Here is a 55,113-nt window from a genome sequence, read left to right as displayed (position 1 = left end):
CGCGCTCTCCGCGGCAGCATTCGCGCAAGGCGAGATGGTGTTGGTCGCGCCGCGCGCATGGGCGATCGAGACCCCGCGTCCCGGCGCGCGCGCCTGGCTGGCCGGGCGTCCCTTCGTCGCGCTCGCCGAGGCCACACCGCTGGGCGAGCGCCTGGCCGTGCGGCTGGAGCAGATCGGCTGGCAGGCGCACCGCGCCTTGCGCGTGCAAACGTATGCGCTGGCCGCGACGCTGGTGGAGCAGGGGCTCGGCTATGCCTTCGTCGACGGCTTCACCGCCGCGACGCTGGCACCCGAACGCGTCGTGGTGCTGCGGCTCGCGCCGGCGATGCGCTTCGACGTCCATCTTTTGCGCAATGGCAGTGCGCCCGCTTCCGTACTGAGCCGCCGGCTCGAGGACTGCCTGCGGGCTGCCGCTGCGCAACTCTCGCATACCCTGGCCGAGCGCTGCCTGCCCGAGACGCTCGCGCTCGGGTGAGGGGCGCTCGAAGGGGCTGCGTGGCTGTCCGCTCGGAGTATGATCAGCGCCGACCATGCGCCCAATCGACCCATAACGACACTGTTTCGAGGCTTCCTTGCGGATTCGAGAGGTCCAGCATCCCGCCCGCGTCGTTCCGCTGGCCTTCCTGATCACGATTCTGATCGGAATGGCGCTGCTGATGCTGCCTGTGTCGCACGCGGAGGCGACGGGTGCGCCCTGGGTCGTCGCGCTCTTCACCTCGGTGTCGGCGGTATGCGTCACGGGCCTCGTGACGGTCGATACGGGCAGCTACTGGTCCCCCTTCGGGCAGTGGGTGCTCATGGCGCTGTTCCAGATCGGCGGGTTCGGCATGATGACTGCCGCTACCCTGCTCGGACTGATGGTCAACCGCTCGCTGCGCCTGCGCACCCGGCTCACCGTCCAGACCGAAACGCACACGCTCGGCATCGGCGACGTCACCAGCGTCGCCAAGCTGGTGCTGATCGTCACCGTGATTGTCGAATCGCTGGCTGCGCTCGTACTGACCGTGCGGCTACAGAGCACTTACGAACTGCCCTGGCGCGAAGCCGTCTGGAGCGGCGTCTTCCATGCGATCTCGGCGTTCAACAACGCGGGCTTCTCCATCCACGCCGACGGCCTGGTGCGCTATGCCACCGACGGCATCTTCCTGCTCCCGATCATGCTGGCGATCGTGCTTGGCGGACTCGGCTTTCCGGTCCTGCACGATCTGCGCAACAAACCCGGGGACCCGCACCATTGGTCGGTGCATACGAAGCTGACGCTGCTGGGCACGGGGATACTCCTGGCCGGCGGGGCGCTCACGCTGCTGGCCTTCGAGTGGTCCAACCCGAGGACGCTCGGGACGATGTCGGTGCCGGACAAGATGCTCTCTGCGATCTTCGCCTCGGTGTCCTCGCGCACCGCCGGCTTCAACTCGATCGACATCGGCGGACTGACGCATGAAAGCCTCGGCCTGCACTATTTCCTGATGTTCATCGGCGGCGGCAGCGCGGGCACCGCCGGCGGGGTCAAGGTGGGCACGGCGATGATCCTCGCGCTGCTGGTGATCGCCGAGATACGCGGCAGGTCGGACACCGAGGCCTTCGGCCGGCGGATCAGTCTGTCTTCGCAGCGCCAGGCCATCACCGTGCTCGTGCTCGGCAGCGCAATGGTCGTGCTCGGCACGCTTTTCATCCTGCGCACCACCGACATCGCGACGGACAAGATCATCTTCGAGGTCATTTCGGCCTTCGGCACGGTGGGCCTGTCCACCGGCATCACCGCCGATCTGCCCGAATCGGCCCAGCTGATGCTGGCCCTGCTGATGTACGTCGGCCGGGTCGGTACGATCACGCTCGCCGCCTCGCTTGCGCTGGGCGAGCACCGCATGCCGTACCGCTATCCTGAGGAGCATCCCGTTGTTGGCTAGACTATTTACCGAACAGTTCTCGTTCGCCAAGGGCGACAGCGTGGTCGTGATGGGCCTGGGGCGCTTCGGCGGCGCCGTTGCGCAGTCGCTGATGCAGCTCGGGCATGACGTCATGGGGATCGATCGCAACGCGGAGCCGGTCCACGAGTGGGCCGACCTGCTCACCCATGCCGTGCAGGCCGACGCGACCAGTGCGATGACCATGCGCCAACTCGGCGTTGCCGACTTCGCGCATGCCATCGTGGGCATCGGCGGCGACCTCGCCGCCAGCCTGATGACGGTCATGGCGCTCACCGAACTCGAGATACCCGATATCTGGGTGAAGGCGATGACACCCGAGCATGGCAAGCTCGCCGAGCGTATCGGCGCGCATCATGTGGTTTATCCCGAGGCTGACATGGGCGAGCGTGTCGCTCACCTGATCAGCGGGCGAATGATCGACTACATCGAATTCGACGACGGTTTTGCGATCGCCAAGATCCATGCACCGGCAGCCACCTCAGACCTGACCCTCGCCGAGTCGGGCGTGCGCGAGAAATTCGGCATCACCGTGGTCGGCATCAAGCGCGCGCACGAGGACTTTCAGCATGCAACGCCGAGCAGCACGGTGCGCGCCGGTGATCTGCTCATCGTTTCAGGGCCGACCAAGAAGGTCGAGGCCTTTGCCGCAACTGGCCGGCGCCGCTGAGGTTTTCAACCCTCGATGATGGTTTCGGGTGTGAGCGACGACGGTGTTCAGAGATAGTCGAGAAGCGGCCCGGCCGGCACGATCCCGGTCGGGTTCAACGCTCTGATCGAGTAGTACCCGGCCTTGATGTGGTCCGCGCGCACGCTGCTGGCGAACGCCGGCTTCGCCAGCAAGCGGCGGAAATAGGCCATCACGTTCGGGTAGGCGGCGAGCGGGCGCAGATTGCACTTGAAGAGCCCGTAGTACGCGAGGTCGAAGCGGGCCAGCGTCACGAAGGCGCGGACGTCGGTCTCGGTGGGCTGTTCGCCGACCAGCCAGCGGGCGTTCGCGAGGCGGGCGTCCATCCAGTCGAGGCACTCGAAAACCCGCCGGACCGCCTCCCCGTACGCCCTCTGCGTGGTCGCGAATCCCGCTTGGTACACGCCGTTGTTGAAGTCCGCGTAGAGGCGCGCGTTGGCCGCGTCGATCGCCTCGACCAGGGCTGCCGGCCGCAGGTCGACCGGGTGGCGCGCCAGGCCGCTGAAATCGTCGTTGAGGATCAGCAGGATGTCGGCCGATTCGTTATTCACGATGGTGCCGCGCGACCTGTCCCAGAGCAGGGGCACGGTCGCCCGTCCCGTGTAGGCGGGGTCCGCCAGGGTGTACAGTGCGTGTACGTGGCGCGCGCCGTTGATGTCGTCGAGGTCGGTGCCGAGTTCGCCGCTGAAGGCCCAGCCCTGGTCGGTGAGGCGCGGGTCGACCACACGGACGTCCATCGCGTGCTCCAGCCCCTTGAGCCGCAGCGCGATCAGGGTGCGGCACGCCCAGGGGCAGACGTATGCCACGTACAGCACGTAGCGCCCGGCTTCCGGGGCGAAACCCTCGGGGCTGTCTGCGCCGATGCGATGTCGAAAGCCCGAGTCCTGACGAATGAATCGACCCTGGTCATCGCTTGCCTGTACCGGCTGCCACTTATCCACCCAACGTCCATCGACCAGCATGATGCGCTCTCCTGTCGCGATCGGTCTTGTCTTGGTCGACAGGGTAGCGGACGGCGACGCAGGGCGCACCGTCCGTGACCGGTCAGTGGCGGGCAAAGACGCTCGATCCCCCGTCCGGATGAACCAGCAGGGTCTCGTAGGGTTGCGGGTTCGCGGTCTCCATTCCGGGCGAGCCCTGAGGCATGCCCGGGGCTGCCAGACCAACCGCCGTCGGAGACTCGGCGAGCAGACGACGGACGTCGGCCGCGGGCACATGGCCCTCGATCGAGTATTGCCCCACCTTGGCGGTGTGGCAGGAGCCGTAACGCTCGGGCATGCCGAGGCGCTCGCGGGCAGCAGGGACGTCGTCCACGTCCTTGGTGACGACGTCGAAGCCGTTCTCGCGCAGGTGCTCGACCCACTTGCCGCAGCACCCGCAGTACGCGCTCTTGAAGACCTCCACGCGCGTGGGGCTCTGCGCGAGGGCAGCGCCGCTGACGATCATCAGGCTCGCGATGAGTCCGCCCAGTGCACTTCTCGACTTCATGTGCGTCTTCCGGTTGATGGGGTTGAAGTGCAGTCTGACACGCCGAACCCGACGGCAAGCTGACCCCGGAATTACATTTCCGTAAGCAAGTCGACAGTCCCTCTTGACTTTGCCGTGGCGAGACCTACACTCGCGCTCCATCAAGGGGAGTAGCTTTTCACGCTGCAGCATCGTCATCACGGCAGGATTGTCGCAAGACAGTCGCCCGGTGCTGCAGGCAGCGATTTCGTTGCGAGCGAGACCTTGCCCGAAGGGCAGGGTCCGTGCGCGCAGAGCTCACGCAAGGGTCTGTGTCCTTCGGGAACAGGCCCTTTTGTGTTTTGTGCGGAGCGTGCGATGGAGTCGATCGGAACGTGGTGGATGTGGGCGGCGTTCGCCGCCATCGTGGTGACGATGCTGCTGGTGGACCTGCTTGCCTTCGGCGGCGGCAGGCAGCATCGCGTGTCCCTGAAAGAGGCGGCGGGCTGGTCGCTCGCCTGGGTGACGGTCTCGCTGCTGTTCGCCGGCGGCCTGTGGTGGTATCTGGACGGCACACTCGGACGCGCGCTCGCCAACGAGAAGGCGCTCGCCTTCGTCACCGGCTACCTGGTCGAGAAGTCGCTCGCGGTCGACAACGTCTTCGTATGGATGATGATCTTCAGCTTCTTCGCGGTGCCGCTGGAGCTGCAGCGCCGCGTGCTGCTGTACGGCATCGTCGGCGCGATCGCGCTGCGCACGATCATGATCTTCGCCGGCAGCTGGCTGATCACCGAGTTCCACTGGATCCTCTACCTTTTCGGCGCCTTCCTCGTCATCACCGGCATCAAGATGGCGTGGTTTTCCGAACACGACCCGGACCTCGAGAAGAACCCCTTCATCCGCTGGATCCGCAACCACTATCCGGTCACCGAGCGGCTGGAAGGCGAGCGCTTCTTCGTCATGCGCGACGGGGTGCGGATGATGACGCCGCTGTTCCTCGCGCTCGTGCTGGTGGAGATCTCCGACGTGATCTTCGCGGTCGACAGCATCCCGGCGATCTTCGCGATCACCACCGACCCCTTCATCGTGCTGACCTCGAACCTCTTCGCGATCCTTGGCCTGCGCGCGATGTACTTCCTGCTTGCCGACCTCGGTGACCGCTTCGAGCTGCTCAAGTACGGCCTGGCCGCGATCCTGGTCTTCATCGGCACCAAGATGCTGATCGTCGATTGGGTGAAGATCCCGGTGCTGGTCTCGCTCGCGGTGGTCGGGACCATCCTCGCCATTGCGATCGCGGCGAGCCTGTGGCATGCGTCGCGCAAGGCAAAAAACCTCGTCTGAATGGGCTCGGGATTGCCGCCCAGTCGCGCGGCGGCTTCCCGGGTTCTCCCTCAATCCTTCGTATTCCCGTTCAAAATCATGATCGATTCCCTGCAACGCATCGTCGAATCTCCCCGCTTCCAGCGCTTCGTCATCGCGGTCATCGTCATCAATGCCGTCACCCTGGGGCTCGAGACCTCGCCGACGGTGATGGCCCGGGCGGGCGGCCTCATGCTCGCACTCGATCGCGCCGCACTGCTCGTCTTCGTGGTCGAGATCGCGATGAAACTCATCGTCTATCGACTCCGATTCTTCCGCAGCGGCTGGAACGTGTTCGATTTCACGATCGTCGCGATTACGCTTGCGCCGTTCGGGGCGGGCTTCTCGGTGCTGCGCTCGTTGCGCATCCTGCGCGCACTGCGCCTCATCTCCGTCGTCCCGTCGATGCGCAAGGTGGTGAGCGCGTTGCTGAAAGCGATTCCCGGCATGGGGTCCGTCCTCACCTTGTTGCTGCTCGTGTTCTATGTGGCGTCCGTGATGACGACCAAGCTCTTCGGCGGCGATTTCCCCGAGTGGTTCGGCACGATCGGCGCTTCCTTCTACACCTTGTTCCAGGTCATGACGCTGGAGTCGTGGTCGATGGGCATCGCGCGCCCGGTCATCGAGGCCCACCCGTATGCGTGGATCTTCTTCGTCGTGTTCATCCTGCTGACGACCTTTGCGGTGCTCAACCTTTTCATCGCGATCGTCGTCGACGCCATGAGTGAAGTGGAGCATGACGAGCAGGCGAAGACCCGGGCGCTGGTGGATCTCGATCACGACGAAGTGCTGACCGAGATCCGGGCCCTGCGTGCGGAACTGGCTGCATTCCGGCGCGAGGAGGGCGCCTCGAGGGGAGGGGCTTCATGATGGTTTCTGGCGCGATCGAATCCCGGCGGCGAAGCCGGCTGACGAGCCCCTGGCGGCCTCTGCCGGGCCATCGGATAGAATCGCCGCCATGCCGCAGACCCTCGCCGCCGCCGTCCATAGCGAACTGATCATCAGGAAAAGCCGCTTCATCGGCTGCGTGCAGCCGATGGCTGACCGGCCCAGCGCGCAGCAGGCGGTGGCGGCGCTGTGGGCGCAGCACCCCGGCGCAAGCCACGTGTGCTGGGCGCTGCTCGCCGGCGGGCAGTCGGCGGCGGTGGATGACGGCGAGCCGAGCGGCACCGCCGGCCGGCCGATGCTCGAAGTACTGCGGCATCAGGATCTCGAAGGCGTGCTCGCCACCGTGGTCCGCTATTTCGGCGGCGTCAGGCTGGGGGCGGGCGGACTGGTGCGCGCCTACACGGATGCGGTGGCGCAGGCGCTGCTGCAGGCGGACAAGGTGCCGATCTTGCGGCTGACGACGCTGTGCTGCGCGGTCCCGTATGCGCTCGAGGGGCTGTTGCGGCGCGAACTGGAGCTCGCGGGCGCCAGCCTGCTGAGCGTCACGCACGACGAGGCGGTGAAAGCGTGCTTCCGCCTGGCGGAGGACGCCGCCGCCACGCTGCAGGCGCGTCTGGCGGAGGCCGGCCAAGGGCGAATCGAATGGCGGGTGCCGCCGGAGGACGTCGGCTAGGCCAATGTCCGGAGCATCGGGCGCCGCGGTCGTCGAGCAGGGGGGCCGTCATCGCGTCGAGCACTTCGGGTGATATCGCTGCACGACGTCATCCCTGTTTTCTAGTTTACATAATACACATTATGCTGGTTATAGACGGCGCGTCACTTCCGCGGGGCGGCGACGTGCACGCCGGTAATCCTAAGGCCTGATCTTTGCCTTTCATACGCAGCTGTATAGACTTCCAGCTTTCGAGCAGACCTCCCACGCCGCACCCGAAAGCCCGAGCGACTCCGCTCACTGACGCGCTCGGACCGTGGCCGCCTGACATGACCCAACTCAGCCTCGACTTCGCCGACCCGCTCGTGCCCGTTGCCACGCCGCGGCCGACTCGCCGCCGCCGCGAAGCTGCGCGCGCTCGGGGCGCGGTCGCGCCCGACACCTCGACCGGCGACGTCGCCGAGCCGGTCGCTCTTCCGATGCCCGATCCCATCACGGACCTGCTCACGACCATGAACCAAGCCCACGCCAGCTCTGCCACCGACCCGAACGAAGACGCCCCTGACATCACTGCCCGCCGTGAAGACCGCCTGTGGCAACTCGACGGCTGGACCGCGCGCGTGATCAAGAACGAGGACGACGATGGCTGGGCGGTCGCGATGTACCAGGATGGCGAGCCCGAGCCGGCGCTGGTCGGCCCATGGACCATGGGCCGCGACAAGAAGAATCCGAAGCCGCTCGACCAGGCGGCCTTCAACACCCTGGTCAAGACCGCTTCGGAGGTGCTGCAACGGCACGAGCAACAACGCCAAGCCGCGCTGCACAAGCGTCAGACCGTGTTCGCCCTCGACCGCCAGTGGGAGGTCCGGCTCGATATCGTACCGGACGAGTACGAACCCCATGCCCTGCTGAGCGCGCTCGACGACGCCGGCGAGGAAGTCGCCTGCATCCGCGTGCGGCCCGACTTCCGGCTCGGCAGCGCGAGCGCTACCGCCTGGATCGAGGATGATTTCCGCCGCCCGCGGGGACAGGAAGAGTAAGCACGGCAACCGCCTCCGGAATATTAGATCCGGCTTATCTATCGCTGATGACTGCTTCGGGTTAGCATCCCGGTTCCGCTCGCACAGGGCTCCACTGCACACAGGCCCGCCCGCATGGCATCGCCCGCAACACCCTCCGGATCGCCCGATCGCAGGTCGCGCCTGTTGCGCGTCGGGATCGTCCTGATCGCCGCCCTCGCCCTCCTCGCCGTACTTCCGGCCCTGCCTTTGTTCGCCGAACGTGTCGTGGTGGCGAATGTGGATGAAGGCGAGTTGCTGCAGTCCGTGGTCGTCAGCGACAAGGTGCGCTCCCCGCGGCGCGTCGAACTCGGCAGCCAGATTTCCGGGCAGGTTGTGCAGGTTCTCGCGCGCGAAGGCGATGCGCTGGTGCGCGGACAAGCGCTGATCCAGCTCGACGACGAGGAGCTGCAGGCGGCGCTTGCGCAGGCGGCGGCGAGCGTGGCGCAGAGCGAGGCCCGCCTCGCCCAGGTGGGCGAACTCGCCCTGCCCCTTGCCCGTGAATCCGTGCGCCAGGCCGAGGCCACCCTGGTGCAGGCACAGAAACAGTTCGAGCGCACCAGAGAACTGGTCGCGCGCGGCTTCTACAGCCAGACCCAACTCGACGAGGCGCGGCGAAGCCTGGACGTCGCCCGCAGTCAGCTGCACGCCGCGCGCCTGCAGGTCGGCAGCGGCGAGCCCGGCGGCAGCGACGAGCGCCTCGCCCGGCTCGCGGTCGACCAGGCGCGCGCCAGCCTCGCGCTCGCGCGTGCCCGCCTCGCCTACGCCCGCATCGAGGCGCCGGTGGATGGCGTCCTGCTGATGCGCGGCGTCGAGCCGGGCGACGCGGTGCAGCCCGGCAAGCTGCTGATGACGATCTCGCCGCTCGGCGTGACCGAGCTCGTCGCCCAGATCGACGAGAAGAACCTCGAGCTGCTCGCCCTCGGCCAGGCCGCCCGCGTGTCCGCCGACGCCTTTCCCGCGCGTCGATTCGATGCCGAAATCAGCTTCATCAGCCCGGTCATCGACGCCTTGCGCGGCTCGGTCGAGGTGCGCCTGCGGGTGCCCGAGCCCCCCGATTACCTGCGCGAAGACATGACCGTCTCGATCGACATCGTCACCGCGCGGCGCGAGCGCGCGATCGTGGTGCCGGCCGACACGGTGCGCGATGCGGGTGGTGAGCAGCCGTGGGTGCTGGTGGTGCGCGACGGCGTTGCACGCCGCCAGCCGGTGCGTGCCGGCCTGCATGGCGATGGCCGCGTGGAGATCCTTGAGGGAGTCGTCGCGGGCGAGCAGCTGGTGCCTGCGCACGAGGACACGATCGGCGAGGGCGACCGCGTGCGCCCGCTCGCCGGCTGACGCAGGAGGCGGACGGCGTGCATCCCTGGCTTCCCTTCGAGTGGATCGCCGCGATCCGCTTCCTGCGCGAGGGGCGCATGCAGAGCGTGCTGATCATCGTCGGCGTCGGCGTCGGGGTGTCGGTGATCGTGTTCATGTCCGCCCTCCTCTCCGGGCTGCAGGCCAACCTGCTCGCGCGCACCCTGGCCTCGCAGGCGCACATCGTGGTCCTGCCACCGGAGGACGTCGCCCGTCCGCTGCGTGCGCAAGACGACGCGCTGCTCGGTCCGCTGGTGCAGAAGCAGGCCCAGCGCCTGCGCTCGATCGACCAGTGGCAGCGCATCCGCACCCGCCTCGCGGCGATGCCCGCGATCGCCGGCGTGTCGCCGGTCGCCTCCGGGCCGGCCTTCGCGGTGCGCGGCGACGCCAACAAGTCCATCACCCTGATCGGGATCGAGCCCGAGCACTACGTGCGGGTGGTCGACATCGCCACCCGCATCGTCGGAGGGCAACTGCGGGTCAATGCAGGCGAGGCGGTGATCGGCATCGAGCTGGCGAAGGATCTCGGCGCCGGCGTCGGCGACAAGCTGCGCATCGGGTCCGCCGACGGTATCACCGACACCTTCCTGATCACCGGCCTGTTCGACCTCGGCAGCAAGAGCGTCAATGCGCGCAACGTCTACGTGAGCCTGCGCGCTGCACAGAGCCTGCTCGATCTTGTCGGCGGCGTCTCCAGCCTCGATCTCGCCCTGCACGACATCTACGCGGCGGAAATACTCGCCCAGCGCATCGCCGACGACACCGGTCTGCAGGCCGACAGCTGGATCCGCACCAACGCCCAGTTCTTCACCGCGCTCAGCTCGCAGAGCGTGTCGAGCAACGTGATCCGGTTCTTCGTCGGCCTCTCGGTGGCCTTCGGCATCGCCAGCGTGCTCGTGGTGTCGGTGGTGCAGCGCTCACGCGAGATCGGCATCCTGCGCGCGATGGGGGCGACCCGCGGCCAGATGCTGCGCACCTTCCTGCTGCAAGGCGGCGTCGTCGGCCTGCTCGGCTCGCTGCTCGGATCGGCGCTGGCCTGGCTCTTCCTCAGCCTGTGGCAGGTCTTCGCGCGCAATCCGGACGGCACGCCGATGTTCGAGATCGCGGTCGCGCCCGGCCTGATCGCGATCGCCGCCGGCGGCGCGACCGCGGTCGGCATCCTCGCCGCCCTGATCCCGGCCCGCCGGGCGGCCGCCCTCGATCCGGTGGTGGCGATCCGTGGCTGAACCAGTCGCCCCGCCCTGCCCCGTCCTCGAGCTCGAGGGCGTGCGCAAGTCCTACCGCAGCGACGCCGGGGTCGAGACCGAGGTCCTGCACGGCATCGACCTGCGCCTCGCGCGCGGTGAGTTCGCCGCCCTCATCGGCCCCTCCGGTTCGGGAAAGAGCACCCTGCTCAACCTAATCGGCCTGCTCGACCGCCCGAGCGCGGGCAGCCTGTCGATCGACGGCCAGGCCACCGCCAGCCTCGACGACGACGCGCTCGCCCGCCTGCGCGGCCAGCGCATCGGCTTCGTGTTCCAGTACCACCACCTGATCCCGGCCTTTAGCGCGCTCGAGAACGTGATGATGCCGATGCTGATCGAGCGCGGGCGGCCCGATCAGGCGATGCGCGCGCGCGCTGCCGGCCTGCTCGAGCAGGTCGGCCTGCATGCGCAGATGGACAACCGGCCTGGCCAGCTCTCCGGCGGCCAGCAGCAGCGGGTGGCGATCGCGCGTGCGCTGGCGATGCAGCCTTCGCTGGTGCTCGCCGACGAACCCACGGGCAACCTCGACACGCGCACCGCCGACGGCGTGTTCGCGCTGCTGCGCGAGGTGAACGCCACCCTCGCGACCAGCTTTCTCATCGTCACCCACGATCCCCGCCTCGCGGCGCGCTGCGATCGCATCGTCGAGCTGGTCGACGGCGCGATCGTCGCCGACGCGCCCCCCGTCTGAACTGGCAGTCGAACTGCCGCTGCGCTGGCAGTTTGACAGCGCCTGCCTGCCCGCAAGCCCCTCGCCGCCTCGTCCCTCAGCGCAAAGTCCTGTTTTAGATGGCCAAGTACTGCTCCCGGAATGGGCACGTCAATTGCTTTAAGACTCACGAACGATCCTCGGAGCAGTCAACATGAAAGTCGCAGTCACCAGCCAGAACTTCAGGACGGTCACCGGCCACGCCGGCAAGACCCGCCGCTTCCTCGTGTACGACATCAGCAGCCCGTGCAGCCCGTGCGAGATCGATCGCATCGACCTGCCGAAGGAAATGGCTTTTCACGAATTCCGCGGCGACGCCCACCCGATCGACGGCGTCGACGCCCTGATCACCGCGAGCGCCGGGCCCGGCTTCGTCGCGCGCCTCGCCCAGCGCGGGATCGAAGTTGTGGTTTGCGGCGAAGCCGATCCGTTGATCGCGGTGCGTGATTACCTCGCCGGAACGGTGAAGCCGCCCCTGCCACACGATCACGATCATGATCATGACCACGATCACGGCGAACACCATTGCCACGGGCACGGGCACGCTCACGGCAACTCCAACTAGGGCCCGGCTCAGCCTGCCCCGGCCGCAGAAAGCCGCCTTCGGCCGCCTCAAGCGCCTGTCGAGCGCAGCCATGTATTTTCAGCCAATCGAAGACCCTGGATCGAAGCTGATCGCCTACCTGCTTGGCGATCCCGACGTGCGCGAGGCGGTCGTCATAGATCCGCCGCCGCGCGAAAACGAGCTCATCCTCGCCCTGCTGAGCGAGCGCAAGATGCGCCTGCGCTACGTGCTGCGGACCCACGTCCACGCACACGACGGCGCGGACTGCAGCGCACTCTGCGGGCGCGCGAGCGCCCAGCTGGTCGTCGCGCACAGTGTCGTGTTGACGGACGGATGCCCACACATCCCGTTGCGCGTCGGCGAGGGCAGCCAGCTCGAATTCGGCAACGAGTGCATCCGGGTACTCTCTACCCCGGGCCACACACCGGCCTGCGTGAGTTACCTTTGGCGCGACCGCCTGTTCTGCGGCGACGTGTTCGATGCCGGCGATTGTCCCTCGGGCGACGCCGAGGTCGATGGGGGGCTGCTGTTCGATTCGCTGATGCGGAGCATCTTCCGTCTGCCAGAGCAGACCCTGGTGTTTCCTGCGCACGCGATCGATGGTCGCCATGTCGCGACGCTGGCCGAACTGCGGCAGCATTACGGGCGGATGTTCAACCAGAGCCGCGACGACTTCATCGCCGACATGCTCTCCCGGCGTTCGCAACGCGGCCAGCCGCGGCGAAGCGGACAGCACCAGGCGCCACACCGATCCTATTGACCCTGTAATGGAGGCACCGCGATGTTCAGGCTGATCGGACTCGTCACCAAGAACCTTCTGGTCGCCATTCCGGTAGCGATGCTGCTCGGCCTGCTCTATGGTGCGGTGGCACCTGCCGCCTGGCTGAAAAACCTGATCGTCCCGCTGACCTTCCTCATGGTCTATCCGATGATGGTCAACCTGAAGCTGAAGAAGGTGCTCGAAGGCGGCGACCTCAAGGTGCAGCTGCTCGCGCAGGCGATCAACTTCGCGCTAGTGCCCTTCATCGCCTATGGCCTCGGGCAGGTGTTCTTTCCCGAACAGCCCTATTTCGCCCTCGGCCTGCTGCTCGCCGCGCTGCTCCCCACCAGCGGCATGACCATTTCATGGACCGGCTTCGCGGGGGGCAACCTCGGCGCCGCGGTGAAGATGACCGTGGTCGGGCTGGTGCTCGGCTCGCTCGCCACCCCGCTCTACGTGCTGTGGCTGCTCGGCGCCGAGGTGCCGGTGAACATGGGCAGCGTATTCCGCCAGATCGTCGTCATCGTGCTGCTGCCGATGCTCGCGGGGCATTTCACGCAGACCTGGTTGATCCGGAAGTACGGCCAGAAGGCCTATCAGGCCGAATGGGGTCCGCGCTTTCCGCCGCTGTCGACCCTGGGCGTGCTCGGCATCGCCTTCGTCGCGATCGCGCTCCAGGCCGACACCCTGATTGCCCGCCCGGGCGAGATCCTGCGCCTGATCGTGCCGCTGCTCTGCCTCTACGGCATCAACTACCTGATCAGCACGGTCGTCGCCCGCCTCCTCCTGCCGCGCGGCGAGGCCATCGCCCTCGTCTATGGCACGGTCATGCGCAATCTGTCGATCGCGCTCGCGCTGTCGATGAACGCCTTCGGCGGTGCCGGCGCCGAGGCCGCGCTGTTGATCGCGCTCGCCTACGTCGTGCAGGTGCAGTCCGCCGCCTGGTACGTCAAGTTCACCGACCGCATCTTCGGTCCGCGCCCGCCGGCTGCGTAGAAGCGGCGAACGCCCTTTACCGCCAGGATCGCGGCGGTCGCCGCTCCCACCCCGACTCGACCTTCAATCCGAAAGGCGCGCCGAACGGCGTACCCCGGCCCTGTGCTATGGTTTGCGCGCCTTGCGCCACTTTGCGCGACGCAACGAACGATCGACCTTTATGACCGAACACACTCCCCCGATCGACAAGCAGGATTACGAAGCGCTCTCCGAATTCCGCTACCAGCTCCGCCGCTTCCTGCACTTCAGCGAAAACGCGGCCCGCAGCGAGGGGCTGACGCCGCTGCAATACCTGCTGATGCTGCACGTGAAAGGATTCCCCGGGCGCGCCTGGGCGACGATCGGCGAGCTCGCCGAGCGGCTGCAGATGCAGCACCACGGAGTGGTCGCGCTGGTGTCGCGCTGCGAGAAGAACGGACTGGTGCGCCGCCAGCGCAGCCCGACCGACCGCCGCCAGGTCCAGGTCCATCTGCTGCCGGCCGGCATCGAGCACCTGCAGCGGCTCGCACTGCTGCATCGCGCCGAACTGAACTCGCTGCAGGACACTTTCCGCGTCGCCCGCATCACCAGCTTCAATGACGGCGAGCGCTGAAACCGAGCATCCCCGCAAACGACAACGCCGCCTCGAAGGGGCGGCGTTGTCATCGTGCCGGAAGGTCGGATCGGACGCTGTTCAGCGCTTGCGGCTCGCTGCCGGTGCGGCCACCGGCGCTTCATCGACTTCCTCCCAGCCGGTGATCATCGCCTTGATGTGGGCGAAGACGGTGTGCCCGGTCGTCGTCAGATAGACGTGGATGAAGAAGAAGGCGGTGATCAGGAAAGCGCCCAAGGTATGCGCGATCGCCACGCCCTCGAGCGTCAGGTATTTGTCCAGCCCGAGCCCGGGCCACTGCGCGTAGAACAGATACAGCAGGCCCGAACCCCAGATCAGCGGCGAGATGAAGGCCAGCAGGGCAAGATAGGCCAGCCGCTGCAGCGGGTTGTGCTTCTGCACCACCGTCTTGCGGAAGGGGTGGGGCACGTCCTTGAAGATGCCTACCGTGTAGTAGAGGACCATCGCGGAAACGTTGCGCATCGAGGGCAGGTACTGGCGCCACTCGCCGGTGGTGAATTGCCAGAAGATCGTGAAGGCCCACAGCACGAGCAGCGCCCACGCTGCCAGGGTGTGGAGGTTCACCGCATCACGAAAACCCATCAGTGTGTAGCTGCCGTGGATCTCGAAGCCGGTGATCATCATCACGATGATCAGCGCCGCCTGCGACCAGTGCCAGAAGCGCTCGTATCGCTTGTAGATGTAGATCCGGTTCTCGCTCATTTTCCTTTCCCCTTGCGATGGGTGAGGATGCGCGCGATGCCGTGCAGCGCGCCCGCGCCGATCGCGCCGACGATCGCCACCCCGCCGAACAGGTCGACCCACGGGTTGCGGTCGCGGCCCGGCAGGTAGATGTCGGTGATCTCGGCGAGCCGCCCGTCGTCCGCGCGGGTGTGGCACTCGTTGCAGCGCACCGCCTTCTCCTTGGGCGCCACCATGTGGGTGATGAACCAGTTCATCCGGGTTTCGATGAAGTCGAACTGTCCGCTGTAGGGGAAGCCCGCATACTCCATCCCCGCCTTGATCGACTTCTCGTAGTCGAAGTTGCTCCAGAACGAGGTGTCGTCGGCGCCATACACATGGTTGACCACCAGGGTCTTGTTCACCGGGTCGTAGGGCTGCTTGCCCACCATGACCTTGAACGGCCAGATGCGCGCATTCGGATCGGTCGCCGAGCCCTCGACGCGGTTGAGCTCGAGGATCCTGCTGTCGTCGATCTTGTCGGTGATCGCGATCTGATGGACCACGCCGTTGTACCACTTGTAGGTCGGACGCACGTTCTCGCCGTACTCGAAGTCGCCCTTCTCCGCCGAATAGGTCAGGTGTCCGTGCTCGTCCTTGATGAACAGCGGCTTGCCGTCGGGTCCGCGCTTGCCGGCGGTCGACCAGTCCCAGAGCGTCTTGGTGCCGATGCCGCCGCGTGCGAACTCGGGGATGTGGCAGGTCTGGCAGGCAATCTTGTCTACGTGGTTGTCGAGGCGCTCATTGCCGTGCGGGGCGAGGTCGTGGCAGGACTCGCAGGTCGCCCGCGTATGCGCGCCGAAACGCATGTCCTTGCCATCGGTGTCCTTCGAGATCGCCGCATAGCGGCTGCCCGAGGGCTTGTGGTCGTTGAAGGTGTGACAGTCGGCGCAGACCATGTTGGCGCCATCCTGGGCCATGTGCACATCGAGCTCGCGCGAGGGCTTGATCAGCGAGGTGTCGAGATCGCCGTGCTTGACCGCATCGCCGCCGCCGCCGTTGAAGTGGCAGGCGCCGCAGTTCTGGCGACCCGGGCGACCAACGTTCTGCGCGATCTTGGCGAGATCGGGCGGCTGCACGATCTTGCCGCTGCCCTTGGGCATCTCGCGCGGCTCGTACAGCGGATGGCCGGCGTCGGTCGGCACCTTCTTGTAGGTGCCGGTGGTGTCGTGGCAGGCCAGGCAGTCGACGTTCTCCTGCTTGGTGAAGTCGTAGTTCCGATCGGTCCAGCCATAGCCCGCGTGGCAACTGGTGCAGCGGGGCTCGTTCGAGAGCACCGAGCCGCAGAAGTTGTTGGCGGCGTGCTGCTTGCCAAGCTTCTTGCCGGTCGTCGGACTGATCGCCTCCCACTGCCAGTGGATGCTGTCCATGACCTGGTGCGCCGCCTTGTTGTGGCAGGAAAGGCAGGCCTCCGTGACGTCCGGGCCGGTTGCGAACGGACCCTGCAGCGCCTTGAGTTCGGCGTGATCGACCGTCGGCGTGTTCGCGCCCGCGAGCAGGCTGAAAGTGGCCAGGACCAGTCCTGCGAAAAGGCTTGCAGCACGCGATGAATAAGGGGTGCCCATCACGTTCTCCTCCTTCGATCCGGCTTCCAGTGTAGGCCGCTGAACGACCGGGCATTTGACATTTGTCTAATGTTCTTCACCCGAGCGGGCGAATGCTGGAAGCCGATCCGGAGGTCTAGGCGGTCGAGTCGTCCTCGCCGACGATAACCACGCTTGCGCTGAGCCACTTGTGCGGCGGGATCTCGAGGTTGGTGGGCGCAGGCTGACTGAGGAAGACCCGCCCGGAGAGGTCGAAGATCGAGCCGTGGCAGGGGCACAGGAAACCGCCCGGCCAGTCGTCGCCGAGTCCGCTGGGGGCGCCGGGGGCGAGCTTCTCGGTTGGCGAGCAGCCCAGGTGGGTGCAGATGCCGATCACCACCAGAAACTCGGGATTGATCGCGCGAGCGCGATTGCTCGCGTAATCGGGCTGCTGCGGTTCTTCCGACGCCGGGTCGGCGAGACGAGCCTCATGGCCCTCGAGGCTGGCGATCATCTCCGGGGTCCGCCGCAGGATCCAGACCGGCTTGCCCCGCCATTCGACGGTCATCATCTCGCCTGGCGCGAGCTTGCTGACGTCCGCCTCCACCGGGGCGCCGGCGGCGCGCGCACGCGCGGATGGTGTGAGGCTGGCAACGAAAGGCACTGCGGTAGCGGCGACCGCGACCCCGCCGGCGGCGCTGGTGGCGATCAGGAGGTTGCGACGTTGTCTGCGAATCTCGTTCATTGGAGGGCTCCAGCATAAGTGTGCATTCGGCGGCCTGTGCGGTGAAAAGCGAAGTGGGTCCGGGGGGGTGTCGCTCAACCACTGCCAGGGGGATGACCGTCGAGGAAACGATCAAGCAGGGATCGCGGCGTCGGACTCACTTCGCAACTCCATATAAGCAGGGTTCGTGCCAGACTCGGAATGCGGCATCGTTTCGCGCACTGTGACGGCTTGCCTGCGCCGCGAGCAGGCGTGCGTCCTGCCTTGTCTGTCACTCATGACAGACCGTGACCCGAGGTGGCAGCCGGGTGAAGGGCAGAACCTCGCGCGCCCGGACTTGACGCGGCGGTCACCGCCGCTACTGGGAGGGACGGCGCGGCGAGGCAGGAGCGGCGAACGCGGCGACCCCGCCGGTGATACGGCTGCAGCGTGGCGGTCAGCCCTCGCCGAGCTCGCGCAGGCGTCGATACAGGGTGCGTTCGCTGATTCCGAGCCGGCGCGCGAGGTCGCGGCGACTGCCGCGGTGACTGCGTACCGCGCGCATCAGGGCCTGGCGCTGGACTTCCTCGAGGTCGAGCGCGTCCTCCTCGGCTGCGCGGTGGAAAGTCGGATGCAGCCGCGGCACGACGTCCTCGTCGGGCAGTTCACCCCGCGCGGACGCGGTAAGTTCCATCGGCAAATGTTCGACGCCGACCTGCTCGCCGTCGCACATCAGGCTCGCGCGCTCGAGCACGTTGCGCAGCTCGCGCACGTTTCCGGGAAAGCGATAGGCGAGCAGCGCGCGCAGCGCCGCCGGTGTCAGCGAGAGCGAGCGCTGGGGTGCGACCCGCTTGAGCAGCGAGTCGACCAGAAGCGACAGGTCGCCTTCGCGATCCCGCAGCGGCGGCACGGTGATCGGGAAGGTGTTGATGCGGTAGTAGAGATCCTGGCGGAAACGGCCTTCGGCGATCATCTGCTGCAGCGGTCGGTGGGTCGCCGAAACCAGGCGGATATCGGCCCGGCGCAGTTCGGTGGAGCCGACCCGCCGGTAGGTACCGGTCTCGAGGAGGCGGAGCAGCTTGACCTGCATGCCGAGCGGAATGTCGCCGATCTCGTCGAGGAACAGCGTGCCGCCGCTCGCCGCCTCCACCAGGCCGGGCTTGCGCGCGGTCGCACCGGTGAAGGCGCCGCGCTCGTGGCCGAACAGCTCGCTCTCGAAAAGGGTCTCCGGCAGGCCGGAACAATCGACCACCACGAAGGGATGATCGGCGCGCCGGCTCGCCTCGTGTACCGTGTGGGCGACCAGCTCCTTGCCGGTGCCGGATTCGCCCTGTAGCAGCACGCTCGCGTCCGAGGGCGCCACGCGCGAGACCAGTTCGAGCATCGCGCGAAACGCCTCCGAATGGCCGATGAGGGCCGGATTCGCCGCCACCCCACGCGACACCGCCAGCGGCTCCATCTTCTCGACGAACCAGGCGATCTCGCCTTCGCCGTCGCGCACCGGGGACAGCTCGATGTTCACATACTCCTCGCCGGCGGGCGTGTGGTGCAGGTGCAGCACCCGCTCGCGCTGACCGGACTGCAGGCTCCTCGCCAGCGGACAGGACTCGCCTGCGCGGTCGCACGGTACGGTGTAGTGGTGGGAAACGTCGTAACAGGTGCGTCCGACCACCGATTCGCCAGCCGCGCACACCTCTCGGTAGGCGGCGTTGGCGGCGATGATCCGGAAGTCGCGACCGCACAGGATGTGCGGTTCGGGCAGGCTCTCGAGGAAGGAAACCAGCTCGGGCAGCGGGCGCGGATCTGCAGCCATCTTCTGTCACTCCTGACCGGATCGATGCCACCAGTGTGTCTTCCTGGCAGTCCGGCGGTCAAGCGCGAACTCTCCCCGCCGCGCCCATTGTTTTGATTTCCATCAAGAATTCCGAGATCGGCCGGTCTGGCACGGCTCTTGTTTATGGAGTGGCATCCCACCGGAGGGTCCCATGAATCGGTCAGACCGTCGTCTCCTGCGCGAAATCTCCATCGTCGTCGTCGTCAAGCTGATGCTCATCACCGCGCTGTGGTGGGCGTTCTTCCACGACGCCGGTGTGCCGGTGGACAGCGCGAAGATGGGCTCGCGGATCGTGGCGGCCCAGCCCGCAAAACTTCAAACGACCTCGGGAGAATCCAATGCTCAGTGAGCAACTGGTAGATCTATCGCGGCTACAGTTCGCCGCGACCGCGATGTACCACTTCCTTTTCGTGCCGCTGACGATCGGCATGGTGTGGATGCTGGTCATCATGGAAAGCGCCTACGTGATGACCGGCAAGCTCGTCTACAAGGACATGACGCGTTTCTGGGGCAAGCTGTTCGGCATCAACTTCGCCCTCGGCGTCACCACCGGCATCACCCTGGAGTTCCAGTTCGGCACCAACTGGGCCTATTACTCCCATTACGTGGGCGACATCTTCGGCGCCCCGCTCGCAATCGAGGGCCTGATGGCCTTCTTCCTCGAGTCCACCTTCATCGGCCTGTTCTTCTTCGGATGGGACCGGCTGTCGAAGCAGCAGCACCTGCTGGTGACCATCCTGATGGCGGTGGGCACCAACCTGTCGGCGCTGTGGATCCTGATCGCCAACGGCTGGATGCAGAACCCGGTGGGCTCGGAGTTCAGCTACGAAACGATGCGCATGGAGATGACCAACTTCTGGACGGTGGTCTTCAACCCGGTGGCACAGGGCAAGTTCGTGCATACGGTGTCCGCGGGCTACGTCACCGGCGCGATGTTCGTGCTCTCGATCTCTGCCTGGTACCTGTTGCGGGGCCGCGACACCGAGTTCGCCAAGCGCAGCTTCCGCATCGCCGCGGCCTTCGGCTTCGCTTCGGTGTGCTCCGTGATCGTGCTCGGTGACGAGTCGGGCTACGCCCTCGGCGAAGCGCAACAGACCAAGCTCGCCGCGATGGAAGCGATGTGGGAAACCGAGCCCGCACCCGCCAGCTTCAACCTGATCGCGATCCCCAACGAAGAGGAGATGAAGAACGACTTCGCGATCCACATCCCCTGGGCGATGGGGATCATCGGCACGCGCTCGTTCGACAAGGAGCTTCCCGGCCTCAACGACATCCTGGCGAAAAACCGCGAGCGCATCGTCACCGGTGTCGAGGCGGTGAAGCTGCTCGAGCGGTTGCGCGCCGATCCGACCGACCTCGCCCTGCGCGACGCCTTCGACCAGGTCAAGGCCGATCTCGGCTTCGGCCTCCTGCTGAAAAAGTACGTCGCCTCGATGGACGAGGTCACCCCCGAGCTGATCGACCGCGCGGCGCGCGACACCATCCCCCGGGTCACGCCGCTGTTCTGGACCTTCCGCATCATGGTGGCGCTCGGCTTCGCCATGCTCGCGCTGTTCGGCCTCGCCCTGTGGTACTCGGTCAAGGGCGACTTCGCCGAGCGCCGCTGGCTGCTGTGGTGGGCCCTGCTGTTCCTGCCGATGCCGTGGATCTCCTGCGAGATGGGCTGGTTCGTCGCCGAATACGGCCGTCAGCCATGGACCATCTACGGCGTGCTGCCGACCCACCTGTCGGTGTCGACGCTGACCGTCAATAGCCTGTACGGCTCGCTTGCCGGGTTCGTCGGCTTCTACACCCTGCTGCTGATCGTCGAGATGTACCTGATGATCAAGTTCGCGCGCCAGGGCCCGGGCAGCCTGGGTACCGGTCGCTACATGAACGAAACCGCGCACGCCTGACCGGAGCAAGGATCATGATCATCGACTATCCAACCCTCAAGATCATCTGGTGGCTGCTGGTGGGCGTGCTGCTCGTCGGCTTCGCCATCATGGACGGCCACGACATGGGCGTGGGCACCTTGCTGCCCTTCGTCGGCAAGAACGACACCGAGCGCCGCGTCATCATCAACACCGTCGGTCCGCACTGGGACGGCAACCAGGTGTGGTTCATCACCGGTGGCGGCGCCATTTTCGCAGCCTGGCCGATCGTCTATGCGACCGCCTTCTCGGGCTTCTACTGGGCGATGCTGGCGGTGCTGTGGGCGCTGTTCTTCCGACCGGTGGGCTTCGACTACCGCTCCAAGATCGACAACCCGACCTGGCGCAAGACCTGGGACTGGGGCCTGTTCATCGGCGGTGCGGTACCGCCGCTGATCTTCGGTGTCGCCTTCGGCAACCTGCTGCAGGGCGTGCCCTTCCATTTCGACAGCACCCTGGTGCCCTATTACACCGGCTCGTTCTGGGGCCTGCTCAACCCGTTCGCCCTGCTCGCCGGCGTGGTCAGCACCGCGATGATCACCTTCCACGGCGCGATCTACCTCGCACACCGCACCGAGGGTGCCATCCAGGCGCGCTCGATCCGCGCGGCGCAGATCTTCGGGGTGCTGATGGTGGTCGGATTCACCTTCGCGGGGCTCTGGATCGCCAACGGCAGCTTCGGCTATGCGATCACCTCGGCGATCGACCCCTCGGCGCTGCCGAATCCGATGGCAAAGCTGGTGGCACGCGAGCCGGGTGCCTGGTTCGCGAACTATCGCCAAGCACCGCTGACGATGCTGGTGCCCGCGCTCGCCTACGCCGGCGCGCTCGCCGCGCTGTGGCTGGTGACGAAGAGGCGCACCCTGGCTGCCTTCGTCGCCTCCGCATTCGCGATCGTGGGCGTGATCGGAACCGCGGGCGTCTCGATGTTCCCCTTCGTCATGCCCTCCTCGACCGATCCACAGTTCAGCCTTACCGTGTGGGATGCGGTCTCCAGCCATCTGACGCTCACCATCATGTTCTGGGCCACGATCATCTTCATGCCGATCATCGTGATGTACACGAGCTGGGCCTACAAGGTGATGGCGGGCAAGGTCACCACCGCCTACATCCGCGAGAACGAACACTCCGCCTACTGAGCGGACGACAGCAAGAGGAGAAAATCATGTGGTACTTCGCCTGGGTCCTCGGCATCGGCTTCGCGGTGCTGCTCGCCATCCTGAACGCCCTGTGGGGCGAAAACGAAGCGGGTCGCGCCGAGGCGCGGCGACGGCCATGAGCGCGCCAGAAGTTCCCCTCGTTCCCTCCCGCACCCAGCCGTCCGGACGCATCCGCCCTCTGCCGCTGCTGCTCGCGGTGGCGATCATGCTCGGCATCACCGCCTGGCCGGCGGCGCTCGCCACGCCTGCGGGGGGTGCCGACCACTGGGCGGCGATGGCGCTGTTCTGGAGCATGAGCGCCGGTTTCGTCGCCGGCGTCGGCTTCGAGCCGCGCTGGCTGGGCTGGCGGCTGCTGTTCTCGCGCCCGGCCTGCTGGGTCGGCCTCGCGCTCGCCGTCGCACACATGCAGTGGCTGGGCTGAGGAGCAGATTTTCCTTACAAACGCATAATTGTGTGCTTATATTCCAGGAGGCAAACAATGAACGCCGCCCGCATTGCGAGGCGGCGCTGACATGCAAAGGAGGAGACGATGACGGACCCGCATTCCCGCCGGCACACGCAGCAGGCCTTCGATCCCGACCGCAGGCGCCTGCTGTTCGGCGCCACCGTCCTGCCGCTCGCGGCCGGGGCAGGACTCGCACTTGCGCCGCGCAGAGCGTCGGCGGCGCTCAAGACCTCGGCCCGCATCGTGATCGCCGGCAGTGGCCTGGGGGGCATCGCGACGGCCAATCGTCTTTCGCGCGAGCTCGACGGCGCGAAGATCACCATCGTCGACCGCAAGGAGATGCACAACTACCAGCCCGGCTACACCCTGGTGGCGACCGGCATCTGGCCGGTGGAGAAGGTCGTGGATCGCAATGCCGACCTCCATCCGAGCGGCATCGAGTGGGTGCGCGAGATGGTCGCCGAGTTCGATCCTGACGGGAACGCGGTGGTCACCGACAGCGGGCGTCGAATCGAGTACGACTTCCTCGTCGTCGCCACCGGCCTGCATCTGGACTACGCGCAGATCGAGGGCATGGACGTCGATGCGATCGGCAGCAACGGGCTGGCCAGCGTGTATCCGAGCCACCTCGCTGCGCAGGCCACCTGGCAGGCGATGGACGCCTTCCGCGCGAAGGGCGGCGAGGCGTTGATGACCCTGCCGGCGACGCCGCTCAAGTGCGCGGGCGCGCCGCTGAAGATGACCTTCATGCTGGTCGACCGGCTTCGCGAGGCGGGCACGCGTTCGGCCTCCCGGGTCGAGTTCCACTCCGCGCTCGGCAACGTCTTCAGCGTCGAGCGCATCAACCAGGATGTGCTCGAACGCTGGGAAGCGCTCGATGTGCCGGTCACCTTCAACAGCAAGCTGGTGGCGATCGACATCGGCGCGCGGCGCGCGAGCTTCACGTCGCCCGAGGGCGAGCGCACCGAGCTCGGCTACGACTTCATCCACGTCGTGCCGCCGATGCGTGCGCCCGACGTGGTGAAGAACAGCCCGCTGCCCTGGCAGGAAGGCGGCTTCGCCGCCGGCGGCTGGCTCGAGGTCGACAAGGAGACCCTGCGCCACCGTCGCTATCCCAACGTGTTCGGCCTTGGCGACATCAACGGCACGCCGCGCGGCAAGACGGCGGCGACGGTCAAGAAGAGCGCCCCGATCGTCACCCGCAACCTGGTCGACGTCATCGCCGGCAAGGAGCCGGCCGAGCGCTTCGACGGCTACACCTCCTGCCCGCTGCTGCTGCGGGAGGGCTCTGCGCTGCTGGTCGAATTCGACTACGAGGGGCGGCTGACGCCCTCGCTGCCGATGATCGACCCGCTGCAGGACAGTTACTTCGCCTGGCTGATGAAGTACCGTCTGCTCAAGCCCGCCTACATCGCCGTGGCCAAGGGCCGCGTCTGAGGGAGACCGCCATGTACGACATCTGGCTCGCGCTCAACATCCTCTTCGAACTGTTCCTCGGCTACCTGCCGCTGGTCGCCGCCATCGTCGTCGCCTGGCTGGTGCTGATGGCGATCGCCTTCGGTCGCGGCCGCCCGGGCTGGCGCCGGGGCCTGGGTCCGGCGCTGATGCTCGCACTCCTGGTGGCGATCGCCGCCTTCCTCGCCATCCCCTCACTGACCAAGTCCTCGCTGTCGGAGATGGGCTACTGGGTCGATTGGGCCAACCTGATCGCGATCGCGCTCGGCTTCGGCGGGGTCGCACTCGCGCTCGCCTGGCCGCTGTTTGCCACCCTTCGTCGGCGTTTCCGCTGAGACCAGGCAGCTTTCCAGCAGGCCTGTCCACGGACGGGCTTTCCCTTCCATCCTCGATACAAGGCTCCCCTCATGATCATCAAACGCCTGCTCATCGCCGCCTCCCTCGGCATGATGTCCCTCACCGCCCACGCCAGCGAGATCGGCATCTCCGCTCAGGACACCTATCTCAAGGTGCAGGGCGCCGACGCCAAGGTGCTGTTCGTCGACGTGCGCGATCCGGTCGAGATCATGTTCGTCGGCTTCACCGACGAGGTGCACGTCAACATCCCCTTCATGCTCGTCGATCGCACCCAGTGGAACGCGGAGCGCGGCGTGTTCCGCCTCTACCGAAACCCCGACTTCGTCGCCCAGGTCCGTGCCGAACTGCAGAAGCGCGGTCTCGGCGACGAAACCGAGATCATCACCATGTGCCGCTCCGGCAGCGAGCGCGGCGAACCCAGCGCCGCCTTCCTGCGCGAGAACGGCTTCCCCAACGCGCGCTTCGTGGTCAATGGCTTCCAGGGCTCGGCGACCAAGGACGGCCCGCAGGCCGGCTTCCGCCTCACCAACGGTTGGCAGAACAGCGGCCTGCCGTGGAGCCCGAAGATGAACGCCGAGAAGATGTACCGGCTGGATCGGCGCTGAGCGGCCGCGCTCGGGGCCCGCACCCTCAGCGAGGCCGGGCCGGGCTCAACCCTTCACGCACACCAGCGGCGCCACCCGCGCGACCTTTCTCGCCAGTCCGGCGCGGTCGGCGGCCTCGACCACCGCGCCGACGTCCTTGTAGGCGAGCGGCGCCTCCTCGGCCACGCCGCGAAAGCTCGGGCTGCGGATGAGGATGCCGCGCGCGGCCAGTTCGTCGACCACGCTGCGCCCCTGCCAGCGCCGCAGCGCCTCGTTGCGGCTCATCGCCCTGCCGGCGCCATGGCAGGCCGAGCCGAAGGCGCGCTCCTCGGTGCCGGCCGCACCGGCGAGGATCCACGACGCGGTGCCCATGCTGCCGCCGATCAGCACCGGCTGCCCGAGCTCGCGATATTCGGCGGGCAGTTCCGCATGGCCCGGACCGAAGGCGCGCGTTGCCCCCTTGCGATGGACGAACAGGCGCCGCCGCCTGCCGCCCGCAAGATGCGTTTCCTCCTTGCAGGTGTTGTGCGACACGTCGTACAGCAGGCCGAGGCGTGCGCCGGGCAGGATCTCGGCGAACACCTCGCGCGTGAGCTGGGTCAGGATCTGGCGGTTGGCGAGCGCACAGTTGATCGCCGCCCGCATCGCTCCGAGGTAGCGCTGGCCGAGTGAAGAGTTGAGCGGCGCGCAGGCGAGCTCGCGGTCCGGCAGCACGATGCCGGCCTCGCGCGCGCCGAGCACCATCTCGCGCAGGAAGTCGGTGCCGATCTGGTGCCCCAGCCCGCGCGAGCCGCAGTGGATCGTGACCAGCACGTCGCCCTCGGCGATGCCATAGCCGCGTGCGACCGCGTCATCGAACACCTGCTCGACCACCTGCAGCTCGAGATAGTGGTTGCCCGAGCCGAGCGTGCCCATCTCGTCGCGCTGGCGTTTCTTTGCCTGCTCCGACACCGCCGCCGGGTCGGCACCGGCGACGCAGCCGTATTCCTCGATGAACAGCAGGTCGGTCTCGCTGCCGTAGCCTTCCTTCACCGCCCAGCGTGCGCCGCCGCGCAGCATCGCGTCCATCGCCGAAGCGGACAGGCGGAGCGCGCCGGTGCTGCCGACGCCGGCGGGAATGCGGGCGAACAGGCGGTCGGCCAGCGCGTTCTTCACCGCCTCGATGTCGGGCCGCTTCAGGCCGGTGCGCAATGTGCGCACCCCGCAGGAGATGTCGAAACCGACCCCGCCGGCCGACACCACCCCGCCCGCCTCGGCATCGAAGGCGGCCACCCCGCCGATCGGAAAGCCGTAGCCCCAGTGGGCGTCCGGCATCGCATAGGCGGCGTCGACGATCCCCGGCAGGCTCGCCACGTTGGCGAGCTGCTCGGCGACCTTGTCGTCCATGTCCAGCACCAGCTCACGCGACGCGAAGATCACGCCGGGCACGCGCATGCGACCGCTGGCGGGGAGCTCCCACTCGAACGGTGCACGCTGACGGAAACGGTTGAGGTCCATCTGCCATCTCTCCTTGCGGATCCGCCTCGGCGTGGCCCGCGATCGGTTCAGAAGGGAGAAGCCTACGCGCTCACACGTCGACCACGCACTGCGCGAGCCAGCGCCCGTCGTCGTTGCAGCCGACCTTCAGCTCGCAGAAGGAGGCGCCCTTGGTCTCGGCCGCGGGCTGGTGGCGTGCGGTATCCACCGGTTCGCCCCAGGCGGTGGCGGTAAGCTGCGTCCCCGCGATCGCGAGCTCGAAGCGCGAGAACAGCATGCGCCGAACCGCCATTTCGTAGATCAGGGCGTTGAGCCAGTCGAGCAGCAGGAGCTCGAGCTCGGGCGCCTCGCAGGCAATCGCCACCGGTGTGCGCGGTGCGACCGTGGCCGGGTCGCAGATGGCCGCGGTGAGCGCGGTCGCCGCGCCTGCGAAGGCCTCCTCGACGCTCGCGCCGAGGCCGCGCACGCCGACGTCGGCCTGGTGGGCGAAGGTCTCCCATTTCATCGTCCGCCCCGCTTCCGCCAGGCTTCGAGGCAGGCGACGACCTCCTCGTCCTCGACCTGGCCGAACTCGCGGTAGAACTGACCGACCGCGCGGAAATTCCACGGCGCGTGCAGGCACACCACCTCGTCGGCGAGCGCCTCGACCTTCTTCAGACTGTCCGGCGCGGCCACCGGCACCGCGCAGATCAGCTTCGCCGGTGCCTGGGCGCGCACCGCATGCAGGGCGGCGATCATCGTCGCCCCGGTGGCGAGGCCATCATCGACGATGATCACCGTGCGCCCGTGCGCGTCCACCGGCGGCCGGCCGGGCGAGTAAAGCTGCCGGCGTTCGCGCAGGCCCGCGAGCCGCCGCGCCCGCTCCTCTTCCAGCCAGGCCTCTTCCGCCTCGCCCGGGTCGGAGACGAAGGACCATCCGCTCTCGTCGATCGCGCCCACCGCATATTCCGCGTTCCAGCGCGAACCGAGCTTGTGAACCAGCACCACGTCGAGCTCGCCGTCCAGCGCTTCCGCCAGCGCCGCCCCCATCGGCACCGCGCCGCGCGGGATCGCGAGCACCAGCGGCCGGCTGCCGGCATGGGCGGAGAGCGCTTCGGCGAGTCGACGCGCCGCATCCAGACGATTCTCGAACATCATGGCCTGTCCTCCCGGTGTCGCCTCGCGGTCGTGCGCCGCTTCTCCATCCTAGCCGCGTCTGCGAGGCTCTGCGGGCGATCGCGCAACTCCAGGTCGCGGCGGCGGCCGCCGTGTCATCCGCGATGGATCAGGCCGCGGGAATGGAAAGCCCCAATTCCCGGATCGATCGCCGGGGCGGATGTGTATAATCGCGCCCGCCGAAGAGGATTCGGGCGAGGGTGGCGGAATTGGTAGACGCACTGGATTTAGGTTCCAGCGCCGCAAGGCGTGTGAGTTCGAGTCTCATCCCTCGCACCAACCGCAGGAGTCGTTGATTACGCGTCAGGCGGACACTGCCGCCTGCCCGCCATCAACGCCGATCCGCCGCCAGCGTCTTGCGCTTCCCTCCCAGCATCTGCCACAGCCGCCCGCCTGCGACCTCCTCGCCGGTCAATACGTAGGTCAGCGTGTGCTCGTTCGCCATCGACAGCTCGAGTTCGCTGCGACAACCGGCCGCGCTGGCCAGTAGCAGTTCGTCGCCGCGTCGCAACGGCGTGTCGTCCGCGGGGACGAGAAGCGCTTCGCCGTCTGCGCGCTTGAGATAGAGCACTGCGCATCGCAGCGCTGAGTCCCGCCTGGCCGGTGCAAGCAGCAAGTCCCCGATTCGCACCTCCCTGCCCTCGGCGAGCCAGCGCGTGAGCGCCTCGGCCTGCGCGGCGTCGATCGTCACCCCCCAGATGTCGGGCCGTTCCTCGCCGATCAGCCGGGTCAGGCGGTCGAGCTGGTGCGCGCACCAGGGCTCGCTCGCCGCCCGCACCGCCAGCTTGAAGGGCAGGAACAGCGGAGTCGCGAGGATGGAGAGGCATTCGTTGGCGATGACCTCGCTCGGCACCACCGAGATCTCCGCATTGAGCACGGTGAACAGGTCGCGGTTGGCATAGCGATTCTGCCGCGCGATGACGAACAGGGCCGGATTGAGCTCGCGCGCGGTCACCACGATCGACAGGTTGTCGAGGTCGGAGTTGGTGCCGGCGATGATGCCATCGGCTTCGCGCACGCCGGCGCGCAGGAGCGTGACCTCACCGGTGGCATCGCCCACGACCCAGCGGTGGTCGATCTCGTCGGGCGGGTCGGGATCGATGATGGTGATCTCCAGCGCCTCGTCGTCCATCACGTCGATCAGGCCTGCGGCAAAGCGGCCATGGCCGCAGACGATCCAGCGCCCGCGTGGCGGAACACTGTCGGTCGTATGGCGACTGTAGCGGAACCCGGTCAGCCAGCGCAGCAGCATCCAGGCCGAGGGGGTGCGCAGCGCCAGGCCCAGGGTCTCGCCGAAACGCTCGAAGGGGTTGATGATGTGGCGGGTGCCGAAGGAGGCCATGTTGGCCGCGACCTCCCGCCGTTCGGCGCGGCACAGCGCCGGCACGTGGGTGGCCAGCAGGCGCGCCGAGATCGCGATCGCGAGGTTGGTGTGGTCGTCGTTGGTGAGTGCGATGACGCCGGCGCAGTCGCGATGGATCAGGCCAGCCAGCCGCAGGATCTCCGGCCGCCCGGCGTCGGCGCATACCGCGGGGATGTCGGCACGATGCTCGTGCAGGTCGATCTCCGCCATCCTGGTCTCGTCGATCTCCACCACCACCGCGCGCCGCCCCATCTGGTCGAGCGCGCGGCAGATCAGGCGGCCGGTCTCGCCGTAGCCGCAGACCAGGTAGAAGGGTTCCCGCAGATGGCGCACCGCGCGCGCGAAGCGCTCGAGCGCGAACGCGTGGCGCAGGTTGCGATCGGAGAGCAGCCCGATCAGGGTGCCGAGGGTGTAGGTCCAGCCCACCACCGACAGGTAGATGGTGATGATCACCCACAGGCGCTGCTGCGGCGAGAAGCTGTAGGGCACCTCGCCGAAGCCGATCGTGGTCGCGGTGTAGCTGACGAAGTAGAAGGCCTCGAAGAAGCCGAGCCGGCGTGGCTCGCCATCCTCGCCGATGCCCGGCACCAGGGTGAGGCCGAGCACCGAGATCGCCATGCTGGTGACCAGCAGGATCAGCGGCATGCGCATGCGCCGCAGGACCAGGAAGAAGACGCTCTGATGCCGCATCGCCGAGCGCAGCATGGCGGTCGGCGCTCAGCGGCGCTGCAGGATGGTCTCGGAGATCAGGATCACCACCGAGACGATGTTGGCGAACAGCGCACCGCCGGAGAGCGAGACGATGCGAGCGGTCATCTCGGGGTCGAGCCCGCCCGCCGAGACGTGCGAGGCATAGCCCCACACCATCGACGCGGCCAGGAGCTGAAGGTCGGCTACCAGACTGGTCGCAAGGTGGACCGCGCCGATCTGGGTGCGGTCGCCGAGCTTGAGCAGAGTCGCGATCATGCTCACCACGAGCGCCGCGAACAGCTCATAGACGTCGTGGTGCGCCGGATTTTCGATGTCGCCGACGAAGAATCCGAAATTCAGCGTGGCGGCGAGCATGATGAAGAAACCGAAGACGACTTTTTCCAGATTCATCGCTGCCACCATCGCACGGAGCAATCAATGTGCCGAGTATAACGGGATCAGTTGGTGTCGCGCCCGTAGGTATCCTCGAAACGCACGATGTCGTCCTCGTCCAGATAGCTGCCGGACTGGACCTCGATCAACTGCAGCGGCAGCTTGCCGGGGTTGGCGAGGCGGTGGGTGGAACCGAGGGGAATGTAGGTCGACTGGTTCTCGCCGAGCAGGAAGGTATCCGCGTCTCGCGTGACCTCGGCCGTGCCGCTGACGACGATCCAGTGCTCGGCACGGTGGTGGTGCATCTGCAGGCTGAGCTTGGCGCCCGGATTGACCACGATGTGCTTCACCTGGAAGCGTCCGCCGTGGTCGATCGAGTCGTACCAGCCCCAGGGGCGATACACCTTGCGGTGGCTCTGGGTGAGCGTGCGGCCCTCGGCCTTGAGCCGGGCGACGACCTTCTTCACGTCCTGGGTGCGGTCCTTTGCCGCCACCAGCACCGCGTCCGCCGTCTCGACGATCACCATGTCATCGCAACCGACCGCCGCCACGAGGCGGTCCTGGGCGTGCACCAGGGTGTTGCGGCTGCCCTCGAACATCACCTCGCCGCGCGCAGCGTTGCCCTCCGCGTCCTTGGCCGACACCGCCCACAGCGCATCCCAGGCGCCGATGTCGGACCAGCCGGCGTCGAGCGGCACCACCACCGCGCGGCCAAGCTCGGGCGCGGCGGTGAGGCGCTCCATCACCGCGTAGTCGATCGACTCCGAGGCACAGGCGAGAAAAGCCGCCTCGTCCACCCGGACGAAGTCGAAGTCCTGATGCCGACCCTCGTGGGCGAGCCGGCAGGCGGCAGCGATCTCCGGGTGGAAGAATTCGATCGCGGCGAGCCAGGCCGAGGCCCGCATCATGAAGATGCCGCTGTTCCAGAAGTACTCGCCGCTGGCGACGTAGCGCTCGGCGGTGGCGGGGTCGGGTTTCTCGACGAACTCGGCCAGCGCCCGCGCGCTCGGCGCCTCGCTCAGCGCGTCGCCGGCGCGGATGTAACCATAGCCGGTCTCGGCGTGAGCGGGCACGATGCCGAAGGTGACGAAGGCGCCCTTATGTGCCTGCGCCGCACCCTCGGCGATCGCCCGGTGGAAGACCGCGACGTCGCCGATCAGATGGTCGGCCGGCATCACCAGCAGCACCGGGTCGCCCTCGCTCGCCGCGAGCAGTGCCGCCAGGGTGAGCGCGGGCGCGGTGTTGCGCCCCGCCGGCTCGAGCACGATCCGGGGCGCGTTCGCGCCCGCGGCGCCGATCTGGCGCAGCTGCTCGGCGATGATGAAGCGGTACTCGGCGTTGGTGACGACGATCGCCTGCGGGTCCACCTCACCGGCGGCAAAGCCGTTCAGGCGGAGCGCAGTCTCCTGCAGCAGGGAGTGCTCACCGGTAAGCGCGAGCAGTTGCTTGGGATGGCTCTCGCGCGAGGCGGGCCACAGCCGGGTGCCGGAGCCACCGGAAAGGATCACGGACTTGATGGTCATGTCAGGGCTCTTGTTGTCTGTTCCTGGAGAGGCGGACGCCGGGTTCACACCAGCGTCTCGCGCAGCATGCGAGCCACGCCGAGCCGCCAGTCGGGCAGCACGAGGCCGAAGGCGGTACGCAGCCGGGTGGTGTCGAGGCGGGAATTGAGCGGCCGGCGCGCCGGCGTCGGGTACTCGGTGGTCGGGATCGGCGCGATCTCGGCCACCTTCAGCTCGACGCCGAGGCGACGCGCCTCATCGATGACGAAGCTCGCGTAGCCGTGCCAGCTCGTCTCGCCGCCAGCGGCGAGATGGTAGGTGCCGGCGCGCGCCGGATCGGCGAGCGCGCCACGGATGGCGTGGGCGCTGACGTCGGCGATCAGCTCGGCGCCGGTGGGCGCGCCCACCTGGTCGGCGATCACCGTCAGGCGCTCGCGCTCGGCGGCGAGCCGCAGCATCGTCTTGGCGAAATTGCCGCCGCGCGCCGCATACACCCAGGACGTGCGGAAGATCAAATGCCGGCAGCCGCTGGCGCGGATCGCCGCTTCGCCGGCGAGCTTGCTGCGCCCATACACCGACAGCGGGCCGGTGGGGTCGTCCTCGCGCCAGGCGCGCGTGCCGCTGCCGTCGAAGACGTAGTCGGTGGAGTAATGCAGCAGCCAGGCACCGCTTTTGGCCGCCTCGGCGGCGAGCGCCGCCACCGCCTCGGCGTTGATCGTGTGCGCGAGCGCAGACTCGCTCTCCGCCCTGTCGACAGCGGTGTGTGCGCCGGCGTTGACGATCAAGTCGGGCGCGAGCGCGCGCACGCTTTCGGCGAGTGTCTGCGGCCGCGAGAGATCGCCGCACAGCCCCTCCCCGCCCGCGCGCCCGAGCGCCACCAGCTCGCCCAGCGGCGCCAGCGCGCGTTGCAGTTCCCAACCGAGCTGGCCGTCCTTGCCTAGCAGCAGAATCTTCATCCGGGGCGTCTTTTCGTGATGTTCTGGCCGCGCATTATCGCATCGTGATCATGTCGGTGGCGTGGCGCATCACTCACCCGCGGGCAAACGGAGGTTCTTCGGTAGCAGCGGCGAACGCCGCGTCGCGTCCGGCGCAGCCGCGCCTGCCCGTCCTACATCCGCAGGCGCTCGGCGTAACCCGTCATCTCCAGGTAGCCCTGGCCGATTTCCGTCTCCGCGCCCTCGCGCAATTCGAACAGACGCACCGCGCCCTCCCAATAGATGGCGCCGGTGGAAGCCCTGCTGTCGAGCTCCTGGTCGTCGAACAGCGGCCGCAGGCGCAATTCGCGCGCACCCGCCGGGGTGTCCAGCCGCAACGCCCACTCCACCGGGTATTCCACTTCGGTACGAGGCGAGCGCCAGTGTCGCAGGGGGCGGAACTCGACCACCGCCGGCCCCTGGTCGCGGTGCTCGGCGCCGCCTTCGCGCAGGGTCACGGCGGTCCACAGCGCGCGCGCCTCCCCGTCGCGCATCCGGAACGCCATCAGCGAACCCCCGCCGTGCAGGTTGATGCCGATCCAGTCCCAGCCGCGCGCGCCGTCGGGCATCAGCTCGCTGGACCACTCGTGGTCCAGCCAGGCATGGCCCTCGACCGGGCGCGCCCCGCCGTCGAGCGCGAGCGTGCCGCGCACCGCAAGCCAGGGCCGGCTGTAGTAGTGACTCGCGTGCTTCGGGTCCGCCGCCTTCTGGCTGTAGCCACCGCGGCCGTTTTTCACCGGCGGCTCGCCGGCCTCGAAGTCGAGCTCGAAGGCGAAATCCGCCGCCTCGATCCGCGTCCGGTAGGTCTGCCCCTGACCCGTTTCGTCGCGCAGGAACCAGTCGCCGATGCGCACCGCGGTGTGTCCGGCGCCCGCCCCGGCAAGGCCCTCGAAGGCACGTGCCGAGCGTTCGGCGTGGCGCAGGCGGCCGGTCTGCGGGTCGGCAACAGCGGCATGGGCGAGCACCAGCTGGCGCGGCGCAAAGCGGCTCGGATTGTCCTCGCCGATGCGGGTGCGCACGCGGAAGAAGGTGAGCTGGAAGCCGCGCTCCACCCCCGCCTCGTCCTTCAGCCAGCCGGTGATGTACCACCACTCGGTGCGGAAATCGGGATGGGCGCCGAGGTCGCGCGGAAATTGCAGCGCCACGCCGGGGACGACCGGCGGATACGGCGCCGCTTGCTGCGCGCGTGATGCGCCGATCGCGCCCACCAGGAGCGCGACCGCCAGCACGAACGTCGTCAGTGACGCCCGCATCAGAGACTTCGTCATGCCAACCTCGCTCTGCATCCTCACACTCCGGGGCCTCACCAGTCCGCCTTCACCGCCAGCACCGCAGAGCGCCGCATCGCGCGCGCGCCCGCCAGGCGCGCCACCAGGGCGGCAAGCGCCACCAGGGTGAGAGCGAACAGCGCAAGCGGCCTCCAGGGCACGGCGAGGTCCATGCTCCAGTGGAAGCTCTGGCGGTTGATGACCTCGATCAGCACCCACCCGATCGCACCGCCGGCGAGCAGCCCGGCGACAACGCCGAGCGCGGCGGTGATCGCCCCCTCGAGCGCGATCAGGCGGCCGATCTCGCCGCGGGTGAGCCCGAGATGGCGAAGCATGCCGAATTCGCCCTGGCGGGTGGTAGACAGCGCGGCGAAGGTGGTGGCGATGCCGAACAGGCCGATCACCACCGCCACCGCCTCCATCAGGTAGGTGATCAGGAAGGTGCGGTCGAAGATCTCCAGCGTCGCCGCGCGGATCTCGCCCGGCAGCGCGATGCGCACGTGTTCCGGACCGAACAGGGCTCGCACCCGCTCCGCCACCGCCGACAGCTCGTGGCCGGGGGCGACGCGGACGGCGACGTCGTTGATCCGGGTGTCGCCGGTCAGCCTCACGTAGTCGTGCGCGCTGAGCACCGCCGCGCCGTACTGGCGGGCGTAGTCGCGCCAGATGCCGGCGACGACGAAGCCCTCCATGCGGCCCCCGATCGGCAGCTCGAAGCGGTCGCCGAGCGCCAGGCGATGGCGGTCGGCGGCAGCCTCCGACACCCAGACGGGCGGCAGCGCCGCGCCCGCCGGCACCTCCTTGCTGCCGGCGATCAGCGGCAGCCCCCAGCCGCCGCCGACCACCCGCGACAGCACGCTGAAGACCGGCTCCTCGTCCGACAGGCGCAGGTTCACCAGCCGCGTGGTGCCGATATCGGCCACCCCGTCGAGCGCGGCGATGCGCGCCACCGCCTGCGCATCGAGGTAGCCGCTCGCCGCCGCCGACGAGGCGCGCACGTAAAGGTCGGCCGGTAGCAACTGCCCGAGCCAGTCGTCCACCGAGACGCGGAAGGAGCTCACCATGATCGACATCGCCGTCGCCAGCGCCACGCTCGCGATGACGCCCGCGCCCGCCACCACCGCTTGGCCCGGGGTCGCGCTCAGGCGGGCGTGGGCGAGGCGCCACAGCGCGCTGCGCCCGCGCCCGAGCAGGGGAAGCAGCGCGCGTGCCAGCGCCGGCAGCGCGGCCACCGCGGCGAACAGGACAAGCACCACCGCGGCATAGCCACCGAGCGGAATGCCGTACACCGGCGGCAGCAGGCAGGCGAGCGCCGCGAGCCCGCCCGCGGCGAGTGCGGCCGGGCCCCGCCGGCGCGGCTGCAGCAGGCCGCTGCGCTCGCTCGCGCCCGCGCGCAGCGCCTGAGCCGGCGCGGCACGAGCCGCCTCGCGCGCCGGCAGCCAGGTGCCTGCCACCCCCGCAGCCACGCCGAGCAGCAGGTAGGCGGCGGCGAGCACCGGATCGAAGCTCAGTTGCGGGCTCAGCCCGTCGAAGAAGCCGGCGCCGAGATCGGCACCGACCAGGCGGAACGCGGCCCCGGCGAGCAGGTGGCCGAGGACCACGCCACCCAGGCCGCCGCCCAGCCCGACCGCCGCCCCCTCGGCAAGCAGACCGCGCATCAGTTCGCCGCGCTCGAGGCCGAGCGCGCGTAGCAGCGCGAACTCGCGCCGCCGTCGCGCCACCGACAGGAGCTGGGTCGAGAACACCAGGAAGCCGCCGGTGAGCAGCGCGATCGCCGCGAGCATGGTCAGGTTCACCCGGTAGGCGCGCGACAGGGTGCCGACCTCGGTCGCCGCCGCCTCCGGCTCGCGCAGCGACACGCCCGGCGGCAGCAGCGGCGACAGCGCGGCGATCGCCGCCTGCGGCGTCACGCCCTCGCGCAGCGCGAGGTCGACCCGGCTCAGCACGCCGATCCGGCCGAACAGCTGCTGCGCGGCGCCGATGTCCATCACCGCGAGCGCGGCGCTGCTGCCCGGCAGGCTCCCGGCCACCCGCAGGCGATGGCTGCGTACCCCGGACTGCAGCGCGAGCCTGCCCTCGGCGAGTGCCGGCGGCAATGGCCTGCCGTCGCTATCGACGGCGGGCGTCGAAAGCGCATCGCGCGCGGCTTCGGAAAGGAACAATCGATCGGGCTCGAGGGCGAGCAGACTGCGGCCTGCGCCCACGTCGGCACCGACCTCGGCGCGCGGCAGCAGCGCGGGCTGCACCGCGGCGATGCGGAAGATGTCGACGCCGAGCACGGTCAGGGTGTCCTCCCGCCCCGGCAAGCGCGCCTCGACCTCGAGCAGCGGGCTGGCGTCGGCCACCTCGGGGCGACCCGCGAGCAGCGGATAGATCGCCTCGTCGAAGCCTTCGCGCGGGCCCACCAGTTGCAGGTCGGCGCTGCCCGAGAGCAGGCGCACGCCACGGCCGAACTCGTCGAGCGCGGCAGCATGGATCAGCTGCACCGCAAGCCCGAGCGCCACGCCGAGCGCGATCGCCAGCAGAGACAGTGCGGTGGCGAGCCGGCGGCGCAGCAGACTGGCGAGGAAGACGCGACGCAGGGTCGGCTTCACGTCAGCCCCGTGATGTCGCGCAGCCCGCCGACGCCGAGTTCGAGCACCCGGTCGGCGCGCCGCGCGGCGATGCGCGAGTGGGTCACGAGCACGCCGGCAGCGCCGTTCTCGCGCACCTGGCCGAGCAGCAGGTCGAGCACGTCGGCGGCGCGGCCGGGATCGAGGTTGCCGGTGGGTTCGTCGGCCAGCACCAGCGCCGGTCGATGCACCAGCGCGCGCGCGATCGCCACCCGTTGCATCTCGCCGCCCGAGAGCTGCTGAGGGGCGTCGTCAGCTCGCGCCCCGAGACCGACGCGTTCGAGCATCGCGCGTGCCGCGGCCGCGGCCTCGCCGTCCGCGCGGCCGAGCAGCCACAGCGGCAGCGCCACGTTCTGCAGCAGGCTCAGGTGGGGGAGGATGTGGAATGCCTGGAACACGAACCCGAAGTGCTGCCGGCGCAGGCGGGCGAGCGCGTCGTCGTCGCGGCCGTCGATGCGCGCCTCGCCGAGGGCGATGCGGCCGGCATCGACCGGCTCGAGCCCGGCAATGCAGTTGAGCAGGGTGGACTTGCCCGAACCGGACTCGCCGACGATGGCGACGCACTCGCCCGCGGCGACCCGCAGGTCGAGACCATCGAAGAGGACGCGCGGCGGCGAGCCGGGGAGCGTCTTGCGCAGGGATTCGATATGCAGCATCCGACCATCACATCAAACATCAACATACAGGGCGCGGCACCGCCGCGCCCGAAACCACCGGAGCCCTGCCCCCAGGGCGATAGCGACCGCCATCGCGGGCACCACCGCCGTTATCGCGCAGGGGGCTGCGCTCCTACACCGCCCCGCGCGACGTGCATGCTCGCGGCGGGTCGTCGTGCCTTCGCTCGAATCGCTTATACTCCCCGCGCCCCAAGGGCGCCAGCACCCGCCCCACCCGCGCGCGCCAGCGCCCGCCCGACGCCCATCCGATGCCGGTCGATCACTACGAGAACTTTCCTGTCGCCTCGATCCTGCTGCCTGCCCGCCTGCGCGAACCGGTGGAGGCGATCTATGCCTTCGCCCGCGGCGCGGACGACGTCGCCGACGAAGGCGATGCCTCGAGCATGGCACGGCTGGCCCGCCTGCACGACTACCGGCTCGCGCTGGAGGCCTGCGCGCGCGGGGTGGGGGTGCGCGACCCGAGCCTGGCGCCGATGTTCGAGCGCCTCGGCCGCGCCATCCGCGAGCACCGCCTGCCGCTGCAGCCGCTGCGCGACCTTCTCGACGCCTTCGCCCAGGACGTCGGCAAGACCCGCTATCGCAATTTCGCCGAGCTGCGCGACTACTGCCGCCGCTCGGCCGACCCGGTGGGCCGGCTGATGCTGTGCCTTTACGGCGCCGCCAGTCCCGACACGCTCCGCATGTCGGATGCGGTGTGCACCAGCCTGCAGCTGATCAACTTCTGGCAGGACGTGGCGCCCGACTGGGACAAGGGGCGGATCTACCTGCCGCAGGACGACATGGCGCGCTTCGGCGTCGGCGAGGACGACATCGCCGCGGGCAACTGCGATGCGCGCTGGCAGGCCCTGCTCCGCTTCCAGGTCGAGCGCGCGCGCGCGCTGATGCGCCAGGGCGCGCCGCTCGCCGCCCAGCTCCCCGGGCGCATCGGCTGGGAGCTGCGCCTGGTCGTGCACGGCGGGCTGCGCATCCTGGAAAAGATCGAGGCCGTCGGCTACGACGTGTTTCGCCGGCGCCCGGTGCTCGGCCGCGGCGACTGGCCGCGGCTCGCCTGGCGCGCGCTGCGCCACCCTGGAACGAATTCATGAATCCCCACGACTATTGCCAGGAAAAGGCTGCCAAGAGCGGCTCCAGCTTCTATTACAGCTTCATGTTCCTGCCACCCGAGCGCAGGCAGGCGATCACCGCGCTGTACGCCTTCTGCCGCGAGGTGGACGACGTGGTCGACGAATGCCATGACCCCTCGCTCGCCCAGGCCAAGCTCGCGTGGTGGCGGCAGGAACTCGGCCGCGTGTATTCGGGCACGCCGACGCACCCGGTGGGCCTCGCGCTGCAGGACGTGGTCGGCCGCTACGCCATGGCCGAGGAGCAGCTAGAGGAGATCATCGACGGCATGGCGATGGACCTGCAGCAGACCCGCTACCTGGACTTCAAGGGACTGCAGCTCTACTGCTACCGGGTCGCGAGCGTGGTCGGCCTGCTCGCCGCCGGCATCTTCGGCTATCAGGAGCGGCAGACGCTGAAGTACGCCCACGACCTCGGCATCGCCTTCCAGCTCACCAACATCATCCGCGACGTCGGCGAGGACGCGCGCCGCGGTCGCATCTACCTGCCGGTGGACGAACTGCAGCGGTTCGACGTGCCGGCGAAGGACATCCTCGAGGCGCGCTACACCGACAACTTTCGCGCCCTGATGGCCTTTCAGGCCGAGCGCGCGGAGCGCTTCTACGACCAGGCGCTGGCCCAACTGCCGGCGGTCGATCGCAGGGCGCAGCGGCCGGGCCTGATCATGGCTGCGATCTACCGCACCCTGCTCGAGGAGATCGCCGCCGACGGTTTCCTCGTCCTCGACCGGCGCACCTCGCTGACGCCGCTGCGCAAGGTCTGGATCGCGGGCAAGACCTGGATGAAGGGCTGAGCGGGTGGCCGCGCCGACCGTCGCCGTCATCGGAGCCGGCTACGCCGGGCTCGCCTGCGCGGTCGAGCTCGCGCGCGCCGGAGTGCACGTCACCGTGTTCGAACGCTCGCACACGCTCGGCGGGCGTGCGCGGGTGGTGCACAAGGGCGGCCACTGGCGGGTCGACAACGGCCAGCACATCCTGATCGGCGCCTACTCGGAGCTCACCCGGCTGCTGCGCGTGACCGGCGTGTCGCCCAAGCAGCTGCTGCACCTGCCGCTCACCCTGCACTACCCCGGCCGCCTGCACCTGCAGGCCGCCGCCCTGCCCGCCCCCTTCCATCTCGCGCTCGGCCTGCTGCGCGCGCGCGGGCTCACCTGGGCCGACCGCCTTGCGATGCTGCGCCTGATGCGGAGGCTGAAGAAGGCCGGCTTCCGGGTGGACGCGAAGATGCGGGTGGCCGAGCTGCTCGCCGACACCGCGCAGACGCCGGCGCTGGTCGAGCTGGTGTGGGCGCCGCTGTGCGTGGCGGCGCTGAACACGCCGGTCGAGGACGCCTCCGCCCAGGTTTTCACCAACGTGCTGCGCGACAGCCTCGCCGCGAACGCCGCCGCGAGCGAGCTGCTGCTGCCGCGCACCGACCTCTCCGAGCTCTTCCCGGTGCCGGCGGTCCGCTATCTCGCCACCCGCCGCGGCCGCCTGCGCAATGGCGACACCATCGAGGCGATCCATCCGGTCGCCGACGCGCTCGGCGGCGGCCTTCGCCTGCAGGGCGATCCGGCGGGCACGCCCTGGCACCAGGTGGTGATCGCCACCGCGGCCTACCACGCCGCGCCGCTGCTCGCCTCCACCGGGCTGTGCGACGACCTCGCGACCGCGATCGAGCGCCTGCCGCACGAGCCGATCGTCACCGTCTATCTCGGCCTCGGCGCCGGCCAGCGCCTCGCCCACCCGATGATCGGCCTCACCGACGGGCCGGCACAGTGGGCCTTCGACCGCGGCCAGCTCGGCGGCCCCGAAGGCCTGCTCGCCTGCGTGATCAGCGCCCACGGCGAGCACGAGGCGCTGTCGCGCGAGGCGCTCGTCGATGCCACCCGCGCCCAGCTCGAACGCCAGCTCGGGCGCCCGCTGCCGGTGCCGGAGTGGTCGCAGGTGATCACCGAGAAGCGCGCCACGATCGCCTGCCGGCCCGACGTTTTTCGCCCTGGGATCCGCACCCCGGTGCCCGGGCTGTGGCTCGCCGGCGACTACCTCGCCTCCGACTACCCGGCCACGCTGGAGTCGGCGGTGCGCTCGGGCGTGGCCTGCGCGCAGGCGATCCTCGCCCAGCTGCCCGCCCGCTGAAGCCGGGGCAGCGGGGGCCGCCTGGCCGCCACTCAGTCCCCGATCTGCTTGAGTTTGCGGTACAGGGTGTTGCGGCTGATGCCCAGCCGCCGCGCCGCCTCCGAGAGGTTGCCGCCAGCCGCTTCGATCGCTCGGCGGATCGCCAGCAGGGAGAGTTCGCGCAGCTTGTCCGGCGCGGCGTCGGCCATCACCGTCCGCGGGCTTCGGAGCTCTGCCGCGAGGTCGTCGGGCAGGTGCTCCCAGTCGATCGTCTCCTCGCCTTCGTCGAGCAGGGCGCTTGCCGTGCGCAGGGCGTTCGCGAGTTGGCGCAGGTTGCCCGGCCAGGCATACGCGGCAAACGCACGTGCCACCGCGGGCGCCACCGACAGCGTGCGCCCGGGTGCCATCTCGCGCATGAGGCGGTCGATCAGCGCGGCGAAGTCGCTGCGCTCGCGCAGCGGCGGCAGGCTCAGGGTGAGGCCGTTCAGCCGGTAGTAGAGGTCGGCGCGGAAGCGGCCGGCCTCGACCTCGTCGCGCAGGCAGCGGTGGGTGGCGCAGATGAGTGCGAAATCCACCGCAACCGGCTTGCCGCCGCCGAGCGGCGTGACCTCGCGATCCTGCAGCGCCCGCAACAGTCGGCATTGCAGCGCGAGCGGCATGTCGCCGATCTCGTCGAGGAACAGAGTGCCGCCGTCGGCCTCGCGCAGGCGGCCGGGATTGCCGTCCTTGTGCGCGCCGGTGAAGGCGCCGGGGGCGTAGCCGAACAACTCGGCCTCGATCAGGTTCTCGGGCAGCGCCGCGCAATTGACCGCGACCAGCGGCGCCTGGCGGCGCGGGCCGCTGCGATGAATGGCCTGGGCCAGCAGTTCCTTGCCGGCGCCGGACTCGCCGTGGATCAGGACCGGAATCGCCTTGCCCGCCACCTTGCGCGCCTTCTCCAGGACTGCCTTCAAGCGGGCGTCGCCGGTGTCGAGGGCGGCGAGGGCATCCTGCGGCTCGCCCGGCCGCACGCACGCCGGCGCGGGAATGGAGGCCTTGCCAGCGTCGATCTGCACGAACAGCGGCTCGCCGCGCCGGGTGTTGACCCGCATGGGCTGCGGCCCGCGACGCCGGCCCCAGTCCGCCAGGTCTTCGAGGCGGGCGGCGAGCACCCAGGCGAGGGGCGTCGCCCCCAGGTCGGGCGTGTCGAGGCCTAGCATGGCCAGCGCCGCCTGGTTGGCGCCGATGATCCAGCCGTCCTCCGACAGCGCGAGCAGCCCCTCGGCGACGCTGCCGAGGCCCTCGGCCTGACGGTGCAGGTGCACCAGGGTGTCGCGCCGGTGGCGCCCACGGATCAGGCCGTTCTCGATCATGCGCGCGGCGGTGCGCACCAGGCCGTGCGTATGGGGGTGCTGGCTGCGGTGGTCGCCGGAGATGTCCAGCACCCCGAGCAGTCGTCCGCCCGGGTCGAGAATCGGCGCGGCGGCGCAGGTGAGGAAGCTGTTGCGCTCGAGGAAGTGTTCGGCGCCGTGGATCTCGACCGGCACCCTTTCCGCCAGCGCGGTGCCGATCGCGTTGGTGCCGCGCTGCTGCTCGTGCCAGGAGGCCCCGGCCGCCAGCGCCACCCGCTCGGCCTTGCCGAGAAAGTCCGCGTCGCCCATCGCGTGTACCAGCAGGCCGCGGTCGTCGGCGAGGATCACCATGCTGTGCGAGGCCTCGACCTGGGCGTAGAGGTATTCCATCACCGGCTGCGCGTGGGCGATGAAGTCCTGGTGGCGGTCGAGGGCGTGGCGCAGATGGCTGGCGGACAGGCGCTCGGCATCGAGGTTGCGGCCCACCGGACTGAGCCCTGCGTCCTGGCTGCGCGCCCAGGAACGCGCCAGCCTGGGATCGACCAGGCCGGCCGCAATCTCGCCCCGCTCGAGCAGCTGGCGACGCGCCTCGCGCAGCGCCGTATCCTCGACCCTCGGGTAGGGGTTCATCATCATGCCTCCTCCTTCGCCCCGGACTCTGGCGGCCGGATGCCGTGTGCGGCCGAGTATAGGCCCTCACGCCCGCCGGGCAAGGACTTCCCCGCGCGGCCGTCCAGGGTGTTCCGTTATGGCACAGGTGTCACGCTACGGGACGTTCCACGCCCTGCCACCGCCCGCCGCCCCACAATTAAAACTCCTTTTGCTTTCATAAGCATAGCTCCTTCTGCCGAACCTGGCACGGCTCTTGATAGGGAGAAACTGCCCTCCGCTCCGGAGGCCGCGGAAAGACGATCGAGACAAAGGAAGGAGACATCATGCTTTACGCCGCACCCGGCGCCCCCGGCGCCAAACACGAATACCGCAGCCGCTACGACAACTTCATCGGCGGCAAGTGGGTGGCCCCGATCGCGGGCGAATACTTCGACGTGATCACCCCGATCACCGGCAAGCCCTATACCCAGGCCGCCCGCTCCCGCGCCGCGGACGTCGAACTCGCGCTCGACGCCGCCCACGCCGCGGCCGAGCCATGGGGTCGCACCCCGGCCGCCGAGCGGGCCAACGCACTGCTCAGGATCGCCGACCGCATCGAGGCCAACCTCGAGCGGCTCGCCTACGTCGAGACGGTGGACAACGGCAAGGCCATCCGCGAAACGCTCAATGCGGACATTCCGCTGGCGGTGGACCACTTCCGCTACTTCGCGGGCTGCCTGCGGGCGCAGGAGGGGAGCCTCTCCGAAATCGACGAGCACACCGTCGCCTATCACTTCCACGAGCCGCTCGGCGTCGTCGGCCAGATCATCCCGTGGAACTTCCCCATCCTGATGGCCGCCTGGAAGCTCGCGCCCGCCCTGGCGGCCGGCAACTGCGTGGTGCTCAAGCCGGCCGAATCGACCCCGGTCAGCATCCTGGTGCTCGCCGAACTGATCGCCGACCTGCTGCCCGACGGCGTGCTCAACATCGTCAACGGCTACGGCGGCGAGGCCGGCATGCCGCTCGCCACCAGCCGGCGCATCGCCAAGATCGCGTTCACCGGCTCCACCGCCACCGGCCGCGTCATCGCCCAGGCCGCGGCGGAGAACCTGATCCCGGCCACGCTCGAACTCGGCGGCAAGTCGCCTAATATCTTCTTCGCTGACATCGCCGAGGCCGACGACGCGCTGCTCGACAAGGCGGTCGAAGGCGTGGTGCTGTTCGCCTTCAATCAGGGCGAGGTGTGCACCTGCCCATCGCGCGCGCTGATCCAGGAATCCATCTACGACCGCTTCATCGAGCGCGTCGTGGCGCGGGTGAAGGCGATCCGCCAGGGCAGCCCGCTCGACACGGAGACGATGATGGGTGCCCAGGCCTCGCAGCAGCAGATGGACAAGATCCTGTCCTACCTGGCGCTGGGCCAGGAGGAAGGCGCGCAGTGCCTGACGGGGGGCGACCGCGCCCGGCTGCGGGGCGAACTTGCGGACGGCTATTACATCCAGCCGACCCTTTTCAAGGGGCACAACCGGATGCGCATCTTCCAGGAGGAGATCTTCGGCCCGGTGCTCGGGGTGACCACCTTCCGCACCGAGGCCGAAGCCCTCCAGATCGCCAACGACACCCCCTACGGGCTCGGCGCCGGCGTGTGGACCCGCGACGGCGCGACTGCCTACCGCATGGGCCGCGCGATCAAGGCCGGCCGGGTGTGGACCAACTGCTACCACGCCTATCCGGCCCACGCCACCTTCGGCGGCTACAAGGAGTCGGGCATCGGCAGGGAGACCCACAAGATGATGCTCGACCACTACCAGCAGACCAAGAACCTGCTGGTCAGCTACAGCCCCCAGGCCCTCGGCTTCTTCTGACGCCCGGGTTCGCAATCCGACAAGAAACGCGCCGCCGCACGCACGGCGGCCATCCACACACAATCAGGAGAACTTCGATGAGCACCAATACCTTCTTCATCCCGTCCGAAAACATGATCGGCGCCGGTTGCCTCGCCGACGCGGTGAATGTCGTGCGCGGCAAGGGATTCCGTCGCGCGCTGGTCGTCACCGACAAGCCGCTCAACCGCCTCGGCGTGGTCGACCACGTCGTCGGCCTGCTGCACGAGGCCGGCATCGAGGCCAGCGTCTTCGACGGTACGAAGCCGAACCCGACGATCGGCAACGTCGAGGAGGGCCTGGCCATGCTGCAGGCCGACCACTGCGACTTCGTCATCTCGCTCGGGGGCGGCTCGCCCCACGACTGCGCCAAGGGCATCGCCCTGTGCGCGACCAACGGCGGGCGCATCGCCGACTACGAAGGCGTCGATCGCTCGGCCCAGCCGCAGCTGCCGCTGGTCGCGATCAACACCACGGCCGGGACCGCGAGCGAGATGACCCGCTTCTGCATCATCACCGACGAGGCACGCCACGTGAAAATGGCGATCGTGGATCGCCACGTCACGCCGGTCCTTTCGGTGAATGACGCCGCGCTGATGGCGGGGATGCCGAAGGGGCTGACCGCGGCGACCGGCATGGATGCGCTGACGCATGCGGTGGAGGCCTACGTGTCGACCGCGGCGACGCCGATCACCGACGCCTGCGCGATCAAGGCGATCGAGCTGATCGCCGACAACCTGCGCCAGGCTGTCGCCGACGGCGCGGACATGCAGGCGCGCGAGCAGATGGCGTACGCGCAGTTCCTCGCCGGGATGGCGTTCAACAATGCCTCCCTGGGCTACGTCCATGCAATGGCGCACCAGCTCGGCGGCTACTACGACCTCCCCCACGGCGTCTGCAACGCGGTGCTGTTGCCCCATGTGCAGGCCTTCAATGCCGACGTGGCGGCCCCGCGCCTGGCGGACGTCGCCCGTGCGCTCCGCGTCGATACCCGCGGCATGGACCCAGCGACGGCGGCGCAGGCCGCGATCGCCGCCATCCGGCGGCTCAGCGCGGACGTGGACATCCCGCCCAACCTGAGCGCCCTGGGCGCGCGTCGCGAGGACATCCCGGCGCTGGCGGCCAATGCGATGAAGGACGCCTGCGGCGTGACCAACCCGAGGCCGGCGGAGCAGGCCGAGGTCGAGGCGATCTTCGCCGCCGCGATGTAGGCGAGGCGCGACGGGAGGCGCATGCCCCCCCTCCGCAACCGGGATGGCCCCTCGGGTGCCATCCCGGTTTTTTTTCGAGCGCGCCCGAAGAGGCGTGCGCCGCGTCGCTCAGACCGCCAGATGGCGCCAGATCGCGTTCAGCATCGCTCCGCCCATGCGCTTGCTGCGCGCGCCGTTCCAGCCGTTGTGGCCGTCGGGGAGGTTGGCGTTGTCCGTGAACGGCATCTCCAGGGTCAGCGACACGCAGCCGAAGCGGTGCGCCACCCATTTGCTCGCCAGGCCGAGCAGCTCCTCGCCGAAGCGGCCCGGCTGGTAGCCGTGCTCGCGCTGGAAGTCCGGGCTGGCGGCGGCGAAGGCGTCGATGAACACCGCCTGGCGGGCGGCGGCCTCGGGGCTGAAGCCGGGCACCTCCTCCGCGGTGGAGAAGAACACGTAGGGCAGCGCCTCGTCGCCGTGGATGTCGAGGAAGAGCCCGCAGCCGGTGCGTTCCATCTCCTCGCGCACGAGGAACACCTCGGGGCTCGCCGCCGGGTCGGGCGCGCGCCATTCACGGTTCAGGTTGCGGCCGGCGGCATTGGTGCGCAGGTTGCCGCGCACCGCGCCGTCCGGATTCATGTTCGGCACGATGTAGAGCACCGCGTGCTCGCGCACCCTGCGCGCGATCGGGTCGGCGCCGTCGAGCAGGCGCTCGAGCAGGCCCTCGACGAACCACTCCGCCATCGTCTCGCCCGGGTGCTGGCGGGCGATGATCCATACCGGCGCGCGCTCGGGCGTTGGGCGGCCCACCACCACGAGGTCGAGATCGCGCCCCTCGACGGTGGCGCCGAGGTTGAGCACCCTGGCGAAGGGGGACATCTCCGCGCGGCACAGCAGGTCGAGATGGCGCTCGTGCGAATAGGGCTCGAAGTAGGCGTAGAAGATCGAATCGCGCTCGGGCGTGTGCTCGACGATCAGGCGGCCGTCCTCGTAGCGGGTGCCCGAGACGCGGAACCAGTTCTGGCGGTCGTAGGAAGCGACGCAGCGGTAGCCCGGCCAGCCGTCGGCATAGGCGGCCTCGGCGGCGTTCTCGAACACCATGCGCAGCGGCTTGCCGCCCGCGCCGAGCACGCGGAAATGGAACCATTGGCGGAACTCGGCGGCGTTGTCCGCACGCAGGCGCAGGCGGATGTCCTGGGGGTCGGCGAGGCTCACCACCTCGATCGCGCCGGAGTCGAAAGTCGCGCTGATCCTCACCGCGTCAGCCCTCGCGACGGCGGAACACGAGGCGGTCGGCCTCCGATGCCTCGGGCGCGAAGGCGTAGCCCTCGCCGTCGAAGGCCTTGAGCCCCTCCACCGCGTCGATCCGGTTGCGGATGACGAAGCGGCTCATCAGGCCGCGTGCGCGCTTGGCGTAGAAGCTGATGATCTTGTAGCGGCCGCCGCGCCAGTCCTCGAAGGCCGCGCTGACCAGGCGGCCGGCGAGCTTCTTCGGCTTCACCGACTTGAAGTACTCGTCCGAGGCGAGGTTGAGCAGCACCGGTTCGCGCCCCGCCGCGTCCTCGCGCGCGAGCAGCGCGTTGAGCGCCTCGGTGATGCGCTCGCCCCAGAACGCGTAGAGGTTCTTCCCGCGCGGGTTGGCGAGCCGGGTGCCCATCTCCAGGCGGTAGGGCTGCATCAGGTCGAGCGGGCGCAGCACGCCGTAGAGGCCCGACAGGATGCGCAGGTGGTCCTGCGCCCAGGCGAGCTCGTCCTCGCTCAGGCTGGGGGCGCCCAGCCCCTCGTAGACGTCGCCGTCGAAGGCGAGCAGCGCCTGTTTCGCGTTCGCCGGGCTGAAGTGGCGCGACCAGCTCTCGTAGCGCGTCGCGTTCAGGGTGGCGAGCGCATCGGACAGCGACATCAGCTCGGCGATCTCGGCAGGACTCTTCTCGCGCAAGACCGCGATCAACTCGCCGGCGTGGTCGAGGAAATCGGGCTGGGTGTGCAGCGCGGTGGTCGGCGGCGTCTCGTAGTCGAGCGCCTTCGCCGGCGAAATGACGATGATCATGAAGGGTGGCACCAGGACGAAAACCCGCCGATGGTAGCAAACCCCGCGCCGCGGCGGTCGCCCTCGCCCGCCACCCCGCCGCACTGCCGCTCAGAGCACCTCGAGCAGGCGCGCGGAGAGCTCGTCGGCGCGCTTGCGGCCGATGCGGCTCTCGCTGATCGCGCGCAGCCACTCGTCGTACATCGCGTGCAGATCCTCGCGCGCGCTGCTGGCGTGGATGCGCTTGACGAGGTCGAGCTTGCCGTAGGGGCCGTTGAAGGTGCGCAGGGTATTCATCATGAAATCGCGCGCGAGCTCGACGTTGCCGCCGCCGGGAGGCGCCTGCGTCACCGGGGGCTGGGCCGCAGCGGACGAGCGTGCGGGCGCGAGTGGCGCGGCGGGCGCCTGCAGGGACGAACGCGCCGCCACAGCGCCGGCGCCCGCCGCCTTCTCCCCTCCGGCACGCGCGATGAAGCCCCGCTCGACGAGCATGCTCAGCCGGGCTTCGAGTTCGGCGTCGCCGCTGAGGCGGGCGAGCTCCTCGGTCGGGCGCTCGCCATCGATCAGGATCAGCAGGCGGCGCGCGCGCAGGCCGAGCGCATGGGTGCGGTGGTCGAGTTCTTCCTGCCCCCGCGGGGTCTTCATGTAGATCGACATCGGTTCCTCTCCTCCTTGTCTGGCGGCTCTTCATGGCCGTCCGCCAGCATCCCGGGAGGGGGAATCCGCTGTCAATCAGTCGTCATGGGGTGGGCGTGACGTTTGCCACGCTGCGCGCTGGCGGGCCTGCTCGAACAGGCAGACCGCTGCCGCGGCGCCGACGTTGAGCGACTCGATGCCGGGCGCCATCGGGATCAGCACGCGGAGCTCGGCGGCGGCCAGCAGCGCCGGTGACAGCCCCTGTCCCTCGGCGCCGAACAGCCAGGCCACCGGGCGGTCGAGATCGGTGTCGTAGAGCACGCGCGCGCCGGTGCCGAGCGCGGTGGCGATCTTCGGACCGGGGAAGCCAGCCAGACGGGCGAGCGCGTCCGCGTGCTCGTGAATGCGCAGCACGAAGTGCGCCCCCATGCCGGCGCGCAGCACGCGCGGCGACCAGGCCTGGGCGCAGCCTTCGGTGAGCAGCGCGTCGTGCACGCCGGCGGCGGCCGCGGTGCGCAGGATGGTGCCGAGGTTGCCCGGGTCCTGCACGCCGTCGAGCACCACCACGCTGTCCTCCAGCGCGCGCGCCGGCGGCGCGGCGGGAAGCTCGATGACGGCGAGCACGCCCGAGGGCGCATCGACCGGGCTGACGTGGGCGAACAGCGCATCGGGCAGGACGACGCGCGGCAGCGCAACGGGCGCGCGCGCGAGCAGGGCAACGATCTCCGCGCGCGCCGCCCCGCCCTCGGAGGCCACCAGCTGCTTCAGCGGCCAGCCGGCGTCGAGCGCGGCGGCGAGCAGATGGGCGCCGTCGAGCAGGGTCTCGCCGTGCTTGCGTCGCTCACGCGCGGAAGTGGCGAGCGCGCGCAGGCGCTTGACCAGCGGGTTGTCGCGCGAGCTGATCGGCTTCATCGCGGCTGCCGCGTCACCGGCCTTCGAGCATGCGCCGCACCGGCGCGAAGCTGCGGCGATGGAAGTCGGTGACGCCATGCTCGCGGAGCGCGGCGAGATGGGCCGCGGTGGGATAGCCCTTGTGTGCCGCCAGGCCGTACTGCGGGTGGGCGCGGTCGAGCACGCGCATCGCCTCGTCGCGCACCGTCTTGGCGAGGATGGAGGCGGCCGAGATCGAAGGTTCGGTGGCGTCGCCCTGCACGATCGCGCGCGCCGGATAGGGCAGCGCCGGGCAGCGATTGCCATCGATCCGCACCTCGGCGGGCGCGAGGTCGAGCGCCACCACCGCGCGCTGCATCGCCAGCATGGTCGCGTGCAGGATGTTGAGACGGTCGATCTCCTCGACGCTCGCCTCGGCCACCGCCCACGCCAGCGCGCGCTCGCGGATCAGCGGCGCGAGCCGCTCGCGCGCGCGCTCGCTGAGCTTCTTGGAGTCGGCCAGGCCGTCGATCGGCCGCGCCGGGTCGAGGATCACCGCGGCGGCGACCACCGGTCCGCACAGCGGCCCGCGACCCGCCTCGTCGACGCCGCAGATCAGCAGCGCGCCGGCGAGCGGGGCCGGCGCGAACAGGTCGCCGGGGTCGCCGGTCATGCGGGTGCGCCCTTCAGGTAGGGCAGGATCGCCGCCGCCGCCTTCTCCGCGGTGTCCTGGCGCAGGCTGAGGTGCAGCTCGGTGAAGCGGCGCTCGAGCGTGGCACGGCCGGGTGCGTCGTCCAGCCACTTCTCGAGCGCGGTCGACAGGCGGTCGGGCGTCGCCTCGTCCTGCAGCAGCTCGGGCACCACGGTCTCGCCGCACAGGATGTTGGGCAGGCCGACCCAGGGCAGGTAGGCGAGCCGCTTCATCAGGCGGTACTGCCACTTGCCGATACGGTAGCTGATCACCATCGGCCGCTTGAGCAGCGCGGCCTCGAGGCTGGCGGTGCCGCTCGCCACCAGCACCACGTCGGCCGCGGTCATCGCCTCCACCGAATGGCCGAACACCACCCGCAGCGGCAAGTCGCGCGCGCCGTTGCGCCGCAGCGCCTCGTCGAACAGGGCGCGCGTCTCGCCGGTCGCGAGCGGCACCACGAAGCGCGTCTGCGGCCGGCGCGCGTTGATCGCCACCGCGGTGGCGATGAAGGTGTCGGCGAGGTTGCGCACCTCGGACTGGCGGCTGCCGGGCAGCATCGCCACCACCTCGCCCTCGGCCGGCAGCTCGAGCAGCGCGCGGGCGGCGGTGCGATCGGGTTCGAGCGGGAAGACGTCGGCGAGCGGGTGGCCGACGTAGCTCACCGGCACGCCGGCCTTCTCGTAGATCTCGGGCTCGAAGGGGAACAGGCACAGCATGTGGCTCACCGAGCGCGCGATCCCCTTGAGCCGCCCGCCGCGCCAGGCCCAGATCGAGGGGCTGACGAAGTGGATCGCGGGGATGCCGGCGCGCTTCGCCTTGCCTTCCAGCCAGAGGTTGAAGTCGGGCGCGTCCACCCCGATGAAGGCCGCGGGTCGTGCGTCGAGGATGTCGCCCAGCAGGCGCCTGCGGATGCCCGACAGCTCACGGTAGCGCTTGAGCGCGTCGACATAGCCGTGCACCGCGAGCAGCTCGCTCGGCCAGCGGGCGTCGAAACCCTCGGCCTGCATTTTCGGGCCGCCGATGCCGAAGAACTCGGCGTCGGGCAGGTGGCGGCGCAGCGCGCGGATCAGGTGGCTGGCGAGCAGGTCGCCCGAGGTCTCCCCGGCGACCATCGCGATACGGACCGCCATCGCGTCAGCGGACGAGGCCGCGACCGCTGTCCGCGATGAACCCGGCGAAGAGGGCGAGTTCGGGCTGTTGCCTGGCCATCTCATCGATCTGCGCGCGCGCCTCGGCAAGGGTGAGGCCGGAACGGTAGAGCGTCCGGTAGGCGCGCTTGATCGAGGCGATCGCCTCCGCCGAATAACCGCGCCGCTTCAGACCCTCGCTGTTGATGCCGTGCGGCTTGGCAGGGTTGCCCGAGACGGTGACGAAGGGCGGCAGGTCCTGGAGCAGCACGGTGCCCACGCCGCAGAAGCTGTGCGCGCCGACGCGCACGAACTGGTGCACGCCGGTGAAGCCGCCGAGGATCGCCCAGTCGCCCACCTGCACATGGCCGGCCAGAGTGGCGTTGTTGGCGAAGATGACGTTGTCGCCGACCACGCAGTCGTGCGCCACGTGCACATAGGCCATCACCCAGTTGTCGTTGCCGACACGGGTGACGTGGGCGTCCTGGCTGGTACCGACGTTGAACGAGCAGAACTCGCGGATCGTGTTGCGGTCGCCGATCTCGAGCCGGGTCGGCTCGGCGTCGTACTTCTTGTCCTGCGGCTGGGCGCCGATCGAGCAGAACTGGAAGATCTCGTTGTCGCGGCCGATGCGGGTGTGGCCCTCGATGACGACGTGGGGGCCGATGCGGGTGCCCTCGCCGATCTCGACGTGCTCGCCGATGAGCGAATACGCGCCGACGCTGACGCCCTCGGCGAGCCGCGCCCCCGGATGGATGATCGCGGTCGGATGGATCATGACAACGTCTTGACCGCGCACATCAGCTCGCCCTCGGTCGCGATCTGGCCATCGACGCGCGCGACCCCCTTGTACTTGTAGATGTTGCGCTTGGCCTGGGTGATCTCGAGCTCCATCATCAGCTGGTCGCCCGGCACCACCGGCCGCTTGAAGCGCACGTTGTCGATGCCGGCGAAGTACACCACCGAGTTCTCGTCGGGCTTCACGCCGCTGCTCTTGAACGACAGCAGCGCGGCCGCCTGCGCCATCGCCTCGATGATCAGCACGCCGGGCATGACCGGATGATGCGGGAAGTGACCGGGGAAGAAAGGTTCGTTCATCGTCACGTTCTTCAGCGCCACCACGCGCTTGCCCTCCTCCATCTCGACCACCCGGTCGACCAGCAGGAAGGGATAGCGATGCGGGAGATACTGGAGGATTTCGTTGATGTCCATGATGACCTTCATTCGGCCTTGTCGTTGTCAGCGAGCTTCTGCTCGAGGGCGCGCACCCGGCTCGCGAGGGTGTCGAGGTGGCGCAGGTGGGAGAAATTCCTGACCCAGTCGCCGTGCTTCTGCAGGGGCAGGTTGCTGGTATACACGCCAGGCTTCGGGATCGACTTCGGCACCAGGGTCCATGCCGACACCACGACGTCGTCGGCGACCGTGAGATGGCCGCTGATGCCGGCCTGGCCGCCGATCAGGCAGCGAGCGCCGATCTTCGCGCTGCCGGCCACGCCGGCGCAGCCCGCCATCGCGGTATGGTCGCCGATCTGCACGTTGTGCGCGATCTGGATCAGGTTGTCGAGCTTGACGCCGTCGCCGATCACGGTGTCGCCGAGCGCGCCGCGGTCGATCGTGGTGTTGGCGCCGATCTCGACCTCGTCGCCGATCACCACCCGGCCGACTTGCGGGATCTTCGTCCAGCTGCCGTCCTTGTGGCGGGCGAAGCCGAAGCCGTCGGCGCCGATGACGACGCCGGCGTGGAACAGGCAGTCGCTGCCGATCACGCAGTCGTGGTAGATCGTCACCCGCGGCCCGAGCCGGGTGCGTTCGCCGATGCGGGTGCCGGCGCCGACATGGCTGCCGGGACCGATGACGACGTGCTCGCCGAGCACGACGCCGGCCTCGACCGTGGCCCCCGGGCCGATCTGCACCGAGGCCGGCACCTCGCATTCGACGGTGGCCGAACGGTGCACGCCCGGAACGACCGCCGGCGGCGGGTTGAACAGGCTGGCGACGCGGGCGAAGTACAGATAGGGTTCGTCGACGATGATCGCGGCGCGGTCGGCGGCATGCTCGCGCGCGGCCGGCGCCAGGATCAGCGCCGAGGCGCGACAGTCCTTGAGCAGGGACTGGTACTTGGGATTGGCGAGGAAGGCGATCTCGCCCTCCCCGGCGCTTTCGAGCGGAGCGACGCGCGCGACGCGCGTCGCCGGATCGCCGTGCAGTTCGCCGCCGAGGCGGGCGACGATGTCATCGAGCCGCCACATGATGCGCGACCCGCCGGCTTACTTGACGTCCGACAAGGCCTTGATGACCTTGTCGGTGATATCGATCGACGGGCTCGCGTACACCGCCTCCTGGAAGATGATGTCGTACTTCTCGGCCTCGGCGATCTGCTTGACCGTGCGGTTGGCCTTGTCCAGTACCGAGGCGAGCTCCTCGTTGCGGCGCTGGTTGAGGTCCTCGCGGAACTCGCGCTGCTTGCGCTGGAAGTCGCGGTTGAGGTCGGTCAGCGCCCGCTCCTTGCCGCGGCGCTCGCTCTCGGCCATGGTCGCGCCGTTGCGCTCGAGCTCTTCCTGCAGGCCCTTGAGATCCTTGGCCATGCGCTGCAGTTCCTGGTCACGCTTGGCGAATTCCTTTTCCAGCCGCTCCTGGGCGCGCAGCGCCGGCGCGGCCTCGCGCATCAGGCGGTCCGAATTGACGAAGCCGATCCGGCTTTCCGCCGCGGCGAACTGGGCCACGCTCATGAGGGCGACCGCGATCACGGAGAGGGTGCTGAATTTCACTTGAACCTCCAACAAAGGTCACGCTCCCGGGCGTGATCAGAACACACTGCCGAGCTGGAACTGGAAGCGTTCGTCCTGGTCCTGGTCCTTTTTGTTCAGCGGGTAGCCGAGGCTGAACTTGAGCGGGCCGATCGGCGAACCCCAGGAGAAGGCCAGGCCCGTACTGTAGCGCAGGTCGTCGGCGCGGACGTCCTCGTCCTCGTCCCACACGTAGCCGGCGTCGAGGAAGGCCGACACGCGGAAGCTGCGGTCCATCCCGGCGCCCGGCAGCGGGAAGAAGAACTCGGCGTTGCCGACGATCTTGCGCGTGCCGCCGAGCGCGTCGCCGTCGTCGTCGCGCTGATTGCCGAGCGAACTCTGCTCGTAGCCACGCACCGAACCGATGCCGCCGACGTAGAAGTTCTTGTAGAAGGGCACCGGCTTGTCGCCGTAACCCTTCGCATAGCCGGCCTCGCCGTTTAGCATCAGCGCGTAGTCACGGCCGATCGGGAACCAGTGCTGGTACTGGTAGCTCAGTTTGCCGTAGCGCAGGTCGCCTGGCGCCACCGCCAGCTCGCCGAACACCCGCTGATAGACGCCCTTGCGCGGGTAGAGGAAGCTGTCGCGGCTGTCGCGCGACCAGCCGGCGGTCAGCATCACGCTGTCGACCGTGACCTCGCCGATGCCGTAGTTCGGATCGTTGGGGTCGCTGCTGCCGCCGCTGCAGCCGAAGTCGACGCAGAAGTCCTTGTACTTGCGGTCGCTGTCGCTGTAGGTCGTGACCTCGGTGCGATCCACCGACAGACCGAAGTTGATGCTGTCGTCCTCGGCGATCGGGTAGCCGAGGCGCAGGCCGGCGCCGGTCGATACCGTCTTGTAGGGCGACACCGAGTAGCTCTCGGACGGATCGTAGGTGCGGTGATACAGGTCCCAGCCGAGACTCAAGCCGTCGACCGTATAGTAGGGGTTGGTAAAGGACAGCGCCGCGGTGCGGCTCGCCTCACTGGTATTGAGCTGCAGGGTCAGGGCGTTGCCGCTGCCGAACAGGTTCTGCTGCGAAATCGCCGCCGACAGCACGATGTTCTCCGAGCTGGAGAAGCCGGCGCCGAGCATCAGGTTGCCGGTCGGGCGTTCCTTCACCGCGAAGTTCACGTCGACCTGGTCGGTGGTGCCGCCCACCGGCGGAGTCTCGACGGTGACGTCCTCGAAGTGGCCGAGGCGGTCGATGCGGTCGCGCGAGCGGTTGATCGCCGCCGAATCGTACCAGCCGCCTTCCATCTGGCGCATCTCGCGTCGAACCACCTCGTCACGGGTCTTGGTGTTGCCGCCGATATTGATCCGGCGCACGTACACCCGGCGGCCGGGGTCGACGAAGATGGTGAACGCGACCTCGCGCTTCTCCTTGTCGACTTCGGGCGCGGCGTTGACGTTGGCGAAGGCGTAGCCCTCGTTGCCGAGCCGGTCGGTGATCGCCTTGGTGGTTTCGGTGAGCCTGATGCGCGAGAAGGTCTCGCCCGGGCGGATCTGGGTCAGCGCCTGGTACTCCGACTCGGGCAGCACCAGGTCGCCGGTGAAGCGCACCCCGGTCACGGTGTACTGCTCGCCCTCGGTGATGTTCACCGTGATGTAGATGTCGCGCTTGTCGGGGGTGATCGACACCTGGGTGGAGTCGATATTGAAGTCGAGATAGCCGCGGTCGAGGTAGAAGGAGCGCAGGCTCTCGAGGTCGGCCGACAGCTTCTG

At 68.8% G+C, this 55,113-nt stretch carries 55 protein-coding genes and 1 tRNA gene (1 of these 56 running past the window's edge); 28 read left to right on the top strand and 28 right to left on the bottom strand.

Going from position 1 to position 55,113, the window contains the following annotated elements:
* The 3 genes from BB334_RS18395 to BB334_RS04290 all read left to right on the top strand — a co-directional run.
* A partial coding sequence (locus BB334_RS18395) for a LysR substrate-binding domain-containing protein (RefSeq protein ID WP_198531175.1) occupies nucleotides 1-475 on the top strand: 475 nt, incomplete at its 5' end.
* A 97-nt stretch (nucleotides 476-572) separates the two neighbouring features.
* Nucleotides 573-1,907: a TrkH family potassium uptake protein gene (locus tag BB334_RS04295; RefSeq protein WP_068804799.1), complete on the top strand. Its 1,335-nt coding sequence runs from the start codon at nucleotides 573-575 to the stop codon at nucleotides 1,905-1,907.
* Between the two features lie 49 nt (nucleotides 1,908-1,956).
* Nucleotides 1,957-2,595 carry a potassium channel family protein gene (locus tag BB334_RS04290; RefSeq protein WP_232756674.1) on the top strand — a complete coding sequence of 213 codons (639 nt, stop codon included), beginning with the start codon at nucleotides 1,957-1,959 and terminating at the stop codon, nucleotides 2,593-2,595.
* 47 nt (nucleotides 2,596-2,642) lie between these two features.
* Here the strand turns inward: BB334_RS04290 and BB334_RS04285 are convergent, their stop codons facing one another.
* A complete protein-coding gene (locus tag BB334_RS04285) occupies nucleotides 2,643-3,575 on the bottom strand; it encodes a glutathione S-transferase family protein (RefSeq protein ID WP_068804795.1) in 933 nt (310 codons plus the stop codon).
* 82 nt (nucleotides 3,576-3,657) lie between these two features.
* Nucleotides 3,658-4,101: a DUF411 domain-containing protein gene (locus BB334_RS04280; RefSeq protein ID WP_068804793.1), complete on the bottom strand. Its 444-nt coding sequence runs from the start codon at nucleotides 4,099-4,101 to the stop codon at nucleotides 3,658-3,660.
* 336 nt (nucleotides 4,102-4,437) lie between these two features.
* On the opposite strand from BB334_RS04280, the gene BB334_RS04275 reads away from it, so the two are divergent.
* The 11 genes from BB334_RS04275 to BB334_RS04225 all read left to right on the top strand — a co-directional run bounded on the left by BB334_RS04275 (nucleotide 4,438) and on the right by BB334_RS04225 (nucleotide 14,238).
* A complete protein-coding gene (locus BB334_RS04275; protein WP_068804791.1) occupies nucleotides 4,438-5,400 on the top strand; it encodes a TerC family protein in 963 nt (320 codons plus the stop codon).
* A gap of 78 nt (nucleotides 5,401-5,478) precedes the next feature.
* Nucleotides 5,479-6,288: an ion transporter gene (locus BB334_RS04270; protein ID WP_198531174.1), complete on the top strand. Its 810-nt coding sequence runs from the start codon at nucleotides 5,479-5,481 to the stop codon at nucleotides 6,286-6,288.
* An 88-nt stretch (nucleotides 6,289-6,376) separates the two neighbouring features.
* Nucleotides 6,377-6,979 carry an IMPACT family protein gene (locus BB334_RS04265; protein WP_068804788.1) on the top strand — a complete coding sequence of 201 codons (603 nt, stop codon included), beginning with the start codon at nucleotides 6,377-6,379 and terminating at the stop codon, nucleotides 6,977-6,979.
* A gap of 308 nt (nucleotides 6,980-7,287) precedes the next feature.
* Nucleotides 7,288-7,998 (top strand): hypothetical protein, encoded by a 711-nt coding sequence (locus BB334_RS04260; protein ID WP_068804785.1) that lies wholly within the window; start codon nucleotides 7,288-7,290, stop codon nucleotides 7,996-7,998.
* Between the two features lie 114 nt (nucleotides 7,999-8,112).
* Nucleotides 8,113-9,354, top strand: coding sequence for an efflux RND transporter periplasmic adaptor subunit (locus BB334_RS04255; protein ID WP_068804782.1), 1,242 nt, complete (start codon nucleotides 8,113-8,115; stop codon nucleotides 9,352-9,354).
* Nucleotides 9,355-9,371: 17 nt separating this feature from the next.
* Nucleotides 9,372-10,598 carry an ABC transporter permease gene (locus BB334_RS04250; RefSeq protein WP_068804779.1) on the top strand — a complete coding sequence of 409 codons (1,227 nt, stop codon included), beginning with the start codon at nucleotides 9,372-9,374 and terminating at the stop codon, nucleotides 10,596-10,598.
* The gene (locus tag BB334_RS04245; protein ID WP_068804776.1) at nucleotides 10,591-11,307 is read left to right on the top strand and encodes an ABC transporter ATP-binding protein; all 717 of its coding nucleotides are present in this window, start codon (nucleotides 10,591-10,593) and stop codon (nucleotides 11,305-11,307) included. Before BB334_RS04250 ends, BB334_RS04245 begins: the two co-directional genes overlap by 8 nt.
* 172 nt (nucleotides 11,308-11,479) lie before the next feature.
* Complete coding sequence (locus tag BB334_RS04240; protein WP_068804773.1) at nucleotides 11,480-11,890, top strand: NifB/NifX family molybdenum-iron cluster-binding protein; 411 nt, start codon at nucleotides 11,480-11,482, stop codon at nucleotides 11,888-11,890.
* Complete coding sequence (locus BB334_RS04235) at nucleotides 11,820-12,650, top strand: MBL fold metallo-hydrolase (RefSeq protein ID WP_232756650.1); 831 nt, start codon at nucleotides 11,820-11,822, stop codon at nucleotides 12,648-12,650. Before BB334_RS04240 ends, BB334_RS04235 begins: the two co-directional genes overlap by 71 nt.
* Before the next feature lie 21 nt (nucleotides 12,651-12,671).
* Nucleotides 12,672-13,646 (top strand): arsenic resistance protein, encoded by a 975-nt coding sequence (locus BB334_RS04230; protein WP_068804760.1) that lies wholly within the window; start codon nucleotides 12,672-12,674, stop codon nucleotides 13,644-13,646.
* A gap of 160 nt (nucleotides 13,647-13,806) precedes the next feature.
* Nucleotides 13,807-14,238, top strand: coding sequence for a MarR family winged helix-turn-helix transcriptional regulator (locus tag BB334_RS04225; RefSeq protein WP_068804757.1), 432 nt, complete (start codon nucleotides 13,807-13,809; stop codon nucleotides 14,236-14,238).
* An 81-nt stretch (nucleotides 14,239-14,319) separates the two neighbouring features.
* Here BB334_RS04225 and BB334_RS04220 read toward each other — a convergent pair whose 3' ends face one another.
* The 4 genes from BB334_RS04220 to BB334_RS04205 form a co-directional block, all read right to left on the bottom strand.
* Nucleotides 14,320-14,961: a cytochrome b/b6 domain-containing protein gene (locus BB334_RS04220; RefSeq protein ID WP_068804754.1), complete on the bottom strand. Its 642-nt coding sequence runs from the start codon at nucleotides 14,959-14,961 to the stop codon at nucleotides 14,320-14,322.
* On the bottom strand, nucleotides 14,958-16,544 hold the full coding sequence (locus BB334_RS04215) for a tetrathionate reductase family octaheme c-type cytochrome (protein ID WP_068804750.1): 1,587 nt from the start codon (nucleotides 16,542-16,544) through the stop codon (nucleotides 14,958-14,960). The genes BB334_RS04220 and BB334_RS04215 overlap by 4 nt, the downstream gene beginning before the upstream one ends.
* A gap of 115 nt (nucleotides 16,545-16,659) precedes the next feature.
* Nucleotides 16,660-17,247: a ubiquinol-cytochrome c reductase iron-sulfur subunit gene (gene petA, locus BB334_RS04210; RefSeq protein WP_068804747.1), complete on the bottom strand. Its 588-nt coding sequence runs from the start codon at nucleotides 17,245-17,247 to the stop codon at nucleotides 16,660-16,662.
* Nucleotides 17,248-17,662: 415 nt separating this feature from the next.
* Nucleotides 17,663-19,018, bottom strand: a complete 1,356-nt coding sequence (locus tag BB334_RS04205; RefSeq protein WP_068804743.1) for a sigma-54 interaction domain-containing protein — start codon at nucleotides 19,016-19,018, stop codon at nucleotides 17,663-17,665.
* 172 nt (nucleotides 19,019-19,190) lie between these two features.
* Here BB334_RS04205 and cydP point away from each other — a divergent pair, with 172 nt between their 5' ends.
* The 8 genes from cydP (at nucleotide 19,191) to BB334_RS04165 (ending at nucleotide 24,974) form a co-directional block, all read left to right on the top strand.
* Nucleotides 19,191-19,388 (top strand): cytochrome oxidase putative small subunit CydP, encoded by a 198-nt coding sequence (cydP, locus tag BB334_RS04200; RefSeq protein ID WP_068804740.1) that lies wholly within the window; start codon nucleotides 19,191-19,193, stop codon nucleotides 19,386-19,388.
* Nucleotides 19,378-20,934 carry a cytochrome ubiquinol oxidase subunit I gene (locus BB334_RS04195; protein WP_068804737.1) on the top strand — a complete coding sequence of 519 codons (1,557 nt, stop codon included), beginning with the start codon at nucleotides 19,378-19,380 and terminating at the stop codon, nucleotides 20,932-20,934. Before cydP ends, BB334_RS04195 begins: the two co-directional genes overlap by 11 nt.
* Nucleotides 20,935-20,948: 14 nt before the next feature.
* The gene (gene cydB, locus BB334_RS04190) at nucleotides 20,949-22,091 is read left to right on the top strand and encodes a cytochrome d ubiquinol oxidase subunit II (protein WP_068804733.1); all 1,143 of its coding nucleotides are present in this window, start codon (nucleotides 20,949-20,951) and stop codon (nucleotides 22,089-22,091) included.
* Between the two features lie 26 nt (nucleotides 22,092-22,117).
* Nucleotides 22,118-22,231, top strand: coding sequence for a cytochrome bd-I oxidase subunit CydX (cydX, locus tag BB334_RS04185; protein WP_068804731.1), 114 nt, complete (start codon nucleotides 22,118-22,120; stop codon nucleotides 22,229-22,231).
* On the top strand, nucleotides 22,228-22,533 hold the full coding sequence (locus BB334_RS04180) for a cyd operon YbgE family protein (RefSeq protein WP_068804729.1): 306 nt from the start codon (nucleotides 22,228-22,230) through the stop codon (nucleotides 22,531-22,533). Before cydX ends, BB334_RS04180 begins: the two co-directional genes overlap by 4 nt.
* Nucleotides 22,534-22,641: 108 nt before the next feature.
* Nucleotides 22,642-23,994, top strand: a complete 1,353-nt coding sequence (locus BB334_RS04175) for an NAD(P)/FAD-dependent oxidoreductase (protein ID WP_068804726.1) — start codon at nucleotides 22,642-22,644, stop codon at nucleotides 23,992-23,994.
* Between the two features lie 11 nt (nucleotides 23,995-24,005).
* Nucleotides 24,006-24,347, top strand: a complete 342-nt coding sequence (locus BB334_RS04170; RefSeq protein WP_068804723.1) for a hypothetical protein — start codon at nucleotides 24,006-24,008, stop codon at nucleotides 24,345-24,347.
* 72 nt (nucleotides 24,348-24,419) lie between these two features.
* The gene (locus BB334_RS04165) at nucleotides 24,420-24,974 is read left to right on the top strand and encodes a rhodanese-like domain-containing protein (protein WP_232756649.1); all 555 of its coding nucleotides are present in this window, start codon (nucleotides 24,420-24,422) and stop codon (nucleotides 24,972-24,974) included.
* A 45-nt stretch (nucleotides 24,975-25,019) separates the two neighbouring features.
* Here the strand turns inward: BB334_RS04165 and BB334_RS04160 are convergent, their stop codons facing one another.
* From BB334_RS04160 to BB334_RS04150, 3 genes are all read right to left on the bottom strand, one after another.
* Nucleotides 25,020-26,450, bottom strand: a complete 1,431-nt coding sequence (locus tag BB334_RS04160; RefSeq protein ID WP_068804720.1) for an RtcB family protein — start codon at nucleotides 26,448-26,450, stop codon at nucleotides 25,020-25,022.
* A 70-nt stretch (nucleotides 26,451-26,520) separates the two neighbouring features.
* The gene (locus BB334_RS04155; RefSeq protein ID WP_068804717.1) at nucleotides 26,521-26,934 is read right to left on the bottom strand and encodes an archease; all 414 of its coding nucleotides are present in this window, start codon (nucleotides 26,932-26,934) and stop codon (nucleotides 26,521-26,523) included.
* Nucleotides 26,931-27,566, bottom strand: a complete 636-nt coding sequence (locus BB334_RS04150; RefSeq protein WP_068804716.1) for a phosphoribosyltransferase — start codon at nucleotides 27,564-27,566, stop codon at nucleotides 26,931-26,933. Before BB334_RS04150 ends, BB334_RS04155 begins: the two co-directional genes overlap by 4 nt.
* A gap of 212 nt (nucleotides 27,567-27,778) precedes the next feature.
* On the opposite strand from BB334_RS04150, the gene BB334_RS04145 reads away from it, so the two are divergent.
* Nucleotides 27,779-27,863, top strand: a tRNA-Leu gene (locus BB334_RS04145).
* Nucleotides 27,864-27,915: 52 nt separating this feature from the next.
* Here the strand turns inward: BB334_RS04145 and BB334_RS04140 are convergent.
* From BB334_RS04140 to BB334_RS04110, 7 genes are all read right to left on the bottom strand, one after another.
* Nucleotides 27,916-29,637 carry a potassium channel family protein gene (locus BB334_RS04140; RefSeq protein ID WP_232756648.1) on the bottom strand — a complete coding sequence of 574 codons (1,722 nt, stop codon included), beginning with the start codon at nucleotides 29,635-29,637 and terminating at the stop codon, nucleotides 27,916-27,918.
* A 27-nt stretch (nucleotides 29,638-29,664) separates the two neighbouring features.
* Complete coding sequence (locus BB334_RS04135) at nucleotides 29,665-30,048, bottom strand: DUF6394 family protein (RefSeq protein WP_068806094.1); 384 nt, start codon at nucleotides 30,046-30,048, stop codon at nucleotides 29,665-29,667.
* 47 nt (nucleotides 30,049-30,095) lie between these two features.
* Nucleotides 30,096-31,553 (bottom strand): mannose-1-phosphate guanylyltransferase/mannose-6-phosphate isomerase, encoded by a 1,458-nt coding sequence (locus tag BB334_RS04130; protein WP_068804705.1) that lies wholly within the window; start codon nucleotides 31,551-31,553, stop codon nucleotides 30,096-30,098.
* 44 nt (nucleotides 31,554-31,597) lie between these two features.
* Nucleotides 31,598-32,488 (bottom strand): dTDP-4-dehydrorhamnose reductase, encoded by an 891-nt coding sequence (gene rfbD, locus BB334_RS04125; protein ID WP_068804703.1) that lies wholly within the window; start codon nucleotides 32,486-32,488, stop codon nucleotides 31,598-31,600.
* Nucleotides 32,489-32,640: 152 nt separating this feature from the next.
* A complete protein-coding gene (locus BB334_RS04120) occupies nucleotides 32,641-33,774 on the bottom strand; it encodes a lipocalin-like domain-containing protein (protein ID WP_232756647.1) in 1,134 nt (377 codons plus the stop codon).
* 35 nt (nucleotides 33,775-33,809) lie between these two features.
* Nucleotides 33,810-36,368 (bottom strand): FtsX-like permease family protein, encoded by a 2,559-nt coding sequence (locus tag BB334_RS04115; RefSeq protein ID WP_068804700.1) that lies wholly within the window; start codon nucleotides 36,366-36,368, stop codon nucleotides 33,810-33,812.
* A complete protein-coding gene (locus BB334_RS04110; protein WP_068804699.1) occupies nucleotides 36,365-37,042 on the bottom strand; it encodes an ABC transporter ATP-binding protein in 678 nt (225 codons plus the stop codon). Before BB334_RS04110 ends, BB334_RS04115 begins: the two co-directional genes overlap by 4 nt.
* A gap of 269 nt (nucleotides 37,043-37,311) precedes the next feature.
* On the opposite strand from BB334_RS04110, the gene hpnC reads away from it, so the two are divergent.
* The 3 genes from hpnC to hpnE are packed head-to-tail and all read left to right on the top strand — an operon-like array spanning nucleotide 37,312 to nucleotide 40,302.
* On the top strand, nucleotides 37,312-38,148 hold the full coding sequence (gene hpnC, locus BB334_RS04105) for a squalene synthase HpnC (protein ID WP_068804698.1): 837 nt from the start codon (nucleotides 37,312-37,314) through the stop codon (nucleotides 38,146-38,148).
* Entirely contained in the window at nucleotides 38,145-38,978 is an 834-nt protein-coding gene (hpnD, locus tag BB334_RS04100) for a presqualene diphosphate synthase HpnD (protein WP_068804696.1), read from the top strand. Before hpnC ends, hpnD begins: the two co-directional genes overlap by 4 nt.
* Nucleotides 38,979-38,982: 4 nt before the next feature.
* The gene (gene hpnE / locus BB334_RS04095; protein ID WP_068804693.1) at nucleotides 38,983-40,302 is read left to right on the top strand and encodes a hydroxysqualene dehydroxylase HpnE; all 1,320 of its coding nucleotides are present in this window, start codon (nucleotides 38,983-38,985) and stop codon (nucleotides 40,300-40,302) included.
* A 32-nt stretch (nucleotides 40,303-40,334) separates the two neighbouring features.
* Here hpnE and BB334_RS04090 read toward each other — a convergent pair whose 3' ends face one another.
* On the bottom strand, nucleotides 40,335-42,248 hold the full coding sequence (locus BB334_RS04090) for a sigma-54-dependent Fis family transcriptional regulator (RefSeq protein ID WP_232756646.1): 1,914 nt from the start codon (nucleotides 42,246-42,248) through the stop codon (nucleotides 40,335-40,337).
* A 299-nt stretch (nucleotides 42,249-42,547) separates the two neighbouring features.
* On the opposite strand from BB334_RS04090, the gene exaC reads away from it, so the two are divergent.
* Both exaC and yiaY read left to right on the top strand, forming a co-directional pair.
* Nucleotides 42,548-44,068, top strand: coding sequence for an acetaldehyde dehydrogenase ExaC (exaC, locus tag BB334_RS04085; RefSeq protein ID WP_068804691.1), 1,521 nt, complete (start codon nucleotides 42,548-42,550; stop codon nucleotides 44,066-44,068).
* A 77-nt stretch (nucleotides 44,069-44,145) separates the two neighbouring features.
* Nucleotides 44,146-45,297: an L-threonine dehydrogenase gene (gene yiaY, locus BB334_RS04080; protein ID WP_068804688.1), complete on the top strand. Its 1,152-nt coding sequence runs from the start codon at nucleotides 44,146-44,148 to the stop codon at nucleotides 45,295-45,297.
* A 108-nt stretch (nucleotides 45,298-45,405) separates the two neighbouring features.
* Here the strand turns inward: yiaY and BB334_RS04075 are convergent, their stop codons facing one another.
* The 11 genes from BB334_RS04075 to bamA form a co-directional block, all read right to left on the bottom strand.
* A complete protein-coding gene (locus BB334_RS04075; RefSeq protein ID WP_068804686.1) occupies nucleotides 45,406-46,530 on the bottom strand; it encodes a M14 family metallopeptidase in 1,125 nt (374 codons plus the stop codon).
* Between the two features lie 4 nt (nucleotides 46,531-46,534).
* A complete protein-coding gene (gene yaaA, locus BB334_RS04070) occupies nucleotides 46,535-47,320 on the bottom strand; it encodes a peroxide stress protein YaaA (protein ID WP_068804684.1) in 786 nt (261 codons plus the stop codon).
* A gap of 90 nt (nucleotides 47,321-47,410) precedes the next feature.
* The gene (locus BB334_RS04065; RefSeq protein ID WP_068804682.1) at nucleotides 47,411-47,956 is read right to left on the bottom strand and encodes a hypothetical protein; all 546 of its coding nucleotides are present in this window, start codon (nucleotides 47,954-47,956) and stop codon (nucleotides 47,411-47,413) included.
* 75 nt (nucleotides 47,957-48,031) lie between these two features.
* Nucleotides 48,032-48,847, bottom strand: a complete 816-nt coding sequence (locus BB334_RS04060; RefSeq protein WP_068804679.1) for a TrmH family RNA methyltransferase — start codon at nucleotides 48,845-48,847, stop codon at nucleotides 48,032-48,034.
* A gap of 13 nt (nucleotides 48,848-48,860) precedes the next feature.
* The gene (rnhB, locus tag BB334_RS04055) at nucleotides 48,861-49,478 is read right to left on the bottom strand and encodes a ribonuclease HII (protein ID WP_068804677.1); all 618 of its coding nucleotides are present in this window, start codon (nucleotides 49,476-49,478) and stop codon (nucleotides 48,861-48,863) included.
* On the bottom strand, nucleotides 49,475-50,626 hold the full coding sequence (gene lpxB, locus BB334_RS04050) for a lipid-A-disaccharide synthase (protein WP_068804675.1): 1,152 nt from the start codon (nucleotides 50,624-50,626) through the stop codon (nucleotides 49,475-49,477). Before lpxB ends, rnhB begins: the two co-directional genes overlap by 4 nt.
* A gap of 4 nt (nucleotides 50,627-50,630) precedes the next feature.
* Nucleotides 50,631-51,401, bottom strand: a complete 771-nt coding sequence (lpxA, locus tag BB334_RS04045; protein ID WP_068804672.1) for an acyl-ACP--UDP-N-acetylglucosamine O-acyltransferase — start codon at nucleotides 51,399-51,401, stop codon at nucleotides 50,631-50,633.
* A complete protein-coding gene (gene fabZ, locus BB334_RS04040) occupies nucleotides 51,398-51,835 on the bottom strand; it encodes a 3-hydroxyacyl-ACP dehydratase FabZ (RefSeq protein ID WP_068806085.1) in 438 nt (145 codons plus the stop codon). The genes lpxA and fabZ overlap by 4 nt, the downstream gene beginning before the upstream one ends.
* A gap of 8 nt (nucleotides 51,836-51,843) precedes the next feature.
* Entirely contained in the window at nucleotides 51,844-52,872 is a 1,029-nt protein-coding gene (gene lpxD / locus BB334_RS04035; RefSeq protein WP_068804669.1) for a UDP-3-O-(3-hydroxymyristoyl)glucosamine N-acyltransferase, read from the bottom strand.
* 18 nt (nucleotides 52,873-52,890) lie between these two features.
* Nucleotides 52,891-53,391: an OmpH family outer membrane protein gene (locus tag BB334_RS04030; protein WP_068804666.1), complete on the bottom strand. Its 501-nt coding sequence runs from the start codon at nucleotides 53,389-53,391 to the stop codon at nucleotides 52,891-52,893.
* A gap of 36 nt (nucleotides 53,392-53,427) precedes the next feature.
* On the bottom strand, nucleotides 53,428-55,113 hold the 3' portion of the coding sequence (bamA, locus tag BB334_RS04025; RefSeq protein WP_068804664.1) for an outer membrane protein assembly factor BamA. 651 nt of this gene lie beyond the right edge of the window; 1,686 of the gene's 2,337 nt are visible here — the last part of the coding sequence; its start codon lies off the right edge, out of view — the gene reads right to left on this strand; it ends in the stop codon at nucleotides 53,428-53,430.

It is taken from the genome of Thauera phenolivorans, from assembly GCF_001696715.1.
Taxonomy (GTDB): Bacteria; Pseudomonadota; Gammaproteobacteria; order Burkholderiales; family Rhodocyclaceae; genus Thauera; species Thauera phenolivorans.
This window is presented reverse-complemented; position numbering and strand designations above follow the sequence as displayed.

Excerpts from the sequence above, each read along its gene's own strand:
- BB334_RS04195 (WP_068804737.1), top strand. The coding sequence starts at position 19,378 with ATGCTCAGTGAGCAACTGGTAGATCTATCGCGGCTACAGTTCGCCGCG.
- BB334_RS04230 (WP_068804760.1), top strand. The coding sequence starts at position 12,672 with ATGTTCAGGCTGATCGGACTCGTCACCAAGAACCTTCTGGTCGCCATT.
- BB334_RS04260 (WP_068804785.1), top strand. The coding sequence starts at position 7,288 with ATGACCCAACTCAGCCTCGACTTCGCCGACCCGCTCGTGCCCGTTGCC.
- BB334_RS04280 (WP_068804793.1), bottom strand. The coding sequence starts at position 4,101 with ATGAAGTCGAGAAGTGCACTGGGCGGACTCATCGCGAGCCTGATGATC.
- cydX (WP_068804731.1), top strand. The coding sequence starts at position 22,118 with ATGTGGTACTTCGCCTGGGTCCTCGGCATCGGCTTCGCGGTGCTGCTC.
- yaaA (WP_068804684.1), bottom strand. The coding sequence starts at position 47,320 with ATGATCATCGTCATTTCGCCGGCGAAGGCGCTCGACTACGAGACGCCG.
- lpxB (WP_068804675.1), bottom strand. The coding sequence starts at position 50,626 with ATGGCGGTCCGTATCGCGATGGTCGCCGGGGAGACCTCGGGCGACCTG.
- exaC (WP_068804691.1), top strand. The coding sequence starts at position 42,548 with ATGCTTTACGCCGCACCCGGCGCCCCCGGCGCCAAACACGAATACCGC.
- BB334_RS04155 (WP_068804717.1), bottom strand. The coding sequence starts at position 26,934 with ATGAAATGGGAGACCTTCGCCCACCAGGCCGACGTCGGCGTGCGCGGC.
- BB334_RS04255 (WP_068804782.1), top strand. The coding sequence starts at position 8,113 with ATGGCATCGCCCGCAACACCCTCCGGATCGCCCGATCGCAGGTCGCGC.
- rnhB (WP_068804677.1), bottom strand. The coding sequence starts at position 49,478 with ATGACCGGCGACCCCGGCGACCTGTTCGCGCCGGCCCCGCTCGCCGGC.
- hpnC (WP_068804698.1), top strand. The coding sequence starts at position 37,312 with ATGCCGGTCGATCACTACGAGAACTTTCCTGTCGCCTCGATCCTGCTG.
- petA (WP_068804747.1), bottom strand. The coding sequence starts at position 17,247 with ATGAACGAGATTCGCAGACAACGTCGCAACCTCCTGATCGCCACCAGC.
- BB334_RS04240 (WP_068804773.1), top strand. The coding sequence starts at position 11,480 with ATGAAAGTCGCAGTCACCAGCCAGAACTTCAGGACGGTCACCGGCCAC.
- lpxA (WP_068804672.1), bottom strand. The coding sequence starts at position 51,401 with ATGATCCATCCGACCGCGATCATCCATCCGGGGGCGCGGCTCGCCGAG.
- BB334_RS04175 (WP_068804726.1), top strand. The coding sequence starts at position 22,642 with ATGACGGACCCGCATTCCCGCCGGCACACGCAGCAGGCCTTCGATCCC.
- BB334_RS04120 (WP_232756647.1), bottom strand. The coding sequence starts at position 33,774 with ATGACGAAGTCTCTGATGCGGGCGTCACTGACGACGTTCGTGCTGGCG.
- BB334_RS04215 (WP_068804750.1), bottom strand. The coding sequence starts at position 16,544 with ATGGGCACCCCTTATTCATCGCGTGCTGCAAGCCTTTTCGCAGGACTG.
- BB334_RS04090 (WP_232756646.1), bottom strand. The coding sequence starts at position 42,248 with ATGATGATGAACCCCTACCCGAGGGTCGAGGATACGGCGCTGCGCGAG.
- BB334_RS04165 (WP_232756649.1), top strand. The coding sequence starts at position 24,420 with ATGATCATCAAACGCCTGCTCATCGCCGCCTCCCTCGGCATGATGTCC.
- BB334_RS04205 (WP_068804743.1), bottom strand. The coding sequence starts at position 19,018 with ATGGCTGCAGATCCGCGCCCGCTGCCCGAGCTGGTTTCCTTCCTCGAG.
- BB334_RS04065 (WP_068804682.1), bottom strand. The coding sequence starts at position 47,956 with ATGTCGATCTACATGAAGACCCCGCGGGGGCAGGAAGAACTCGACCAC.
- BB334_RS04270 (WP_198531174.1), top strand. The coding sequence starts at position 5,479 with ATGATCGATTCCCTGCAACGCATCGTCGAATCTCCCCGCTTCCAGCGC.
- BB334_RS04285 (WP_068804795.1), bottom strand. The coding sequence starts at position 3,575 with ATGCTGGTCGATGGACGTTGGGTGGATAAGTGGCAGCCGGTACAGGCA.
- BB334_RS04110 (WP_068804699.1), bottom strand. The coding sequence starts at position 37,042 with ATGCTGCATATCGAATCCCTGCGCAAGACGCTCCCCGGCTCGCCGCCG.
- hpnD (WP_068804696.1), top strand. The coding sequence starts at position 38,145 with ATGAATCCCCACGACTATTGCCAGGAAAAGGCTGCCAAGAGCGGCTCC.
- BB334_RS04170 (WP_068804723.1), top strand. The coding sequence starts at position 24,006 with ATGTACGACATCTGGCTCGCGCTCAACATCCTCTTCGAACTGTTCCTC.
- rfbD (WP_068804703.1), bottom strand. The coding sequence starts at position 32,488 with ATGAAGATTCTGCTGCTAGGCAAGGACGGCCAGCTCGGTTGGGAACTG.
- BB334_RS04060 (WP_068804679.1), bottom strand. The coding sequence starts at position 48,847 with ATGAAGCCGATCAGCTCGCGCGACAACCCGCTGGTCAAGCGCCTGCGC.
- BB334_RS04225 (WP_068804757.1), top strand. The coding sequence starts at position 13,807 with ATGACCGAACACACTCCCCCGATCGACAAGCAGGATTACGAAGCGCTC.
- cydP (WP_068804740.1), top strand. The coding sequence starts at position 19,191 with ATGAATCGGTCAGACCGTCGTCTCCTGCGCGAAATCTCCATCGTCGTC.
- BB334_RS04265 (WP_068804788.1), top strand. The coding sequence starts at position 6,377 with ATGCCGCAGACCCTCGCCGCCGCCGTCCATAGCGAACTGATCATCAGG.
- BB334_RS04160 (WP_068804720.1), bottom strand. The coding sequence starts at position 26,450 with ATGGACCTCAACCGTTTCCGTCAGCGTGCACCGTTCGAGTGGGAGCTC.
- BB334_RS04150 (WP_068804716.1), bottom strand. The coding sequence starts at position 27,566 with ATGATGTTCGAGAATCGTCTGGATGCGGCGCGTCGACTCGCCGAAGCG.
- BB334_RS04220 (WP_068804754.1), bottom strand. The coding sequence starts at position 14,961 with ATGAGCGAGAACCGGATCTACATCTACAAGCGATACGAGCGCTTCTGG.
- yiaY (WP_068804688.1), top strand. The coding sequence starts at position 44,146 with ATGAGCACCAATACCTTCTTCATCCCGTCCGAAAACATGATCGGCGCC.
- fabZ (WP_068806085.1), bottom strand. The coding sequence starts at position 51,835 with ATGGACATCAACGAAATCCTCCAGTATCTCCCGCATCGCTATCCCTTC.
- BB334_RS04275 (WP_068804791.1), top strand. The coding sequence starts at position 4,438 with ATGGAGTCGATCGGAACGTGGTGGATGTGGGCGGCGTTCGCCGCCATC.
- lpxD (WP_068804669.1), bottom strand. The coding sequence starts at position 52,872 with ATGTGGCGGCTCGATGACATCGTCGCCCGCCTCGGCGGCGAACTGCAC.
- cydB (WP_068804733.1), top strand. The coding sequence starts at position 20,949 with ATGATCATCGACTATCCAACCCTCAAGATCATCTGGTGGCTGCTGGTG.
- BB334_RS04135 (WP_068806094.1), bottom strand. The coding sequence starts at position 30,048 with ATGAATCTGGAAAAAGTCGTCTTCGGTTTCTTCATCATGCTCGCCGCC.
- BB334_RS04290 (WP_232756674.1), top strand. The coding sequence starts at position 1,957 with ATGGGCCTGGGGCGCTTCGGCGGCGCCGTTGCGCAGTCGCTGATGCAG.
- BB334_RS04235 (WP_232756650.1), top strand. The coding sequence starts at position 11,820 with ATGATCATGACCACGATCACGGCGAACACCATTGCCACGGGCACGGGC.
- BB334_RS04180 (WP_068804729.1), top strand. The coding sequence starts at position 22,228 with ATGAGCGCGCCAGAAGTTCCCCTCGTTCCCTCCCGCACCCAGCCGTCC.
- BB334_RS04140 (WP_232756648.1), bottom strand. The coding sequence starts at position 29,637 with ATGCGGCATCAGAGCGTCTTCTTCCTGGTCCTGCGGCGCATGCGCATG.
- BB334_RS04130 (WP_068804705.1), bottom strand. The coding sequence starts at position 31,553 with ATGACCATCAAGTCCGTGATCCTTTCCGGTGGCTCCGGCACCCGGCTG.